Genomic DNA, 55,631 nt, shown 5'->3' with positions numbered 1-55,631 from the left:
GCGGGGCAGGGTGGCCATGGCGCGCACCGCCTCGGCCACTTGCTCGGGGGAAAGCTTGTCGAGCTGCACGGCGTCGATGCCGGCGGCGGCGAACCACATCGCCTCGTCCACGCTCTCGGCCTCGACCGTGATCTTGCGTTCCGGCTGGGCGTTGCGGAGCTGCTCGACCCACAGATGCGGGGGCATGCGGCCAAGGAAGGCGCGGTGCTGGGCAAATACGAGCACACTGTCCGACAGGCCGAGGCGGTGCGGGATGCATCCCCCCGCCATGATCGCCCGCAGCATGACGTCCTTTGCCCCTGGCAGGTGCTTGCGGGTGCAGGCGACGGCGATGTTCGGCCGGCCCTTCCGCGCGGCGGCCAGGATGCGCCTGGCGCGGCTGGCGATGCCCGAGGTCACCTCCATCAGCGTCTGCGCCACCTTCATCCCGTGATGCAGGGCACCGGCGTCGCCTTCCGCGACCAGCAGGTCGCCCCCGGCCTCGACCTGGGCGCCGGTGGCAGCCACCCGCCGGGTTCCGGTGCAGCCGGCGAGCAGCATCAGCCGCTCGGCTTCCTCGACGCAGCAGGCGGTGATGGTGGTCCGCGTCCGGAACACGGCTTCCCCGCGGCGTTCGACGATGGCGAGGCCGCGTGTGGTGAGGTCCCCGTAGGGGACATCCTCCCGCAGCATCGCGAGCAGCCTTTCGTCAGGCAGCTGGTAGGGCATCGGGCGCTCCGCTTCCTGCCGCGCCAGTCGCGGCCGTCCCCATGCGATGGTCGAAGGTGACCGCCTTGACCAGTGCCCAGACTACCATGCCGGTATGCAGTTGCAGCCGTTGCACGCTGTCCCGGGTGATCCGCGCCAGCAATTCGCTGGGCCCGATGGCGAGGCGCACGAAGACCTCCTGACCCTCGCCGGCCGGCTGGATGTCGGTGAGGGTGCCGCGGAGGACGTTCCGGGTGGACAGGCCCTGCGGTTCCGAAACGGCAACGGCCACGTCGCGGGCGCGGACCCGAACCCGCAGCCGCGTGCCCGGCGGGCCGGGCCGGAGGATGGTCAGCAGCGCCCCGCCAGGGAAGTCGAGCCGGGTCAGCGCATCCGCCGGCGCCTCCCCCACCGTGCAGTCCAGCAGCACGCCGGCGTCCCGCCGGGCGGCGAGCGGCAGGTCGGTGCGCGCCGCCAGTGCCGCGACCGGGCCGTCGGCCAACACCCGGCCCCTGTCCATCAGCACGAGATGATCGGCGAGGGCATCGACCTCATCCAGCGCATGGGTGACGTAGAGGATCGGCAGCCGCGCCACGTCACGCAGCCGGGCGAGGAAGGGCAGGACCTCGGCCCGCCGCGCCGCATCCAGCGCCGCCAGGGGTTCATCCATCAGCAGCAGGCGCGGGCGGGCGAGCAGGGCGCGGCCGAGGGCGACGCGCTGCCGCTCCCCACCCGAGAGCCCCGCCGGCCGGCGACCCAGCAGATGCGCGATACCGAGCAGCGCGACCACTTCGTCGAAGCCCGGCCCCTCGGCGCTGCGCGGGGCGCGGCGCAGGCCGTAGCGCAGGTTGGTCTCCACGCTCAGATGCGGGAACAGCCGCGCATCCTGGAACACCACGGCGCAGCGCCGGCGTTCCGGCGCCAGGGCGATGCGGCGGGCGGTGTCGAGCACGACGTCGCCGCCGATGGCGATCCGCCCTTCCTGCGGCCGCAGCAGCCCCGCGACGGCGGCCAGCACGCTCGTCTTGCCGCAGCCGGAGGGGCCGAACAGCGCGGTGACGCCGGTCTCCGGCGCGTCGAAGGCGACATCCAGCGCGAAGCCGTCGCGCCCGAACCGGTGTTTCAGAACGATCTGCGGCATCAGGCGCGGCCGAGCAGGCGATGCATCCGCCGGGCGATGAGTTCCGCCAGCAGCAGCCCGGCGATCGCGAGGCTGAAGGAGATGGTGGCGAGACGGGCGGCGGTCGCTTCCCCGCCCGCCGTCTGGGTCGCGGTGTAGATGGCGAGCGGCAGGGTCTGCGTCTCGCCGGGGATGTTGGACACGAAGGTGATGACCGCGCCGAACTCGCCAAGGCCCGCCGCGAAGGCCGTGACAGCGCCGGCCAGGATGCCCGGGGACATCAGCGGCAGGGTGACGGTGAGGAAGCGGTCCATCGGCCCGGCGCCGAGGGTGCGCGCCGCCGCCTCCAGCCCCGTATCGACCGTGTCGAGCCCGAGCCGCACCGCGCGGACGATCAGCGGGAAGGACATCACGGCGGTGGCGAGCGCCGCCCCGTCGGTCGTGAAGACCAGCCTGATGCCGAACCAGTCGTTCAGCGGCCCGCCGATCGGGCCGCGGATGCCGAACAGCATCAGCAGCCCCCAGCCCACCACCACCGGCGGCACGACCAGCGGCAGGTGCACCACCGCATCCAGCAGCATCCGCCCCGGAAACCGGCCGCGCGACAGCAGCCAGGCGACGCCGATGGCCGGCAGCAGGGAGACGGCGACGGACCGGCCGGCCACGTCGAGGCTCAGCCGGACCGCCTGCCATTCCTCGGCGCTGAGGCCGAGATTCATGCAGCCCTCACTGGGCGATGCTGAAGCCGAAGCGCTGCCAGGTGGGCCGCGCCTCGGGCCCGGTCAGGAAGGTGAGGAAGGCGCGCGCCTGGGCGTTGTCAGCCGCCCGGCGCGTGAGCGCGAAGGGATAGGTCACCGGGGTGTGGCTGGCGGCAGGGAAGGTGCCGACTACGCGCACGCCCTGGCTCGCCGCCGCATCGGTGCCGTACACGATGCCGAAGGGCGCTTCGCCGCGTTCCACCAGCAGCAGCGCGGCGCGGACATTGTCGGCGCGGGCAAGGCGCGGGGAGATCGCATCCCACTGCCCCATCCAGGTCAGCGCCGCCTGCGCGTAGCGGCCGACCGGCACATGCGCCGGGTCGCCGGTCGCGATGCGGCCATTCGCGCCGAGCATCGCAAGCAGGTTCGTCTCGCGCGTGATCGTCACCGGCTGGGCCGAGGCGGTCGGCGCGACGAGCACCAACGAATTGCCGAGCGGGCTCGTCCGCGTGTCGTTGACGATCAGGTTGCGCTCCTGGACGTAGTTCATCCATTGCTCGTCGGCGGACATGAACAGGTCCGCCGGCGCGCCCTGTTCCATCTGTCGTGCGAGGGCTGAAGACGCAGCGAAGGAGAAGCGCGGCGCCGGATTGCCGCGCGACGCCCATTCCTGCCCGAGGGCGCGCATGGCGTCGGTCAGGCTGGCGGCGGCGAAGACCGTCACGGCCTCCTGCGCCCGCGCCGTGGAGGCGCCGGCAAGGCTGAGCGCGGCGGCGGCCGCGAGCAGGACACGACGGAGCATGGGCTGAACTCCCGCTTACGTTATATGTGTACGGAAATAGCCGAAGGGGTCCGCGCCGTCCATCGCCGCGCGGGGACGAGGAATGCAGACGACGACATGGAGTGCCACGCGCCCCGGCGAGATCGAAGGCGGCAAGCCCGACCGCGCCGACGCGGCCATCACCTTCATCGGGCGTATCCGCACGCCTTTCGCCACGCCGTCCGACTGTCCGCATCGCGGGAAGCCGGATGGGCCTGTGTGCCGGATCGAGGTGGACGAACCCTGGCGCCCGGCGCTGCACGGCATCGAGGCCGGCTCGACGATGCAGGTGCTGTACTGGATGCATCTGGCACGGCGCGACCTGCTGGTGCAGGCGCCCAAGGGCCGGCCAGCACCGCTCGGCACCTTCGCGCTGCGTTCGCCGAACCGGCCGAACCCGATCGCGTCGTCGGAGGTCGTCGTCGTCGAGGTAACCGCAGAGGGGGTGCTGGTCCGCGGACTGGATTGCGTGGACGGGACGCCGCTGGTCGACCTGAAACCGGTGCGGGGCGTTACGGACGTTCCGTAGCCGCCGGCGAATCGCTGCCTATCGGGACATAGCGGAGGGGTGACGCCTCATTTGCGCGAGGATTGGCGGCAGCGGTCGCATCAGGAAGGGGCTCTGCCCCTTCCCGAACCCTTCCCCGGCAAAGGCCGAAGGGCCTTTGCAAACCTCGATCTGGCGCTGCGCGCGAAGGGTCGGGACATGGTCGTCACAGGGTTCCGCGCGAAGGGGTTTGACGTCAGGAGAACGGGCGTTTGCGCCCGGCGCCAAATCATGGCGGTCCAGGCCATCCATGGCCTGGCGGGGTGAGGTTCGGAGAGGGGCAGCGCCCCTCTCCGATCTCGCCTTCACCCCAGTCCGATCTCAGCCACCAACGGCGGCGGCGGTGCCATTCGCCCGCACGCCGAGGATATGGGCGATCGCGTAGGTCAGTTCCGGCCGGTTCAGCGTGTAGAAGTGGAACTCGTCCACGCCGTTCGCCTGCAGCGTCCGTACCTGTTCCGCTGCGACGATGGCCGCGACCATGCGGCGGATTTCCGGATCCTCCTCCGTGCCCTCGAACAAATGTCCGAGCCAGTCGGGGACATGCGTCCCGCACATCGCCGAGAACCGCGCCGCCTGCGCGAAGTTGGACACCGGCATGATGCCCGGCACGATGGGTGCGGTGATGCCGGCCGCGAGGCAGCGGTCGAGGAAGCGCAGATAGGTCGTGGTATCGAAGAAGTACTGCGTGATGGCCCGCGTGGCGCCGGCATCCAGCTTGCGCTTCAGGTTGTCGAGGTCGTCGCCGGGGCTCGCCGCCGCCGGATGCGTCTCCGGATAGGCGGCGACCGAGATCTCGAAATCCCCGATGCGCCGCAGCCCGCCGACCAGCTCGTCGGCGAAGGCGTAGCCGCCCGGATGCGGCGCGTATTCGGTGCCCACCGGCGGATCGCCGCGAAGGGCGACGATGTGCCGCACGCCCGCATCCCAGTAGCCGCGGGCGACTTCGTCGACCTCCTCCCGCGTCGCACCGACGCAGGTGAGGTGCGCGGCGGGCACGAGGTCGGTCTCGCGCGCCAGCCGCGACACCGTCGCGTGCGTGCGCGCATGGGTGCTGCCGCCGGCGCCATAGGTGACCGAGACGAAGCGCGGCCGCAGCGGGGCCAGGCGCCGGATACAGGCCCAGAGTTGCTGCTCCAGCGCCTCGGTCTTCGGCGGGAAGAACTCGAAGGACAGCAGCGGCGGCGGGTGACCGGCACCGCGCACCGGCAGCGGGCCGATGCGCTCGCCGGCCAGCCAGCGTTGCAGGGTTGGCGTCGACATGTTCATGCTGTGCGCGCCGCCTGCGCCGCCGCGACCATGTTCGCGATGGCCGGCTTCACCTCGGGCCACTTGCGCGTCTTGAGCCCGCAATCCGGGTTCACCCACAACTGGTCCGCAGGCAGGCGGTTAGCCGCCGCCGTCAGCAGCGCCGCCATCTCACCCACCGCCGGCACGCGCGGGGAGTGGATGTCGTAGACGCCCGGCCCGATCTCGGCGGGGTAGCGATAGGAGGCGAAGGCGTCGAGCAACTCCATCTGCGAGCGCGCCGTCTCGATGGAGATGACGTCGGCATCCATCGCGCCGATCGAGGCGATGATGTCGTTGAACTCCGAGTAGCACATGTGGGTGTGGATCTGCGTTGCGTCCGCGACGCCGGAGGCGGTGATGCGGAAGCTCTCCACCGCCCAGTCGAGGTAGTGCTGCCACTCGCCCCGGCGCAGCGGCAGGCCCTCGCGCAGCGCGGCCTCGTCGATCTGGATGACGGCGCAGCCGGCCTTTTCCAGGTCCACCACCTCGTCGCGGATGGCGAAGGCGATCTGGCGGCAGGTGGCGCTGCGCGGCTGGTCGTCGCGCACGAAGGACCAGTTGAGGATCGTGACCGGGCCGGTGAGCATCCCCTTCATCGGCTTCGCCGTCAGCGACTGGGCATACTCCCACCAGGCGACCGTCATCGGCTGCGGGCGCGCCACGTCACCGAAGATGATCGGCGGGCGCACGCAGCGCGAGCCGTAGGACTGCACCCAGGCATATTTCGTGAAGGCGAAGCCGGAGAGCTGCTCGCCGAAATACTGCACCATGTCGTTGCGCTCGAACTCGCCGTGGACGAGCACGTCCAGGCCGGCTTCCTCCTGCCACTGCACGGTGCGGGCTGTCTCATCGCGCAGGAACTGCTCATACGCTACGTCGCCGATCACGCCCTTGTCGTGGTCGGCGCGCGCCTTGCGCACTTCCGGCGTCTGCGGGAAGGACCCGATGGTCGTCGTCGGGTAGGCCGGCAGGTTCAGCCTGGCCCGCTGCACGCGGCGCCGCGCGGCGAAGGCCGATTTGCGCCGCGCAAGTGTCGCGTCCTTCTGTGCCGCACGCTTCTGCACCGCGGGGTTATTGATGCGCGGGGAGGTGCGGCGCGACGCCACTGCGGCGGATGCCGCATCCAGCGTCGAACGCACCGCGTCGCGGCCCTCATTCAGCGCGCGCGCCATGGCTGCCAGCTCCGCGACCTTCTGCACGGCGAAGGCGAGCCAGTCGCGGATCTCGGGGTCGAGCGCCGTCTCGCGGTCGAGGTCGATCGGCGTGTGCAGCAGGGAGCAGGAGGGTGCGAGGATGACGTTGCGCCCGGCTTTCACGACCGGCTCTACGCGATCGAGGATCGCGGAGAGGTCGGCCTTCCAGATGTTGCGCCCGTCGATCACGCCGAGCGAGAGAACGAGGTCGGGCCGCGCGCCCGCGACCACGGCATCGAGCTGCTCCGGTGCACGCACCAGGTCCACATGCAGCCCCTGCACCGGCAGCGCCAGCGCCGTGGCGAGGTTGTCGCCGAGCCCGCCGAAATATGTCGCGAGCATCAGCTTCAGCCCCGGCGCGGCCTTGACCAGCTCGGCATAGGCGAGGCGCAGCATCTCGCGATCGCGGTCATCGAGGTCGAGCACCAGGCATGGCTCGTCGATCTGCACCCAGTCGGCGCCCGCTGCGGCAAGGCGCTTCAGCACCCCGGCATAGATGGGCAGCAAGGCGGGCAGCAGGGCGCGCTGGTCGAAGCCCTCGGTGCGGCTCTTGCCGAGCTTGAGGAAGGTCACGGGCCCGATCAGCACGGGGCGGGTGAGGATGCCCTGGGCCTTGGCTTCGAGGAACTCGTCGATCGCCTTGGTCGAGGACAGGGCGAAGTGCTGGCCCTCGGTGAACTCCGGGACCAGGTAGTGGTAGTTCGTGTCGAACCACTTGGTCATCTCGGCGGCCGGCGCGCCCTCGCCTTCATGCGCATGGCTATGGGTGCAGCCTTCGTGGTGCACGTGCCCGCCCTGCGAGCCGCGCGCCATCGCGAAGTAGGTGGCGAGGCCAACCGGCCCACCCTTCCAGCCATAGATGGCCGGGACGGCGCCCACCATCGCGCTGGTGTCGAGCATCTGGTCGTAGAGCGAGAAATCGTTGGACGGCACGATGTCCGCGCCGAGGTCGCGCTGGCGTGCCCAGGCCTGCCCGCGCAGCCCGGCGGCGGTGGCGAGCAGCGCGGCCGCATCGGACTTGCCGGACCAATGACTTTCCAGCGCGGTCTTGAGCTCTCGCCGGGGGCCGATGCGTGGGAACCCCAGCGTGGCGACGGTGACGGTCATGGCAGCCTCAACCCTTGTTGTGGGCGGGCCGCGGGAAGGCGCACGGGCATGCTGGCGCGGCAGGGCCGGCGCGTTGCTGCCACGGGCGACCCGCCCGGACACCCCGCCGGAGGACGTTATGTGCCGGGGCAGGTCTCCTGGCTCGCGGGTCGCTGCGGCTGCCCGGCCTTCCCGGGGCGAGAGCCCCAGTGACCATGGTGGGCAGCCGCTCACCGCTGACAGTTGCGGGGGCAGCTCCGGCATCGCACCGGATTCCCTCTTAGCTCCGCGCCGCCGTGACGGACGGAGAACCTCGACACGGCGGAGGATGCCGTGCGCCACCGGCCGAGTCAACGTCATTTAAACATATCCTTATATCATCATCAAAATGCGACGTCAGGCATGGCACGGCGGGCGCCGGAAGGGCATGATGGCGGGGCGAACAACGAAGGAATCGCCGGATGACCACAGTCAGCATGCCGCGCCGTGCCGCGCTCGCGGGTCTGGCGACGCTGCCGCTCGCCGCGGGCGGCGCCCAGGCGCAGGCATGGCCGAACCGGCCCATCCGGCTCGTCGTTCCCTTCGCCGCCGGCACCACCACCGACATCTTCGGCCGCGCGCTCGGCGCCGCGCTGTCGCAGGCGATCGGCCAGACCGTGGTGGTCGAGAACCGCAGCGGCGCCGGCGGCAACATCGGCGCGGCGGCCGTGGCGAAGTCGCCGGCCGATGGCTACACCATCCTGCTCGGCACAAGCGGCACGCATGGGGTGAATGCCAGCCTCTATCGCGACCCGGGCTTCGATGCCGTGCGCGACTTCGCGCCGGTCGCCGCCTTCGTCACAACGCCCGTGGTGCTCGCGGTGCGGCCCGAGCTCGGCCCGGCGGATTTCCCGGCTTTCGTCGAACTGGCGAAGCGCCGTTCGCAGCCGCTGACCTTCGCTTCGGCGGGCAACGGCACGACCGGCCACCTGTCGCAGGCGCTGCTCGACCAGAAGGCCGGGACGCGCACGATCCACGTGCCCTATCGCAGCGGCGCGCAGGCGATCACCGATCTGCTCTCGGGGCAGGTGGACGCGATGTTCTACCACTCGCTGCCGCTGATGCAGTTCGTACAGGACGGCAAGCTGCGCCTGCTCGCCGGCACCGGCGCGCGGCGTACGCGCAACCTGCCGGACCTGCCGACGATGCAGGAACTCGGCCTGCAGGGCTTCGTGGTCGAAGGCTGGTGGGCCGTCTATGCGCCGGCCGGCATGCCGCAGGAGATCATCCGCCGCCTGAATGCCGCGACCAACGCCTTCCTTCAGGAAGGCAGCACGGTCGAGATGCTGCGCAATCAGGGCGTCGAGGGTCTGGGCGGTACGCCCGAGGCACTCGGCGAGCGTACGGTGGCAGAGGTCGCCAAGTGGCGCGAGGTGATCCGCGCCGCCGGCATCGAGCCCGGCTGACGCGCGACTTGCAGCGACGGGGCAGGGGCATTCTTCTGCCCCGGAACCACACCGGAGAGAACGCGATGACACGCCCCCTGCCCATCCTGCCGACGACCGTCGTCGGCAGCTATCCGCAACCCGCCTGGCTGGTCGATCACGATATCCTGCGCGGTCGGCTCGTGCCGCGCGTCCGGGTGCCGGAACTGTGGCGCATCCCCGGGGACCACCTGACCGGGGCGCAGGACGACGCGACGCTGGTCGCCATGCGCGACATGGAACGCGCCGGCATCGACATCATCACCGATGGCGAGATCCGGCGCGAAAGCTATTCCAACCACTTCGCATCCGCGCTGGACGGCATCGACCGCGACAGGCCGGCGGAGGTGGTCGGCCGCACCGGCAAGCCGACCGTCGTGCCGCGCGTGACGGGGCGTGTGCGCCGTGCCCGGCCGGTCGAGGTGCGCGACGTCGCCTTCGCCCGCGCCAACACCGACCACCAGGTGAAGATCACACTGCCCGGCCCCTTCACCATGACACGGCAGTCGAAGAACGAGTTCTACGGCGACGATGCCGAGCTCGCGATGGACTTCGCCGCCGCGCTGAACGAGGAGATCCGCGACCTGAAGGCCGCCGGCGCGGATGTCATCCAGCTCGACGAGCCCTGGATGCAGGCCTTCCCGGATGAAGCCCGCCGCTACGCCATCACTGCGGTGAACCGCGCCCTGGAGGGGATCGAGGGCACCACCGTCATCCATCTATGCTTCGGCTATGCGGCGATGGTGAACGACAAGCCGAGCGGCTACTCCTTCCTGCCGGAGCTGTCCGGCGCGATGGCGCAGCAGATCTCGATCGAGGCGGCGCAGCCGAAGCTCGACCTCGGTATCCTGAAGGATCTGCCGGGCAAGACGGTGATGCTCGGCATGCTCGACCTCGGCACGAAGGAGGTGGAGACGCCGGAGGTGGTCGCTGAGCGCATCCGTGCCGGCCTGCGCGTGCTGCCGGCCGACCGGCTGGTGCCGGCGCCTGACTGCGGCATGAAGTACCTGCCGCGTGACCGCGCCTTCGCCAAGCTGAAGGCGCTCGCGGATGGCGCGGCGATCGTACGGAAGGAACTCGGCGCGTAGGGAGCCGGGCGAGCGGGCCGTCGAGGCCTGATAAGCGAAGATTCGCGGTTTTCGCTTGAGTCACGAGGCCATGGCGGCTGACATGACGCCGCCATGGCCGACACAGCATCGCCCGCCTGGGTTGGGCTTTTCGACCTTTTTCGCATCGGCATCGGGCCGTCGAGCTCGCACACCGTGGGCCCGATGGTCGCCGCGCGGCGCTTCGTCTCCGAACTGCCGGCGGATGGCTTCGTGTCGGTCGCCGTCGATCTCTACGGGTCTCTCGCGCTCACCGGCAAAGGCCATGCGACGGACCAGGCGGTCATGCTCGGGCTGCTCGGGGAGCGGCCGGACACGGTCGATCCCGATGCGGTTCCCGGGATGATCGCGCGGTTGCGGGAGACGCGCGCATTGCCGGGGCCGGGCGGCACGACGCTGCGCTTCGACCCGGATGCCGACATCCTGTTCCATCGGCGCGAATCCCTGCCGCAGCATCCGAACGGGCTGGCCTTCCGGGCGATGCCGCGGGAGGGCACGCCGCTCCGCCGCGTCTTCTTTTCCGTAGGCGGCGGCTTCATCGTCGAGGAAGGCGAAGACGGCGCGTCCAACGATGGTGGCGTCCCCGCCGTTCCATATCCCTTCGAGACATCGGCATCTTTGCTCGCCGTGGCCGAGGCGGCGGGCCTGTCCATCGCCGAGCTGCAACGCGAGAACGAACGGGCCACGCGCGACGACGCCGAGATCGCGGAGGGCATCGCGCGCATCTGGGCAGCGATGGGCGCCTGCATCGACCGCGGCCTGCGGCAGACCGGCGAATTGCCGGGCGGGCTGCATGTACGCCGCCGGGCCCCGGGGCTGTATCAGCGCCTGCTCAATCGCGAGGGCCGCAACGAGGTGGATCCCCTGCTCGGCATGGACTGGGTCAATCTCTACGCGCTCGCGGTGAATGAGGAGAACGCCGCCGGCGGTCGCGTCGTGACCGCGCCGACCAATGGTGCGGCCGGCATCGTGCCGGCGGTGCTTCGCTACTACACCACCTTCGTCCCTGGCGCGGACCAGCGTGGCATTGAGACCTTCCTGCTCGCCGCCGCAGCGGTCGGGTCGCTGATCAAGCGAAACGCTTCAATCTCCGGCGCCGAGGTCGGTTGCCAGGGCGAGGTCGGCTCCGCCTCGGCGATGGCTGCGGCGGGGCTCGCCGCTGCGCTCGGCGGCAACAATGCCCAGGTCGAGAATGCGGCGGAGATCGGGCTCGAGCACAATCTCGGGCTGACCTGCGATCCGATCGGTGGGTTGGTTCAGATCCCCTGCATCGAACGCAACGCGCTGGGCGCGGCGAAGGCGATCAACGCCGCGCGGCTCGCGCTACACGGGGACGGCATCCACCATGTCAGCCTGGACCAGGTGATCCGAACCATGCGCGAGACCGGGCGCGATATGTCGTCGAAGTACAAGGAGACGTCGCAGGGCGGGCTGGCGGTGAACGCGATTGCGTGTTGAGCGCGGGGCCTGCGAGGGAAGTGGCTGGGGGACCTGGACCCCCAGCGTGCGGCCGATAAGCCATTGATCTACTGAGCCGGAAGGCCCGGCTGGAGTAGGTGGTGTGACCATGGTGGGACAGTGCGGCAGGCGCGACAATAGCCCGCGCAGCGCTCGCGGTGAGATCCCGTTGTGCTGGGCATATGACGGGCGAGCAGTCGCACGGGGGGCTTTATGGGCGAGGACGAGATTCGAGCGCATGGCCGTTCCGCTCTGCACCGCGCAGAGATCGAGGCGAGTTCGCTGTGTGGATGCTTCTCTTGCTGCGGGACTTTTCCTCCCGCTGCCATCAAGGACATGGACGGACGGCAGCCAAACTGCGCTGTGCCCCATTTGCGGCGTGGATGCGGTGATCGGCGATGCATCCGGCTGCGCGGTGGATGCGAAGTTCCTGGCCCGCATGAACCGGCACTGGTTCTGATCGGGCAGGCAGCGAAGAGAAGGAAGGTGCACACCGGCGGCGGTGTTCAGAGATCGGCATCGACGGTGCTCTGGCGGCGCACGCGTCTCCTTCGCTGAACTCAGCCTTCCCAGGCGGATTGCGGGGCAGCCGTTATCGCTCCGACAGCCATACCCTGACCGCGCCCCGTGTCCCGCATTGCTGGCATCGGAGCAGCCGCGCCAAGTCCCGCAGCCGACACGTCGCCCCGCCATACCGGTGCGGCCCCAAGGCCGTCCGGTGCCCGCAGCGGCACGCCACCGCAACCCACTGCCCGGCCTCCGCAGCGTCCGACGCTGACGCGTCCAGCATCGAGACTGCACCCCGGCGGGGCTTCATGGCGCATCGTCCCCAGCGGCGGACCGGAAGCCAAGCCGGCGAGCGAACCGGCGGACTACCCGGTGTTGCGGCGGGTTGGGCTGGGTGTCTGCCTCCAGCATGGCGACGACGCTGTCGATCATGGGCAGGGGCAACGCGGGGTGCCAGGCGAGAAGCACGGCCCGCATGTCCTCCGTGACCGTCTGCGCGGTGTCTCCCCGGGCAACGGCGATCTGCCGGACTTGGTCCAGCCGGCGCATCGTTGCGGCGGTCAGTAGGGCGTGGAGTGGAGGGCGGTCGGGGCGTTTGGGCGGCGGGGACGTCCGACATGCCCGGGAGGATGCCCCAGGAAAGAGAACGTAGCAAGAACACTGGCGAGCGATCCAGGTGCATCCCGCAGTCCGGACGGAGTCCAGTGGCCGGGAACGAGAGCCCGAACGTCTGCCGCGAATGTGACCGCGACATCCTTGAGCCACGGGCGGTCAGCGGTAAGACTCATATCCGTAACGTTTCATCGGCTGGGCGAGGAACCGTGGTGGACGGTGCGGGCAGAGGCGGGCCGGAACTGCGGACAGTCGGCGAGACAGCGACCCCTAGAACGCGCGGCCGGCGGCTTTCCGACAAGTTACTGGTCGCCTTCCATCACGCCTGCGATCAGCGCGACCTGGAAGTAGCCGGGGAACTTCTGCGGACGCTGGAGCGGATTGCGACCCGCCCAGGACCAAGCCCGAACCGGCGCAAGGACGTAGACAGCTTGGTGGCGGCCTACGAGCGCCTTTGGGCGCTACGCCACCCTGATGACGCCGCAGGCTTTTAGGAGATGGCCGAGGTAACCGCCCGACCTCCTTCAATGACGGAGAGGTAAGGGCACCGCGTAGGCTCGCGGCGCTGGTCCTCGAAGGCCAGTTGTGCAGGCAGGACGTCCGCGCACTCATCTTCGAGCATGCTCTGGTGGCTGGCGTCGGCCGCCTCGGCCCGCCGCCACGCCCATACACGGGCCGCCGGGTCTGTGTTCGCCATGTTGCCCCAGGAGACGGTTACCGCGAGAGGACCGGCGATGATCTCAAGGCTGGGGCCTTCCTTCACCAACGCCAACCAAGCCCAGCGCAGGTGCCGCTCTGTGATGCGGCCGTAGAGATCAAGGCGTCCGATGGTGCTGGAGAGGGACCGCGGCCCGGCCTCAAAGGATAGCGACGATAGAACGGCCATTGGCGGCCTCCCGGGGGTGAAGGTGTTAGATAGTGCGCGCCCGGAAGGGACTTTCTATTCACAAAATACTCACATTTAGATCAAAAAAAGAGACGAACGAACATTCGTGTAGGGCCAAAGCACCACAGCGCCCTGAGGAGTTGGGGGGTGGAGCTGAGGGGATTGTGCACCGCAGCGCCACCAAACCCAGCAATATGAAGGCATTCAGGCGCCAGCCGGCCGGCTGGTGGAGCAAAGTGTGTAGCTGAAACGAGCAAACCGGGCGAGAGGGGTGTTCGGCCTGCGTCGGCGAGCCGCTCACCATCCCGTGACATAATCGCTCGTGGGTGCTGTAGTCGGGTGGCTAGGAAGCCGGGGGTTGATTTGATCTCTATAATCTCATGGATTGCGGTCCTTATCGGTGCCGCTCTTGCTGCCTTTCAAATCGTTGAAGTCCACCTCGCCGCAGTGAGTGCGCCTCAGCAAGCAGCAGGCGCCGGGCTCGCGTTGGCCTATGTCATCATCCCTTATTGCTTTGCTCGGGCGATCGAGAGTTTGGCGCGAGGCAGCGCCGTTGCTGAGCCTCAGGGGATGCCTCCCAGCCTGAACGCCAGCGTTGACGCGAGCCCTAGGGCGGACGCGAGTTCCGAGGCCGTTGCCCGGCCACGCTATCCCGCCGGCGCAGACGGCTGGCGAAAGCTCATTTCGGACGCTGAAAAGCAAGGTTGGACTGCATCAACCACGCTCGGCGGCGTCACTTTTCGTCATTCAGCGACGGGCCGGCAGGTCAAAGAATCGACCATGGAGAGTGCCGTTGTCGCGCTTGATCTGCGAGCTTAAGGCCGTGCGCCGTGCGGCCCTCATGATGTATGTCGCGCTGGCTTTCCCCGCGTTGGCAGACGATCGCGTGCCAGCACCTGGGGGTGCCGCGGCGACGGGTGCGGGCGGCGGGAACGCGGGGACACCGACGCTCACGCGACAGGAAGCTGAGCGTCGCGCGGCCATTGTTCGTTTCGGAGCCCAAGACGCGTGTAGGAGGGGCATTCTGTCACGCGCTGCCGGATCGGGGGCGCCCATGATGGTCTTGCAGTTCCGAGGCCCGCCGTCCGAAACGGTGGAGGGCGACAGGCTCGTGCTGCGCGGTATAGCTTCGGTTCAGAATGGCCCGTCAGGTCGCTACCTAGCGACGGGCACATTCACCTGTCGATACGGGCTCGAATCTCATACGAGCGAGATCGAACTTGGCAGCGATTGGTCGTTCGGCGGGGCGATGTGGTGACGAAGTGGAGTCCCCGTGCGGCCTGCTAGTTCGGGATGACGGAAGGGTAGCCCCTTCTGCCTACAAGTCAGAAGCGCGCCAGATGTTCTTCATGGCCGTCGCCGTCCCCTGCCTGTTCGCCTGAGCAGGGCGATCCTCGATAGCCCCACGGCAGGTCGGGGGCACGCTATCCCAGTGACGTGTCGCCCACTTCCCGATATGGATGAGGGACTTCCCAGTCTCTCAATTTTTTGATGATGTCGACCTATGTCCGAGAACAACGATATCATCGACTGGTCATCAAAGCAGTTGCCGTGGGTAGGCGACGCCCTCCGACGACACGCAAGCTCCGAATCCTTTGTCCTGTCCCAGGGGGACAAAGATAAAATTGAGAAGAACGTCCGGCATGCCGCGGGATTTCTGGTTGATCCGGCACCCACTTACACTGCTGTAAGTGTAGATCAGCTAGGTTCGGGGAGCGCTGATACCTCGCGTCCCGTGCTATGCTCTCTTGGGCCTGTTGAACACATAGGGCGGCTTGCCAGAGACCAACGTCTCTCTTTTGCGCTCGATGGCGTGACCCTGATTTACGGCGACAATGGAACGGGGAAGAGCGGTTACTGTCGCATCACCAAGGCTCTCTGCCGCAGTGCGACGAGAGACAGTCTACTTGGCAATATATTCGAGGAAGGGACCAAGCCGTCAGCGCGCGCTTTGGTCCGCTATATCGCGAAGGACGGCGATCCCGTCGCCGAAGAGCAATGGACAGATGGCTCGCCCACGCCGAAGGCGCTGCGCAACATCTCTGTCTTCGACTCTTCCAACGCGCGTTTCTACATCGACAAGCAGAACCGTGTCGCATTCCTTCCGCGCGACATCGCGATCCTCGAAAGCCATGCTGCTCACCGCAGTGAAATGGATGCGACGTTCACGGCTGAACGAAAAGCTCTGGACGGTCAAATCAAGGTGCCGCTCCCGGGTGGGTATGCGCCCGATGGGATGATCGCAACGAAAGTCATCGCGGCGCTGCTTCCGAGGAAGGTTCTTCCAACCCCGGAATACATCGCGGAACTCGCAACCTTAACACCTTGCGAAGAAAACGAACTCGCATCGCTTGTGACAACGCTTGCCCAAGATCCAGCTGCCATGGCCGCATGTTATCAGCGCTGCGGCACAGCGCTGACTTCGACTCTCGCGACGCTCGAACTCATCGAAGTCAGCTTGGCGGCGAGCATCACTGCCGATCTTAGGGCGAAAGTGGATGCCGCCGTGACGGCTGCGACTGCGGCTAACATGGATGCGGACACGCGGTTCAGTAGCGAGTCGCTTCCCGGGGTGGGGCGGGAACCGTGGAAGCTGATGTTTGAATTCGCGAGCGCCTACATCGCCGCAAATGACCTTGGTGACGAATTACCCCACGCAGTAGGAGACCTTTGTGCGCTCTGCCAGCAGCCGTTGGACTCACAGGCAAGCGCACGGGTCGAACGCTTCAAGAAGTTCATCGCCGGAGAGGCGAACAAGCTTGCTTCAAAAACCAAGGTTGAACTTGAGCGCGAGCTAACTGTGCTGAGAGAGCTCTCGCTTCCTTCGAAAGCGATGGTGCAGCGGGACTTGGCCGAGTTCGCAGCCATGTCCACGGAACGGAATGCCTTGGCCGAAGGCATCAAGGCATACATCGAGGCCTCTATCGCTCATCGGAACATCCTACTGAAGGCAGCAACCTCTGGCGACTTCACCGAGGTTTCCGCACTCCCCGCCTCGATCGTAACCGATGTCAAAACGGAAATCGTGACACTGTCAAATGAAGCACTGGCGCAAGCTGCGCTAGCTACCGATGATGTTGAAAAAACGAAATTGGTTTCTCGCCTCTCATCTCTTAGAGACAAGCAATGGATGAAGAACAACGTGAGCGTCATTAAGGCGCGCCGTGATGCATTAGATCAGCACGCGAAGCTCACTAAATGCTTAAGTCTCGTCGGTAACCTTCAACTCTCCAACTTGATCACGACTGTTCGCCGTCGGGTGGTTGCGACAGGCCTTCAGGTGGGTATACAGAAGGAGATCGAGAATCTTGATCTTATGCATCTCCCGTTTGCCGTGAGTGATAAAAGCGATGACGGCGCCAGCTACTTTTCAGTCGGACTGAAGGCAAAGGTCGCAGCGCCCAATCGCGAAGTGCTTAGCGAAGGTGAGCAACGTGCGCTGGCTCTGGCGTGCTTCCTCGCTGAGGTCGAAGCTGACACGGCGATGCATGGTCTGGTGATCGATGATCCTGTGTCATCGCTTGATCACATCCGCATTCGCAAAGTCGCCCAGCGTTTGGTCGCGGAAGCAAGCAAGGGCAAGCAGATCATCATCTTCACGCACAACATGCTGTTCTTCAACGAAGTCAGGGAGGCCGCAGCCGCAGCCAACCCACAGGTCAAAGTGCATCAGCAGGTCGTCACCAAAACCGAAAGCGAGGGATTCGGTGTCGTCTCGGGTGACGAACCTTGGGCGACTCAGAAGGTTTCAACTCGAATTGCTGCCCTTCAGAAGCGGCCAAACCAAATCGAGAAGGAATTTCAGGACTTTAACACCGAAGAATATCGGCGAGTTGTGAAGGATTTTTATACTGATCTGCGAGAAACATGGGAACGGCTCGTGGAAGAGGTGCTTCTAGGGAAGGTCGTCGAGCGCTTCAACACCGATGTCAAAACGCTGAGCCTTAAGACCGTCGTCGTTGAGGATGACGACTATGGGAAGATCTATTGGGCGATGAAACGCGTTTCCGAACGATCAGGACACGACAGCGCCGCTCCGAAACAGGTAGTTACGCCGACTCCAGCTGAAATGAGATTAGAATTGAAGGAGATCGAACAGTTCCGATCGGTTATTACGGATCGATCCAAGGAGGCGGAGAAGCGGCGAAAGAAGAAAGAGAATCCCCCTGTCGCAACAATTGCTTGAACGCTCAATCTGATCTGGACGTAACAGCATCTACAGCTGGATTGAAACTTGCCAATTAGTCGATTTCGCTTTTGCAAGAACCTCAGGGACTGAGGTTAGGAGCGTAGCGCCAGTTGCTTTGTTAAATAACATGACCCGGTGCCTCGGCCCCAGCGCTTCCGATGCCAGAATCTCCCCCTCGGTGAAAGCGAAAAAGAATCCGGAAAAATCGGGCCGAACTCGCGCTTGATTTGCGGTCTTGAGTTCGACAAAGACTAATTTTGATAGTGCCTCTTTTACGGATGCCATGTCGCGAAAATCTACACTAACTCCCGCCGGAATGGAAATTGCATCGAAACTCGATCGTTTAATAATTATTCCACTTTCTTTCAATGCGTTCATTAGGACGTTAAGTCCGTGTCCTTTTGGGCGTGCTACCAAATTCCTATTTGAAGAAAGAATTTCCTGCTCTCCAGCGGCTCCATTTTGATTTGCTAGGCGCTGAATATGATTTCGCTTTAGATTAATCAAATCGACTGGATGCATTGAAGGTCCCTTCGCAAATGCTCTTTGGTTTCTATGTTATCGCGGTGTCGTCCCCGACAGACTGCCACTCAGAGAGAGGGGGCGGAACTGCCCTTCTATGCTCGGCGATATAGCGCTCTTGAAGCTCGGATGGGGCGCATCATTAAGCGCTGCCGCGATATCGCTAAGCCGTGGCCCCGTCACACGTGGGCTGGATCGTCAACGCCCGAGTTTTCACGCGCGAAACGCATCAAGACAGAGCCATAGGCGCCGGCCGGCGCGTTCCGCACGGCACTTGCTGCCCAGCCGTGCGTGGCTGCCGCCGTCCGTTAGAGTATACCTCAGTGGACGTCCTGAAATCGCCCGTAGGGAATGTCCGCTAGGGTTGACCTTCTCCATTTGGACGAATATACAAATGGACATCATCTCAACGGACGGGCGGCGGCATCCATGGCGATTATCCTCTACGGTCGGGTCAGCACCGCCGAACAGACCATCGCCCACCAGCGGACCCAAGCTGAGAAGGCCGGCTTCCAGTTCGACCATGTCGTCTTCGATGAGGGCGTCTCCGGCGTCTCCATGAAGCTTCGCGACCGGCCGAACGGTCGCCGACTCTTCGACATGCTGCGGGCCGGCGACACCCTGGTCGTGCGCTGGGTCGATCGGCTGGGTCGCGACTACAACGACATCACGGACAACCTGCGCGAACTTATCCGCAAGGGCATCATCGTGCGGACCATCATTAATGGGATGGTGTTCGACGGCGCGACGACCGACCCCGTCCAGATGGCCGTTCGCGACGCCCTGATCGGGTTCCTCGCCGCGACCGCGCAAGCGCAGGCAGAGGCCACCAAGGAAGCCCAGAAGGCCGGCATCGCCCATGCCAAGGCACAGACCGATCGCACGGCCTACAGGGGCCGCAAGCCGGAATATGACCGGAAGGCTCTGACCCTGGTCCATGACATGCTCGCGCAAGGCAAGGCGATCGCGTCCGTTGCCAGGGAGGCCGGCCTGTCTCGTCAGGCGGTCTATCGCATCCAGGCCGATCCCAGCAGCGCGGAGAAGGCTTTAGCCCTCTGGGGCATGTGAATGCTCGTGGGCTGGCGGGATGCAGCGCGGCGGTTGGCATTGCCGGCCGTGGCGCTCCCAACGCCCATGCTCAAGGGCCGGCCACAGTCGGGCATTTGCCGGCTGGATCGCTGCACCCGGCAGAACCCTTGGCATTCCGGTCCGGGTCGGCACATGAGATTTGTATCAAATATTGAGATGCGCAATGAATGCGTGGTAGAATAGGGCACACAGCACAATTGCAGCGAGACGACCACAGTGCCCAAGCTCAACGAGCCCGCCATTGGCGCCCCAGAACTGACACCAACCATATTCGTTTGGTGTGCTTACTCCCACGCCACGGGCATTGCCTCCCTTGAGGACATCGCCGACGGCGCTGGTCTCTTCCCGAATGCTATGGCCTCCCTCTTCTGTCGCGAGGGTATCTTTCGGAACTGCCCTCCGAGATTCTTCACCTGGGTGAAGAGTGATCCTCGATGGGACGCCGCCTGGGCTGATCTCCGAACGGACATGGCGCTGCCGTCGCGCGCCGCATCGTCCGCATGACATCCGAGCCGACCACCGCCCGCCGCTACCGTCGCCTCTTGCCAGCGGACGAAGGAGCAATGAAGGCCCTCTGGGAGTCGGGCACCGTCACCGCCGAAGACCTGGCTGCGAAGTATTCCATGTCCAGGAGGGGGGTGCAGGCTGCCCTCCTGCGCCTCGGCGCGAAGAGAGGTGCCGCGAGCGCTGCGATAGCCACAGCCGTCAGCGCCCGCATTTTGTCAGACGTAATGCCTGAGCATCCCGACACTGCGGCACGTGTCCGCTGGACGCGGGATGAGACCTACAAGAACGCCACCCGCATCGAAGCCCTAGCCATGGCCGCAGCCGAGCAGGCTGCGTCTGGGGAGATCGCATCCGCTGCCGCCGTCCTCCGCGCTCTCGACAGCGCCGCCGCCATCATCAGCCGCACGCGCACGGCACGGTTCGTTGCCCTTGGTCTCGATCTCAGGGGCAGTGTTCATGACGGTGATCCGCCTGAGCTTGTCGTGAAGGAGATGACCCCGGCCGAGGTGGCCGACGTGCGGCGGCAGCAAGAGGAAGAGGACGCAATCACCCGCCCGGGGACGCAGGACCATAGCGCCGACGAGACCGCCGATCCCGGAGCCGATGAGGTCGTGATCGAGGGCGACGAGGCGACCGTGCTCGGTGCGGCCCCGTGACGACCGAAGTCCTAGAAAATGCAGACCGACCGGCAACCCGACCCGGAAACAACCCGGGGTTGAAATTCCCGACACATTTGCAAGTCGGGGCAAGTTCGACCCCTCTCGCCTATAGTAGCCGCATGCCACGACCACGCGCTCCACCATGCCAGTTCATTCCGTATCCGTCCCTTATTTTCAGGGTTCGACACGCTTATGGGATCGGCTGAACGCCAACTTTTCCTTGGCTTTGCTGCCGACAGGAGGTTCCGCGCGGAGCGCGGCTAGTAAGTAAGAGTTAGTAGAGAAGGGGAACCACCAAACAGGAACAGCAATCCAACCATCATGCCATCGCCATCTAAACCAAGCCCACCAACCAAGCGCCCATCAACAGGGCGCCGCACCACTCCCAGGGGCAAGCCCCAACCTTCGACCGCCATCACCGCGCCCGAGTTCCTGGACGCCATCAACGCCTTCCACTTCGCCGCCGTGCAGGGCACGCCGCTCAATACCAGTGTGACGATCGACGCCCAGGGGGCATGGTTCGTCCCTCGGGGCAGGACCACCAGGGCGGCGACCAGGATGTTCGCCACCGCCGTCGAGAACGCAGTCGAGTTCACCGCCACCCGGCTCGGCGTTGCACCCGCCTACACCATCACGTTGGAGAACCCGTCCTGCGGCGGCCATGGCCTGCACGCGAACGTTCTTTTGCACAGCCCGACGAACGACGCTGAGCGCGCCTTCTTCCACGGACGCTTTGTCAGCGTCTTCAAGCGCCGGTTTCGCTGGAAGACCGCTCGCAACGCCACCTACACGCCAATCAAGATCGAACCGGCACTCCTTGGCGACACCAACGCTCACCGGGCCCTCACCTACCACCTGAAGGGCTGCGACGACGCGACCGCGCATGCAGTGCTGACGACCCCCAAGGCTGCCCCGGGTCTCGATCCGATCCTGCGTGACCGCTTCCACCCCAACCACCTCCGCGAGCCCCAGGGGACGATCCACGGGCCGCGCGTCATCATTGCCCCGAGCATCAGCAAAGAAGCCCGCCAGAAAGCCGGCTACACCGACACGGCGACGCTGGCCGACCCCATCCAGCCGTTCCGTGCACGGCAAGCCAAGCTACGTGCCATGAGCGAAGCCCGGCAGGAAGCCGGCGCACCCATGCCCAAACCCGCCCAGGTGGCGGCCAGCCCCGTCGAAAACGCGAACACGAGCGCCACGTCGAACACGCCAACCACCGCCGCCCCGCAGATCACCAGCGCCACTAAATCATCGGCGCACACCCTCACGCAGCCGCATCCCCACCTCGAACACCAAAACCACGCCCAGGTGGCCGACGCCGACCATCAACCGCCAGCCCAAGCTACAGGCCCACCATGAAGTGCCCAACGGAAGAGATAAGTCATCGCTGACTAATGCCCGCAGTAGAAAGTCACCAAATAAAATCTATGAAATAGGATTTTCTATCTGCAGCATCTGTCTTATTATCTAACCGTCCGCAAATTAGGAGAGAGTAAGTGGATATTTCTTTGATCAATTTCGGATATGCCGCCGATATCATATCAGCGTCCGAGATTTTGCTTCACGATGACCGGCCATCCAGCCTGCGCCTGGATCTGCTTCATCCAGTTCTTGGCATGGTCTCGACCATCCAGCCGGGCGGCGGCAGCGAGGTCTATCTCATCCAAGATGGCAGCCCCGACACTGTCCAGGTGCCCGCACCGTGAGGGTGGAGCACATCAGCGCCGCTACCTACAGCGCGATCGTCGATGACCTCACCAGCGTCGAAACCATCATGCTCGACGGAAGATGGCCGATCTCGGTCGGGCGCAGCGCGCACTACGGCCACATCATGATCGGGCACGTCCAGGATCGCTTCATCATCGTGACGCTCGACCCGGTGCCCGATCCCGATCCCGACTGGGCCGCCCGGCCCCTGACCATGAACCCCGAGGCGTTCCAGTGACCGAACCCCTCGACCCCGCCGAGCCGATCCTCATCACTTACACCGACGAGCACGACCATGACGTATAAACTTCCAAGCCTCGAAGCCGAGTTCGAGCGGTATCGTGAGGCGCGAGAGGCACTGGTGGAGTCGGGCGATGCCGCCGCGATCCCCGACTTCCTGTTCCGTTGGTGCAACTCGACCGAGCGGCCCGTAGAATTATTGGCGCTGTATTACAATATGGCAAATGCAGATGACGCACTCTTCTGGCGCCTTATCGCGGATGAGTGGTCAGGATTCGATAGAATCCCGCTCGACGACTATATCATTTGGTTCGAGGAGCTCCGCGCCGCATGGTCGCCAGGGTGCATGGAGCCGACCGATCGGGCGGCCTATGACGCGCTGCCGGACGAGGTCACGGTCTATCGTGGTCAGTCTGCGACGGTCCCTCTCGGCCTAGCCTGGACGCTGCGGCGCGACGTAGCGGTAGGTTTCGCCGCAGGGCATCGGGGTATCAGTGTTCCCAGCCCGGCCATCGTCACTACCCGCGTGAAGAAGACTGACATCGCATTCGTTTGCACCGATCGCAATGAGGATGCGGTGGTGCTGTTTGAGCCGCCGGGCGCTGAGGCCGTCACCATGGAGATCATCGGGCCTGCCTCCAGCGCCGGCACCAAACACTGACACCCCGCAGGGAGCGCGCCAGGAGTCGCCCTGGCGCCTTCCACGCGCTCGCCCGCTACCTCCGGCCCAGAAGTCTCAGGTTCCGTCCAACGGACTCCCAGAAGCCGCTAGCGACGCTTGTCCTTCTCTGGCAGCAAGAGCGGGTCCGACGGCTTCCCAGAGAAATCAGCGCCGTCTCGCTCGCGGGCGCGCTTCTGCACCTCGACCAACGCTCGCAAGAGGGCCTGATCGAGCGCGAGTCGCCCTTGGCCTTTTCGAGGTATCCCCTCCCTGGCACAGACCTTGTCTGCGAAGTCAGCGACCAGCACCCGGCCATCTTCGTTACCGAAGCCGAGACCACGTCGGGCGATGCCCTCGTTCACTTCGACAAAGCCGGCCGCCTGTAGAAATGCCCGCGTTGATGGGCCTTTGGCGGCAAGGCGTTCCTCGGCATCCAGGCGAAGTTCATACTCGTAGAACTCGCGGGCGATCCGCGCGAGCTGTTCTTCATGGCTCTCTGTCGGCGGGCGTGGCTGGCGATCTCCCTCGGTGGGGTCATCATACTGACGCGGCGTGATGACCGCGCCGGCATCAACCTCAGGCGCCGGATGGACATGCAGATGCGATAGGTCGATCTCGGGATAGCGCAACAAGGCCAACGTCGCGGCCACCGCCTTGAGGCCCGGCCCCTTGTCATAGCGCACGTCACCCTCGGTCCCGCTGCCCCCGTGGCCCATGAGGTAATCGCGGTGGCGCTTCTGCTGGAAATCCGTGATGGCGTCGGTGAGGCGCGTGATGGCCGTGTGTCGGAAGGCGTGCATGCCCACGCCCTGTCGATACACGCCGACTTGCTGGCGGTAGTAGATGAAGTCCCGCGTGAAGCGTGCTCCGCGCCGACCGTCCTTCCCTTGTGGCGGCAGGTCAGGGAACAGCGGATCATCGGGGTTCGGCGCATTCTCCTGTGCATACTGCACGAAGCCCAGGCGGATCACCTCAGGATGCAGGGGCAGGGCACGAGTGGCGTTGCCTGTCTTAAGGCTGCGGCCCTTCCTGCCGGTCGATTCGTCGGCCTCCGTCTCCACGATGTTGAGGAACCATGTCCCCGCGTCGCACTGAAGGTCGCGCCCGTAGAGGTCCGCGAACTCTTCCAGTCGGCCGCCGTGGAACAGTGCGAGGATGGGGAGCCAGAACTTCGCATCGCGGATGATGTGCGGGCCCGGCTGGGTCGCGCGGGCAGCGTCACGGCCTGACCAGACGGGCGTCTTGAACAGCGCCGTTAGCTCCTCTGGCGCCCATGCGTCGCGCTGATCACGCGCGTTCTTCGACGCCTTGAAGCGGTGGCCTTTCACAAGCTCGCCGTGCGCGGCGACGCTGATCTTCCCTTCATCCAGCGCGAAGCGGAAGAACTGCGAAAGCGCCGTGAGATGGCGCTTCACTGTCTTGTCTGTCAGGCGGTCCGCCTGACTCGCATCGGCCTCTGCGATGATGTCCGCGACGCTCTTTGGCGGTGCCGTGCGGGACCGATTGTAGAGCGCCGGCATCCTCCGCAGCGTGCCAAGGAACTGCGTCACGTCGCCGCGCTGGTAGTCGGCCGGCGGCCGGTCGCCGCACACCTCGAAGAACAGCCGTAACGTGTTCCGTTCCTGCCCGATGACCTGATGGCGCGTCCGATCGATCGTCGCCCGGCGCTGAAAGTGCGGTTCGACCATCGTTGAGGCGAGCGGGCCACCGGTGCTGGCAGACGGGGCTGCCTCAGCAGGCGCGGGTGCCGGTGCCGCTCTCCCCTGCGCGGGTAGCGATGCCGGATCGCTTGCGAGGGCGTCTCGGCCCAGCACGTCGCGCAGGTTGGCCCGCAGCGTCGCGTTGAGGTCGGTATTGTCTCCCATCGCCTGCCGTGCCCTCGCCAGCGCCGCACTGAACTCCCGGTCCAGCAGGGCGGCGCGGTGCTCAGCCTCGCGGAACCGGCGCGTGCGAAGGCTGACCACGACCTCACGCCCTCGCGCCTCACCGGGTAGTCGCCTGCGATAGCGATAGATGCAACCCCGGCGCGCTACATGTGCGCCCGCATGGTGGGACCATGGTGGGACAGTATCGGGCACTTTCGGTGCTCCCGGCGCTGCGCCAGGGCTGAAAGGCTCACTAGATCAATGGGTTCGGCGACGGTGGCTGGGGGACCTGGATTCGAACCAAGAATGCCCGAGTCAGAGTCGGGAGTTTTACCGTTAAACTATCCCCCAAGCGGGCCCGACCATTGGCCGGGGGCGCGCATGTAGCACCGCAGGACGGGTCCGGCAACACCGTCCGGAGCCGCTCACGATCGCGCGGGCGTGGAAAGCGCTTGCCCCGGTCCCTACATCTCCGGATCATGACCGCGCGCCCGGACGCTGCCGCGCCGGTCCGGACCCTGCAATGACCGAGAGCTACGCCCGCCACATCCCCGCCGCCCCGCCAGACCTGGCGGCGCCGGTGTACGCGCGCGCGGACCACGGCGCGCCGGCGTATGCAGCGATCGATCTCGGCACCAACAACTGCCGGTTGCTGGTCGCGGCGCCTACAAGTTCGGGCTTCCGGGTTGTCGATTCGTACAGCCGCATCGTCAGGCTGGGGGAGGGGCTGGCGCAGACCGGTCGGCTCGCCGAGGGCGCCATGGACCGGGCGGCTGCGGCGCTGCGCGCCTGCGCGGAGAAGCTGGCACGCCGACCGGTGCGGCGATTCGAGGCCGTGGCGACCGAAGCCTGCCGTCGGGCCGCCAACGGGCCGGCCTTCCTGGCGCGGATCGCAGCGGAGACGGGGCTGAGGCTGCGCATCATCTCGGCGCGGGAGGAAGCGGCGCTGGCGATGGAATCCTGCGCACCGCTGCTGGAGCCGGAGGACCGCCGCGCGCTGCTGTTCGACATCGGCGGCGGCAGCACGGAGATCGCCTGGATCCGCGTCCCGGGGGCCGGGCCGCCGGAACTGATCGCGTATCTGTCGCTACCGCTCGGCGTGGTGACGCTGGCCGAGCGCGCGGGTCAGGATTGCTTCACCCAACGCGGCTTCTTCGACGTGGTGGACGAGGTCGCGCTGCACCTCGCGGAATTCGACCGTGTGCATTGCATCGGGCAGGAGATCCGGGCTGGCGGGGTGCGGCTGATGGGCACCTCGGGCACGGTCACGACGCTGGCCGGCGTCGCGATGGCGCTGCCGCGCTACAAGCGGCCGCTGGTGGATGGCAAGACGCTGGAATGCGAGGCGGCGGACCTCGCGCTCGGCGACCTGTTCGCGCTGGGGCGGGAAGGGCTCGCGCAGCACCCCTGCGTTGGCCCGGAGCGGGTGGAGTTCGTGCTGCCGGGCTGCGCGGTGTATGCCGCGATCCGGCGGGTATGGCCGACGCCGCGGATCACGGTCGCAGACCGTGGGCTGCGCGAAGGCATGCTGACCCGGATGATGCGCGCCGAGCGCGCCGCGCCCCGCCGCCGCGCCGGGCGCTAGAAGGACTTTACCCGATGGCGAAGCAACCGCCCGGCACCGGCCGGGGCATGTCCACGCGGCTGAAGACCGCGGAGGGGCGCAGCACGGCCAGCCAGCGCTGGCTGACGCGGCAGTTGAACGACCCTTACGTGAAGGCGGCGAAGGAGCAGGGGTTCCGGTCCCGTGCGGCGTTCAAGCTGTTGGAGATGGATCAGAAGCTGAAGCTGCTGAAGCCGGGGATGCGGGTGGTCGATCTCGGCGCGGCACCGGGCGGATGGACCCAGGTGGCGGTGGCCGCGGTGGGGCCGCGCGGGCAGGTGGTCGGCATCGACATCCTGCCGATGGACCCGGTGCAGGGGGCGACCGTGCTGCAGGGCGACTTCACCGAGCAGGAGGCGGAGGACCGCACGCTGGAGGCAATGGGCGGGCGGGTGGATGCGGTGCTGTCCGACATGGCGCCGAACACCACGGGGCACCAGGCGACGGACCATCTGCGCATCATGGGGCTGGCAGAGATCGCGCTCGATTTCGCGCGGCGGGTGCTGGCGCCGGGGGGCGCCTTCATCGCCAAGGTGCTGCAGGGCGGCACCGAGGCGGAGATGCTGGCGGCGCTGAAGCGGGATTTTGCGGTGGTGCGCCACATGAAGCCGCCGGCGAGCCGGAAGGACAGTGCCGAACTGTATGTGGTGGCGACCGGGTTCCGGGGGTGACCGGCCGCTCACATCAACGTGTGCTGTTTTGGACAAAGTGCAGACGCGGATGAAGGCGTTGGTCAGAGGCGGGTTCACGGCTGATCGAACAGGCATAATCCGTAGGACACGCCGTGACGAATGTCGGGTCCTCTCGCAAAGCGGCGTCCCCGTCGCCGTGCGGCTGGCGCTGACTGGGCGGCCGCGGTTCGTCTGCGATCGAGGCTGACCTGCTCCCCAGCGCTTCCGCGCAACTCAGCAAAAAGAGGGAGGGGGATTCGGGGGAGGTTCTCCTCCCCCAACCTTTCCAACCTTCCCCTCGCGCAACCCAGCCGCCACGCAACCGCCGCTTGCCCCGGCTGGCGCCCCGCAGTAAGGGGGCTCGCCAAGGTTCGGATCGTTGAAAGGTCCCCCATGGCTCCCGACTCCCTGCAAGACTCCCCCCGCCCCGGCACTCGCATGATCGAGGAGGCTTACGCCTTCGACGACGTGTTGCTGGTGCCGTCCTATTCCACTGTCCTGCCGTCCCAGACCGATACGCGCACGCGGATGACGCGGGAGATCTCGCTCAACATTCCGTTGATCTCCGCGGCGATGGACACGGTCACCGAGGGCAACATGGCGATCGCCATGGCCCAGGTCGGCGGCATCGGCGTGATCCACAAGAACCTGCCGCCGGAGGAGCAGGCGGCGCAGGTGCGGCAGGTGAAGAAGTTCGAATCCGGCATGGTGGTGAATCCGCTCACCGTGCATCCGGACCAGACGCTGGCCGAGGTCCGCGCACTGCAGGACCGCTACCGCATCAGCGGCATCCCGGTGGTCGAGCGCGGGTCGGGCCGGCTGGTCGGCATCGTGACCAATCGCGACGTTCGGTTCGCGACCGACCCGAACCTGCGCGTCTATGAGCTGATGACGCGGGAGAACCTGGTCACGACCTCCCCCGAGGTGCGGCCGGATGAGGCGCGGGCGCTGCTCCACAAGCACCGGATCGAGAAGCTGCTAGTGGTAGATGACGCCTATCGTTGCGTCGGCCTCGTCACCGTGAAGGACATGGACAAGGCGCAGGCCAACCCGAATGCGTCGAAGGATGCGATGGGCCGGCTGCGCGTCGCCGCCGCGACCGGCGTGGGGGAGGACGGGTTCCGCCGGGCGGAGCTGCTGGTCGCCGCCGAGGTCGATGTCGTCGTGGTCGATACCGCGCACGGCCATTCGGGCGGGGTGATGCAGGCGGTGGAACGCATCAAGCGGCTGTCGAATTCCGTGCAGGTCGTGGCCGGGAACATCGCGACGCCGGAAGGCGCGCTGGCGCTGATCGAGGCCGGCGCGGATGCGGTGAAGGTCGGTATCGGGCCGGGGTCGATCTGCACGACGCGCATCGTGGCGGGGGTGGGCGTGCCGCAGCTGACGGCCGTGATGGAAAGTGCCGCGGCGGCGCGGGAGAAGGGCGTGCCGGTGATCGCCGATGGCGGGATCCGCACCTCGGGTGATCTTGCCAAGGCCATCGCGGCCGGCGCCGACTGCGCCATGATGGGCTCGGTCTTCGCCGGCACGGATGAGGCGCCGGGCGAGGTGTTCCTCTACCAGGGCCGGTCGTACAAGTCGTACCGGGGCATGGGCTCGCTGGGCGCGATGGCGCGTGGGTCGGCCGACCGGTACTTCCAGGCCGAGGTGCAGGACACGCTGAAGCTGGTGCCCGAGGGAATCGAGGGGCGCGTCGGCTACAAGGGCCCGGTGGGCACGGTGGTGCACCAGATGGTCGGCGGCCTGCGTGCGGCGATGGGGTACACCGGCTGCGGAACGGTGTCGGAGCTCCAGGCGAATGCGCGGTTCCGGCGCATCACCGGGGCAGGGCTGCGCGAAAGCCATGTGCACGATGTGGCGATCACCCGCGAGGCGCCCAACTACCGCGCCGAGGGGTAGCCCGGCTGGCGGCGCATCGCCGTCTCGGCCATGCTCGCGGGCGGGGGCAGATCCTGTCCGGGCGGTAGCGGCCGGGCGGGCGAAGATGCCTCGTCCTTTCGGCGCCTGAGCGGCTTCCGGCGCCATGGCGCGGTGGGCGGCGGTGCCCCGGAGCTGAACCATGGCCGCGCCCGAAGCCGTTGTCTTCGACGCCTACGGAACCCTGCTCGACGTCAATGCCGCGATGGAACGGCACGCCGCGCGGCTCGGTGACCGCTGGGCGGCGCTGTCGGCGGAATGGCGGGCGAAGCAGCTTGAATACAGCTGGGTGCGCAGCCTGACCGGGGCGGCGCATCACGAGGATTTCTGGCTGTGCACGCGCGACGCCCTGGCCTTCGTCTTCGCCCGCCACAACATCCGGGATGCGGGGCTGGAGAAGGACCTGATGGCGGCCTACGGGGCGCTGCCTGCCTATCCTGAGGTGCCTGCCATGCTGCGCGCGCTGCGTGGGGCGGGCATCGCCACCGCCATATTGTCGAACGGGACGCCCGGCATGCTGGCGGATGCCGTCGCGGCGGCGGGGATCGAGAATTTGATTGATGAGGTGTTGAGCGTGGAACTGGTGGGCGTCTTCAAGCCCGATCCGAGGGTTTACCGGCTGGCGACGCGGCAGTTCGGCTGCGCGCCGGACGATCTCGCTTTCGTCTCGGGCAATGCCTGGGATGCGCAGGCGGCACTCGCCTTCGGCATGCGCGTGGTGCGGGTGAACCGTGCCGGGGCACCGGACGAATACGGGCTGGCTGAGGCCGGGGTGCCGGTGCTGGGCGATCTCGGCGGCCTGCCCGGCCTGCTGACGTGACGCCCGCCGCGAGGATTGCCGCCGCGATCGATCTGCTGGCGGTGCTGGAGGAGCAATGCTTCGCGCCCGCGGCACGGCGCCGGCCGGCCGATGCGGTGGCGAGCGACTTCTTCCGCGCGCGGCGCTTCATCGGCGGCGGCGACCGTCGGGCGGTGTCGGAACTGGCCTGGGGGGTCGTGCGGCAGCGGCTGCGGCTCGACTGGCATCTCGCCCGGCTGGGGGTGGCGCCGACAGCCCGGCTGCTGCTGCTGGCGCGCCTGCTGCTGGGGCGCGGCGTGGATGACCATGGACGCGGGCGGCAGGCAGCCGAGGCGGCCTTCGACGGATCCCATTACGGCCCGGCGGTGCTGGATGCCGCGGAACGGCGGGTGGCCGCCGCGCTGGATGGGCGGCCGCTGATAGACCCGGCGATGCCCGAGGGCGCGCGGCTGAACCTGCCGGACTGGGTGCTGCCGAAGCTGTCGGCGCGCTTCGGCGCATCGCTGGCGGCGGAAGCGGCCGCGCTGGAGGAGGAGGCGCCGCTCGACCTGCGCGCCAACCTGCTGCGGGCGGAGCGCGACACAACGGCGACGCTGCTGGCGGGGGAGGGGCTGGAGGTCGTGCCGACGCCGTTCTCTCCCTGGGGCCTGCGGCTCCCGTCGCGCCGGCCAGTGACGGGCACGAAGGCGTACAAGGACGGGCTGGTCGAGGTGCAGGACGAGGGCAGCCAGCTCATCGCCCTGCTGGCCGATGCGCGGCCGGGGATGCGCGTGGCGGATTACTGCGCGGGGGCGGCCGGAAAGACGCTGGCGATGGCGGCGACCATGGGCAATCGGGGGAAGATCACCGCCTGCGACACCTCGGCCCCGCGGCTGGAGGGGGCGGCCCGGCGGCTACGGCGCGCCGGGGTGGACAATGCGGAACGGCACCTGCTGGCGCCGGGCGACCGCTGGGCGAAGCGGCGGGCCGGGTCCTTCGACCGGGTGCTGGTGGATGCGCCATGCACCGGGACGGGCACCTGGCGGCGGAACCCGGATGCGCGGCTGCGGACCCGGCCGGAGGACCTCGCCGAGTTGGTTGCTGTGCAGGATGACATTCTCGGCAGGGCGTCGGAACTGGTGCGCCCGGGTGGCCGGCTGGTCTACGCTACCTGTTCCCTTCTGCCGGAGGAGAACGAAGAGCAGATGGAACGCTTCCTGGCGCGCCGGCCCGGATTCGCACCGATCCCGCTGGGTGGGCTCTGGGAGAGCCTGCGACCCGGAACGGCGGCGCCCTGCGCGGGGCCTTGGATGACGCTGTCGCCGGGTGCCCAGGGGACGGACGGCTTTTTCTGCGCAGTGCTGGAGCGCCGGCCGTGATCAGCATCCGTCGGGCGCGTCCGGCTGACGCGCAGGCGATCGGCGAGATCCATGCGGCGGTGTGGCGCAGCGCCTATGCCGGCATTCTGCCCGATGCCTATCTGGCGGGACTGTCGCCGCAGCGGCTGGGTGGGTTCTACCAGCGGGCGCTGCTCGACCGGCGGGAAGGGCATGCCGTCTTCGTCGCGGTGGCAGGCGGGACGGTGGTTGGCTTCGGCTCCTGCGGGCGATCGCGCCGGGCGGGGATCGCCGAGGGTGAGGTGGAGACGCTCTACCTCCTCGAGGATTGGCGGGAACGCGGGGCGGGGCGGCGGCTGATGCGCGCCATGGGCGCGCATCTGCGGGCCGTGGGCTGCCGGTCAGCGATGCTGTGGGTGCTGCACGACAACCCGACCCGCTGGTTCTACCGGCATCTGGGCGGGCGGGAAGTGGCGCGGGACGAGACCCGGGTCGGCGGCCAGCCCGTCGCGCAGGCCGCCTATACCTGGGACCCGATCGAGACGCTGCTGGCCGCGACCGCGCCGGTGCAGGACCGGTAGGCGGCCTGCGGCAGCGGCCCTTTACGGTACCACGGGCCCCGCGACGAAGGCGCCGCCGAAGATCAGGTAGACGACGAGCACGATCAGCAGCAGGCCGAGGATGCCGCCGAAGCCGCCGCCGCCGTAGTAGCCCGAGCGATAGCCGTAGTAGCCGCCGCCGCCGAACAGCAGCACCAGCAGGATGATGATCAGAAGCAGGGTCATCGTTATGTCTCCTTCGTGACAGGGAGCGCCCCAGACGATCCAAGGTTGCATCGAGCCGTCTTGCCCGGCGCGCGTTCCTGTGCTTCACGCCGCCATGGCCGACCCCAACGCTTCCTCCGCCGCCCGCCACGACCGCATCCTGATCCTCGACTTCGGAAGCCAGGTGACGCAGCTCATCGCGCGCCGCCTGCGCGAGACCGGCGTCTATTGCGAGGTCTGGCCGTTCAACAACGCCCCCGAGGACCGCATCCGCGCCTTCGCGCCGAAGGGGATCATCTTCTCCGGCGGGCCGGCCTCGGTGACAGAAGGGGAGAGTCCGCGCGCGCCGGATTATGCCTTCGCATCGGGGCTGCCGATCCTCGGCATCTGCTACGGGCAGCAGACGCTGGCGCATCAGCTCGGCGGCACGGTCGAAGGCGGGCATGCGCGGGAATTCGGCCGCGCCTTCATCGACGTGACCGGCGATTGCGCGATCACCCAAGGGGTTTGGGCGCGCGGGGCGCGGGAACAGGTGTGGATGTCGCATGGCGACCGCATCACCGAGCTGCCGCAGGGCTTCCGCGTCGTCGCGTCATCCGAGGGCGCACCCTTTGCGCTGATCGCCGACGATGCGCGGCACTACTACGGCACGATGTTCCATCCTGAGGTGGTGCACACGCCGCATGGCGCGGCGCTGCTCAAGAACTTCACGCATCTGGTCTGCGGCTGCACCGGCGACTGGACCATGGGCGCCTTCCGCGCCGAGATGATCGAGAAGATCCGTGCGCAGGTCGGCAAGGGGCGTGTGATCTGCGGGCTGTCGGGCGGCGTCGATTCCTCTGTCGCGGCCGTGCTGATCCATGAGGCGATCGGCGATCAGCTCAGCTGCATCTATGTCGACCACGGGCTGATGCGCGCGAATGAATCCGAGCAGGTCGTCGCCACCTTCCGCGACCGCTTCAACATCCATCTGGTGCATCGCGACGCGTCCGACCTGTTCCTCGGGCAGCTTTCCGGCGTCACCGACCCGGAGGTGAAGCGCAAGACGATCGGGCGATTGTTCATCGAGGTGTTCGAGGAAGAGCAGAACAAGCTCGGCGGCGCGGATTTCCTCGCGCAGGGCACGTTGTATCCGGATGTGATCGAGAGCGTGTCGGCGACCGGCGGGCCCTCCGTGACCATCAAGTCGCACCACAATGTCGGCGGCCTGCCGGCGGGCATGCGCATGAAGCTGGTGGAACCGCTGCGCGATCTGTTCAAGGACGAGGTCCGCGCGCTGGGGCGCGAGCTCGGCATCCCGGAGGAGATCGTCGGGCGGCATCCTTTCCCGGGGCCGGGCCTCGCCATCCGCATCCCGGGGGATGTGACGCGGGAGAAGGCGGACCTGCTGCGCAAGGTCGATGCGATCTACTTGGAGGAGATTCGCTCGGCAGGGCTGTACGACGCGATCTGGCAGGCCTTCGCGGTGCTGCTGCCGGTGCGCACGGTGGGCGTGATGGGCGACGGGCGTACTTACGACCAAGCCTGCGCGCTACGCGCGGTGACGAGTACGGATGGGATGACGGCCGATGTCTATCCCTTCGACATGGCGTTCCTGTCGCGCGTGTCGAACCGCATCGTCAACGAGGTGCGCGGCATCAACCGCGTGACCTACGACATTACGAGCAAGCCGCCGGGGACGATCGAGTGGGAGTGACTCCCCGCAGGGTAGGCCAGGTCCGGCTACGCCTTCGCGCCACCCGCTGAGGGGCGGCTGGAGAGGGGCATGGCCCCTCCCCGAAACTGCCCGCTTGTAGCGTCAGCCTTCCTCTTCCTCGAACAGCCAGAGCTGGCCGCTCGGCTGCCCCGGCCCGGTGTGGTCGGTCATGCCGAGGAAGGCCGGGATGCGGCGGCGCTGCGCTTCGGTCAGGGCGTTCACCAGCGGCCGCGCTGCCTCCACGAAGCGGCGCAGGTCGCGGCCGCGGGCTTCCTCGCCCTCGGCGATCGCGCCGAGCACGTCAAGGAAATGCGTCGGCCGCGTGGCGTTGAAGCGCGCCGAGCGGCGATTTGCTGCGTCACGCACGATGTCGCGGATGGCGGCTTCGACAGGCGGCCACAGGCGCTCCTGTTCCGGCGTCAGCGCGATCACGGCCTTCAGCGCGGCGAGGCGGGCATTCAGCACCGCGCGCGCATCTTCCGGCGTGTAGTCAGGCACCGCCGGGGCAGCGGCTGGCGCCTGCTGTGCGTGAGCGGGCTTGATGGCGGCCGGGGCGGCGACAGTCAGGGCGGCCACGGCGGCGAGGGCGAGGATCGGCTTCATCGGTATCACTCTCGGATCAAGGGTCGAGCAGGAGCGGCTTACTGCCAGCCGCCGCCGGGGAGGCGGCCGTGATAGGGCGTGTCGCGGCAGTGGCCCCACGGACCGCGCCAGAAACCCGGCGGGCATCCGTTCCAGGTCTGCGGCGGCGGGCCCCAATAGCCGGGCGCGGGGCCATAGCCGGGACCGCGGCAACCGCCCCAGGGGCCGCGCCAGCGGCCGGGTCCGCAGCCCTCGGCGACCGGCGTGAGCAGGCTGGGCGCCGTCAGGCCGGCAACCGGCGCCAGTGGCGCCGCGGCCGCCGGCGCCGCGGCGGCGAGCAGGCCGGCGGCGGCAGCAGCCAGTATGGTGGTGAAAGCCTTCATCATTCGCTCCTTGGCGACGCGGCGGGTCAGCGGAAGGCGACCCGCGCCATTTCAATCTCGTTGAGCGCGGCGTGGATCAGCCGGATCGCCTCGGCCTTGTGGCCACCGAAGCGATCCGGCGCCCGGTGCAGCGACTGCAGCGCGGCGGCGAGGTTTTCCTCAGCCTCGGTTAGGTTGGGAAAGGGCGTCTGTGCGGCGCAGCCTGCCGCGGTGATGGTGGCGGCGCCGGCGACCAAGACCGGTAGCGCGCGCATCATCATGCGCCGCTCGGCGTTGGTGTCCGTCATCGTCGTGTCTCCGTCTTCGGTTCGAGGGGTCGGCAGCGAACTGCGCGGCGGCACCTTCGCCGGAAACGCCGCACTTGGCACCCCTATAACCATTCACGCATCTTCACACACACGCGCGCGCTAACACGACACGGTCGGCAACCGCGGCGGAAGCGCAACCCGACGATGCCCGCCGCTGTTGCCTGGCGGGAGGACGGAGATGATCGGCCTGCGCCTGCTCGAACGCCTCGCCGCACCTGTCAGCGCCATGATGTTGCCGCCGGCGTCGATGCGGTTCGATTTCCTGCACCCGTCCGGCGAAGCCGCGCTCGTCGGACCGGATTCACTCTCCTGGCGTATCTTCAAGAACCCGGTCACGCTGTTCATCGGCGGCGTCGGCGCGGTGATCCTCGAACTCGCCGAACCCGCGGTGCGGTCGGGCGTGTGGGACCATTCCTCCTTCCGGCAGGACGCGGTGACGCGGCTGCGCCGCACGGGCGCCGCGGCGATGATGACCGTCTACGGGCCCGCCGGCGCGGCACGGGAGATGATCGCGCGCGTCGTGCGCATGCACGACAAGGTCAGCGGGACCACGCCCGATGGCCAACCGTACCACGCCAATGATGAACGCCTGTTGGACTGGGTGCAGGCCACGGCGTCCTATGGCTTCATCGAAGCCTACTCGCGCTTCGCACGCCCGCTGTCCGACGCCGAGCGATCGACGGCCTTCGCCGAGGGCGCACCGGCGGCGCAGCTATACGGCGCCGTCGGTGCGCCGCTTTCGACGGCGGAATGGGAGGCGCTGTTCGCACGCACGCTGCCGCGGCTGGAACGATCGTCGATCGTCTTCGACTTCCTGTCGATCATGAACGAGGCGCCGCTGCTGCCGCGGCCGATGCGGTGGCTGCAACGGATGCTGGTGAAGGCCGCGATCGACATCGTCCCGGCGGTACTGCGCGAGCGGCTAGGCATCGCACAGATGACGCCTTCCGCACCCGAGCGCGCGGCGGCGCGAATGATGGCGCGCATCGCCGACCGGCTGCCGCTGCGTGAGGCTCCGCCGGCGCAGGCGAGCATGCGGATGGGGCGGGACGCGGCGTTCCTGTATCGCTGAGGGGTGCCGCATTTGCGCGGATCTGTTGCGCAGCGGGGGGAGCCGGAAAGGGGCTTTGCCCCTCTCCGGACCTCACCCCACCAAAGGCCGAAAGGCCTTTGGAAACCTCGACCTGGTGCTGGGCGCCCGGGATGGTCGGGGCGCGGTCGGGCGCGGTACCGGGGATTGCCTGCTGATGATGGGCGCCTAGCCTGGCCTGGGAGTCACCCGCCCAGCGCGGCCGCGTTCCGCGCCGCTGTTGCCAGCGTGTCCGCCCGTTCGTTCATCGGGTCCCCGGCGTGGCCGCGCACCCACTTCCATTCGACCTCGTGCGGCTTGGCGGCGGCCAGCAGGCGTTGCCAGAGGTCCAGGTTCTTCACCGGTTCCTTCGCCGCGTTGCGCCAGTTGCTGCGCACCCAGCCATGGATCCATCGGCTGATGCCGTTGCGGACGTATTCGCTGTCGGTGTGCAGCGCGACGATGCAGGGCTTCTTCAGCGCCTCGAGCGCCATGATCGCCGCCGTCAGCTCCATGCGGTTGTTGGTCGTCGCACCCTCGCCGCCGGACAATTCGCGCTCATGCTCGCCGAAGCGGAGGATCGCGGCCCAGCCACCGGGGCCGGGGTTCGGCTTGCAGCCGCCGTCGGTCCAGATCTCGACGAGCGGCCGCGTATCGGCCGTCACAGGCCGAGCGCCGACGCGCTGGTGGCCTGGGCGAAGAAGCGCAGCTTGCGCAGGTATTCCAGCGGGTCCTTCCGCGTGACCAGCGCGCCGGCGGGCGTGTGCGTCCAGTCGTAGAGCCGCGTCAGCAGGAAACGCAGCGCGGCGCCGCGGCACAGCACGGGCAGCGCCGCCCGTTCGGCCGCGTCCATGGGCCGGACGGCATCGTAGGCCGAGAGGAGCGCCCGCGCCTTGGTGACGTTGAACGAATAGTCGGGCTCGAAGCACCAGGCGTTGAGGCAGACCGCGACGTCGTAGGCGAGCAGGTCGGTGCAGGCGAAGTAGAAGTCGATCAGGCCGGAGACGCGGGGCTTGCCGTCTTCGTTGGGCAGAAAGAAGACGTTGTCGGGGAACAGGTCGGCGTGGATGTGGCCGCTCGGCAACGCGCCGGGTTCCGGCCAGCCGGCCAGGATGCCGGTGAGCGCGCCGTCCAGCTCCGCGATCAGGCCTGGCTGCACCTCGTCCCCGCGCGCGCGGCAGCCGTCGAGCAGCGGCGCCCATCCGGCGGGGCCGAGCGCGTTCGGGCGGCGCGTCGCGAAGCCCTCGCCGGCGCGGTGCATCTGCGCGAGCGCGCGGCCGAGGGGCGCGCAATGCTCAGGCCTTACCTTGCGGGGCCAGACGCCGGGCAGGAAGGTGACGATCGCCGCCGGCCGTCCGGCGAGTTCGCGCAGCGCCTGCCCGTCCCGCGCATGGACCGGCGTGGGGCAGGCGAGGCCGCGCGCCGCCATGTGGTCCATCAGGCCCAGGAAGTAGGGCAGCTCCGCCGGATCGACGCGCTTCTCGTACAGGGTGAGGATGAAGTCGCCCGCATCCGTCTTCAGCGCGTAGTTGGAGTTCTCCACGCCCTCGGCGATGCCGCGGAAGGCGATCAGCCCGCCGAGCGCATAATCGGCGAGGAAGGCGCGCAGCGCCTCGTCAGTCACTTCGGTGTAGACGGCCATCAGGCGGGGACGCGCATCGGCGGCAGGCGGAAGGTCACGTCCTCGATGGCCACGGTCACGTCCTCGGTCGTCACGTCGAAGCGTTCGCGCAGGCGGTCTATCACTTCCTGCACCAGGATTTCGGGGGCGGATGCACCGGCGCTGATGCCGACCGTCGCGCAGCCATCCGCGACCGACGGGTCGAGGTCGGCGCCGCGCTGGACCATCACGGCGCGCGGCGCGCCGGCGCGTTCGGCGACTTCCCGCAACCGAACCGAGTTCGAGGAGTTCGGCGCGCCGACGACGATGACCAGCTCGCTGCGCGCCGCCACCGCCTTCACCGCTGCCTGGCGGTTGGTGGTGGCGTAGCAGATGCTTTCCTTGGAGGGTTCGGTCATGGCGGGGAAGCGTTCGCGCAGCGTAGCGACGATCGCGGCGGTGTCGTCGACCGACAGCGTCGTCTGCGTGGTGTAGGTCAGCGCCATGCCGGGCGGCGGCTGCACCAGCCGCGCCGCCTCGACATCCTCGACCAGCGTGACGGCGCCCTCGGGAAGCTGGCCCATGGTGCCGACGACTTCGGGATGGCCTTCATGGCCGATCAGCAGCAGGTGGTGGTCGCGGGCGTGGTGGCGCTCGGCCTCCCGATGCACCTTGCTCACCAGCGGGCAGGTGGCGTCGAGGAAGTACATCTCGCGCGCCCGTGCCTCCGCCGGAACGGATTTCGGCACGCCATGGGCGGAGAAGATCACCGGCTGCCCGTCATCCGGGACCTCGGACAGCTCGTCGACGAAGATCGCGCCCTGGCGTTCCAGCCCCTCGACCACGAAGCGGTTGTGGACGATCTCGTGGCGGACATAGACGGGCGCGCCGTGGCGCTTCAGCGCTTCCTCGACGATCCGGATCGCGCGGTCCACCCCGGCGCAGAAGCCGCGCGGGCCGGCGAGCAGGACGTGGAGGCGGGGCTTTGCGGCGGTCATGTCGGTTCCGGTTGAGGGCAGGTTGTGGCCTGTCCCGGGCGGGCGGCACACTATAGATGGGGCGCCTGTGGTCAAAGGGGGTCGAAAAGGTGGGATTCATGCGGCGCGATGCGGTGATGGCTCTGGCGGCGGCGGCACTGCTGGGCGGCTGCGGGTTGAACACCGGGTATTCGACCAGCCCGCCGGCGCCATGCCCGCGCATCGCCATCCTCGCCGATGGCGCGGACCTGACGCGCTATCGCGCCGGGGCGGTGCAGGATCTCGCCGCCATGACCTCCGATGCGCGGCTGATCGGCTTCCAGGCGCAATGCGACTACACCAATCGTCGGCGGTCCGTTTCGGTCGCGGTCAGCGGGGTGTTCGAGCTGGAGCGGGGCCCTGCCGGCGCCGGGCTGCGCAGCGTCGCGCTGCCCTGGTTCGCGGTGGTGACGGATAGCGACGATTCGCAGGTGATCGACCGCCAGGAATTCGTCACGACCGTCGAGCTCGAAGGCAATGCGAACCGGGTCCGGGTGCAAAGCCGCCCGGTCTCCTTCGACTTCCCGGTGGATGAGCGGCGGGTGGAGAACCATACCATCCGCCTGTCCTTCCAGGTGACGCCGGACCAGTTGGCGGCGAACCGGCGGCGCGGGCCGCGATAGGGCCCGGCGGGCCGCCGTTGCGCCGGCGCGGCCGATCTGTCAGGAAGGCGCACCCCGCAGATCCCGCGCGGGAGAGAGGGGCGGCGACGCCCCCGCCGAAGGCGCAACCGGCCCCCGGAAACGCTCAGGCACCAAGGGCCGCGCGGGGAAGGGGCCTCTGGAAAGCCCGGTGCTGAAAGGCACCGGCACCGACGGAGTAAGGCGAGGCAACGCCCCCGCCGAATCTCTCAGGTTCCATCGACAGAGGGGGGCCACGGACTGAACCCCAGTCGCCGCGGATGCGGCGGGAGGCACCGTGGCCGATTCGTCGCCCGAGACCCAGTTGGAAACGCCGCCCGCGGCGATGTTGGAAACGCCGCTGGCGGCGCTGCACCGCGAGCTTGGCGGGCGTATGGTGCCCTTCGCGGGGTATTCGATGCCGGTGCAGTACCCGGCCGGCATCATGGCCGAGCACCTGCATTGCCGCGCCGCCGCGTCGCTGTTCGACGTGTCCCATATGGGGCAGGCGGAGCTGGTGGGTGAGGGGGCCGCGGCGGCGCTGGAGCGCGTCACGCCCGCCGATGTGCAGGCGCTGAAACCTGGCCGGCAGAAATACGGCCTGCTGACCACCGACGATGGCGGCATCCTGGACGACTTCATGGTCGCCAACCTCAGCGAGCGGCTGTTCCTGGTGGTGAACGCCAGCCGCAAGCATGTGGACCTGCCGCGGATCGAATCGGCACTTCCAGCCGGCGTCACGCTGAAGCCGCTGCCCGATCGTGCGTTGATCGCCCTGCAGGGGCCGGGGGCGGTGGCGGCGATCGCGACGCTGGCGCCGGGCATCGCCGAGCTGCCCTTCATGGGCGTCGGTGCCTTCAACATCGCGGGCGTCGCGGCCCTGGTCTCGCGCAGCGGCTACACTGGCGAAGACGGCGTCGAGGTTTCCGTCCAGGCGGAGCAGGCCGAGGGCTTCGCCCGCGCGCTGCTTGCGTTGCCGGGCGTGCAGCCGGCGGGCCTGGGCGCGCGCGATTCGCTGCGGCTGGAGGCCGGGCTCTGCCTCTACGGCAACGACATCGACGAGACGACCAGCCCGGTCGAGGCCGCGCTGACCTGGACCATCGGCAAGCGTCGCCGCATGGCGGGCGATTTCCCGGGCGCGGCGCGCGTCGCGCAGGAACTGGCTGATGGGGCGAAGCGCCTGCGCGTCGGCATCCGGCCCGAGGGGCGCCAGCCGGCGCGCGGGCACACGCCGATTCACGCGCCTGGCGGCGCGGCCATCGGCGAGATCACCTCGGGCGGCTTCGGCCCGTCGCTGAACGCCCCGGTCGCTATGGGCTATGTCGCGCGTGAGCACGCGGCCGACGGCACGTCCCTGGATCTCATGGTGCGCGGCAAGGCCTTGCCGGCCGTCGTCGCGCCCACCCCCTTCGTCCCCCACCGCTACGCCCGCTGAGGAACCGCGCCGATGTCCGAACCGAAATTCACCAAGGACCATGAATGGGTGCGGCTCGAGGGTGGCATCGCCACCATCGGCATCACTGACCATGCGCAGAACGCGCTCGGCGACGTGGTCTTCGTGGACCTGCCCGAGATCGGCCGCGAAGTGACCGCCGGCGAGGCGATCGCGGTGGTGGAGAGCGTGAAGGCGGCCTCCGACGTCTACGCCCCGATCGCGGGGAAGATCGTCGAGGTGAACGGCGTGCTGGCCGACAATCCCGGCACCATCAATTCCGCGCCGACCACCGATGGCTGGTTCTTCCGCATCGAGGCCGCGGATGTCGCCGAAGTCGCGGCGCTGATGGACGAGGGCGCCTACGCGGCGTTCGTGGACACGCTCTGATGACGGACGCGCTCGACACGCTGGCGGCGCTGGAGGCGGGTGACGCCTTCGCCCCGCGTCACATCGCCCCGAATGACGGCGAGATCGCCGCGATGCTGAAGGTCGTCGGCGCGTCGAGCCTCGATGAACTGGCGTCGAAGACCGTGCCGGCGGCAATCCTGGGGATGGACCTCGCCGGGCTGCCGGAACCGGCGACGGAGCTGGAGCTGCTCGCCGAGCTGCGCGCCATGGCGCTGCGCAACCGCGCGGACATCAAGTCGCTGATCGGCATGGGGTATCACGGCACGCACACGCCGCTGGTGATCCGCCGCAACGTGCTGGAGAATCCGGGCTGGTACACCGCCTACACGCCGTACCAGGCGGAGATCGCGCAGGGTCGGCTGGAAGCGCTGGTGAACTTCCAGACGATGATCACCGACCTGACCGGGCTCGATGTCGCGAACGCGTCCCTGCTGGACGAGGCGACGGCGGTGGCCGAGGCGATGCACCTGGCCCACGCCGCGACGCGCGGCAAGTCGGACCTGCTGATTGCGGCGGATGACCTGCATCCGCAGTCGAAGGCGGTGCTGGTGACGCGCGCGGCGCCGCTCGGCATCACGGTGCAGTTTGTGAAGGTTGCTGACCTGGTCGCGGAAGTCGCGGCCGCGAAGCCCTTCGCGCTGGTTCTGCAATACCCCGGCACGACCGGCGAGGTGCGCGACCTGACGGCCGAGATCGCCGCCGTGCACGCGGCGGGCGGCCTCGCGCTGGTCGCGGCCGATCCGCTGTCGCTCTGCCTGCTGACGCCGCCGGGCGAGATGGGGGCGGATGTCGTCGTCGGCTCCGCCCAGCGCTTCGGCGTGCCGATGGGCTATGGCGGCCCGCATGCCGGCTACATGGCGGTCAAGGATGCGCATAAGCGGCTGATGCCGGGCCGCCTCGTCGGCGTGTCGGTCGATGCGGCGGGGGCGCCGGCGATGCGCCTCGCCTTGCAGACGCGCGAACAGCACATCCGCCGCGAGAAGGCGACGTCGAACATCTGCACCGCGCAGGTGCTGCTCGCCGTCATGGCCGGCATGTACGCCGTGTGGCACGGGCCGGAGGGGCTGAAGCGCATCGCGACGCGGGTGAACCTGCTGGCGCGGCTCGTCGCCGGCGCGGCGCACGAAGCCGGCTTTGCCGTGAAGCACGACGCCTTCTTCGACACCGTCGCGCTGGATGCCGGCGAGAAGGCCGAGGCGCTGATGGCGAATGCCGTGAAGCGCGGATTCAACTTCGCCCGCATCGACGCGACGACGGTCGGCATCGCGCTGGACGAGACGGTGACGCGCGAGGATCTCGACGTGATCATCGCCGTCATCACCGGCACCGCGGTGAAGCCCGCGACGGCCGGGGCCACGGCCGGCGGCATTCCGGCGGCGTCACAGCGCGGCTCGGCGTTCTGCACCGCCACCGTGTTCAACACGCATCATTCGGAGCACGCGATGCTCCGCTACCTGAAGATGCTGGAGGACAAGGACGTCGCGCTGAACCGCAGCATGATCCCGCTGGGATCCTGCACGATGAAGCTGAACGCGACGGCGGAGATGGTGCCCGTCACCCTGCCGGGCTTCTCCGTGATCCATCCCTTCGCGCCGATCGACCAGGCGAAGGGCTATCGTGAGCTGACCGATCGCCTGTCCGACTGGCTGTGCCGCATCACCGGCTTCGCGGCGGTGTCGCTGCAACCGAATGCCGGCAGCCAGGGCGAATATGCCGGGCTGCTCGCCATCCGCGGCTGGCATCTGAGCCGCGGCGACACGCATCGTGACATCTGCCTGATCCCGGCCTCGGCGCATGGCACGAACCCGGCCTCGGCGGCGATGGCGGGGATGAAGGTCGTCGTCGTCGGCACGGATCGCGATGGCAGCGTCGATCTTGCGGACCTGAAGGCGAAGGCCGAGCAGCACGCGGCGAACCTCGCCGCGCTGATGATCACCTACCCCTCCACCCATGGCGTCTTCGAGGCCTCGATCCGCGAGATCTGCGCGCTGATCCATGCCAAGGGCGGCAAGGTCTACATGGATGGCGCGAACATGAACGCGCAGGTCGGGTTGACCAGCCCGGCCACGATCGGCGCCGATGTCTGTCACCTGAACCTGCACAAGACCTTCTGCATCCCGCATGGCGGCGGCGGGCCGGGCGTCGGGCCGATCGGCGTCACCGCGGAACTCGCGCCCTTCCTGCCGGGCCATCCGGTGGTGGATTGCGGCGGGTCGCCGGAGATCGTCGTCTCCGCCGCGCCCTGGGGCTCGGCCTCGATCCTGCCGATCTCCTACGCCTATATCCGCATGATGGGCGCCGAGGGGCTGAAGCGCGCCACGCAGGTCGCGATCCTCAACGCCAACTACATGGCGAAGAAGCTCGAGGCGCATTTCCCCGTTCTCTATCGCGGCATGAACGGCATGGTCGCGCATGAGTGCATCCTCGACTGCCGCGGCTTCCAGCAGGGCGGCGGCGTGATGGTCGAGGACATCGCGAAGCGGTTGCAGGATTACGGCTTCCACGCGCCGACCATGTCCTGGCCGGTCGCGGGCACGCTGATGGTCGAGCCGACCGAAAGCGAGCCCAAGGCCGAGCTCGATCGCTTCATCGATGCCATGGTCGCGATCCGCGCCGAGATCCGCGCGGTCGAGCAGGGCCGCATGGACAAGGCCGACAACCCGCTGAAGAACGCGCCCCACACGGCGTCGGAAATCGCGGCCGCCGACTGGCCGCATCCCTACACGCGGGAGGAAGCGGCCTTCCCGCTGCCCTTCGTGAAGGCACGCAAATACTGGCCGCCGGTGAAGCGCGTCGACAATGTGTACGGAGATCGTAACCTGGTGTGCTCCTGCGCACCCCTTGAGGCATACGCGCAGGCTCATCAGATTGCGGCTGAATGAGCCAGCTCAAGCCATGGCAGGTGACTGCCAGCCGCATCGTGCTCGCGGATCGATGGATCCGCGTGCGCGCCGACAGCTGCGTCGCCCCCTCGGGCGACGTGGTCGATCCGTTCTACGTCCTTGAATACGCGGACTGGGTACATGTCGTCGCGCTGACGGATGACGACCGGCTGGTGATGAACCGTCAGTACCGCCACGCGGCGGGCGAGGTGCATCTGGAACTCCCCGGCGGGGTGATGGATGCGGAGGACGCCGACCCGGTCGTCGCGGGCGCGCGCGAGTTCCGCGAGGAGACCGGCTACGCCGCGCGGGAATTCCGCCATGTGGTGAGTCTGCGGCCCAACCCGTCCACCCACACGAACCGAGTGCACACGGTGCTGGCGCTCGGCGCGAGCCCGAACGGCGCACCGTCCTTCGACAATGGCGAGGAGATCGCCGTCGAGCTGATCACCGTCACGGAGATGCTGCGCCTGATCCGAGAGGGCGCGGTGCAGCAATCGACGCATGTCGCCTCGATGCTGCTTGCGCTGGCCTCGGCGGGGCGCGTCACGTTCTGAGGGCATCGCGCAGCGCGATCATCATCGGTGCGTCCTCCGGCATCGGGGCGGCGCTGGCGCGGCGCTTCGCGGCGGATGGCTGGCGGCTTGGCCTAGCGGCACGACGGCTGGACCGGCTTGAGGCGCTGGCGGCCAAGATCGGGGCGGATTGCCGAGTGCGCGCGATGGATCTCGCCGTGCCGGAGGAGGCACGACGCGGCCTGGAGGCGCTGCTGGCGGAACTGGGCGGGACGGACCTCATCGTCATCTCCGCAGGGACGGGCGAGTTGAACGCCGATCTAGCCTGGCCGCCGGACCGCGACACCATCGCTGTCAATGTCATGGGATTCGCCGCCGTCGCGCAGCGCGCGATGGCGCATTTGCTGGCGCAGGGGCACGGGCACCTGGTCGGCGTCTCCTCCGTGGCGAAGCTGCGCGGGAGTGGCGACGGCGCCGCCTACAGCGCCTCGAAGGCTTTCGTCTCCACCTATCTCGACGGGCTGCGCGACAAGGCAAAGCGGTCCCGCCTACCGATCACCGTCACCGAGATCTGCCCCGGCTTCGTCGATACGGCGATGATGAAGGCGGACAAGCCGTTCTGGGTCGCCACCCCCGAGCAGGCGGCCGCCTGCATCGACCGGGCAATCGCGCACCGCGCCCGGCACGCCTATGTCACGCCCCGCTGGCGGCTGGTGGGGCTGCTACTGCGCATGCTGCCGGGACCGTGACGGCGGGCACGTTGCGCTCCGGCCGGTGACTGTTCCATTCTTCCGCATGCGGGATGAAGCCCGCATGGGAGGAATCCGCAATAATGGATCGTCGTCGTTTCGTTGCCGGCGGTGCCGCCGCCGGCGCTGCCGTCGCCGCTGTGGCCGCCCCGGCGCTGGCCCAGACCGCGCCACGCATCCGCTGGCGCTGCCCGGGCAGCTTCCCGAAGTCGCTCGACGCGCTTTGGGGCACGCACGAGCACATCTGCCGCCGGGTCAGCGAAATCACCGACGGCGCCTTCCAGATCCAGCCCTTCGCCCCCGGTGAGGTGGTACCCGCCCTGCAGGTGCTCGATGCCGCGGGGTCGGGGTCGGTCGAGATCGGCTGGACCGCGCCCTACTACTACACCGGCAAGGACCCCTCGCTCGCCCTCGGGTCCTGCATTCCCTTCGGGCTGAATGCGCGCCAGCAATTCGCCTGGTGGCATGATGGCGGGGGCAAGGACCTCATGGCTCCGGTCTTCGCCGACCAGGGCGTGCGCTGCATCCTCGGCGGCAATACCGGCGCGCAGATGGGCGGCTGGTTCCGCAAGGAGATCAAGTCGGTCGAGGATCTGCGCGGCCTCAAGTTCCGCATTGCGGGCCTGGCCGGGGATGTGCTGCAGAAGCTCGGCGTCATCGCCCAGCAGCTCGGCGGGCCGGACATCTACCCGGCGCTGGAACGCGGCGTGATCGACGGTGCCGAATGGGTCGGGCCCTATGACGACGAGAAGCTCGGCTTCCAGCGCGTCGCGCAATACTACTACTTCCCCGGCTGGTGGGAGCCAGGGCCGTCCATCGTCATGCTGGTGAACCAGCGCGCCTGGGAGGGCCTGCCGCCGCAGTACAAGGCAGCGCTGGAGACGGCCTGCGGCGAGGGATACTCCTTCATGACCGGCCGCTACGACGCGCTGAATCCGCCGGCGATGCGGCGGCTGATCGCTTCCGGGACACAGCTGCGGCAATGGCCGCGCGACGTGATCGCGGCCTGCTACCGCGCGACGCAGGAACTCTACGCCGAGATCGGCGCGCGCAACGCCCGCTTCAAGGAAATCCACGCGCAGTGGGACCGCTTCCGCCTGGACCAGCAGACCTGGTTCCGGGTGGTGGAGGACAGCTTCGCGAATTCGATGGCGGTGGCGCAGGCGCAGCAGCCGCGGTGAGGGACGGTGCGGAGGGGTGACTGATCCTCCCCTGCAGTCAGGAGATCGGAGGGGCGCTGCCCCTCCGAACCACCCCGCCAGGGGGTTGGACCCCCTGGACCGCAATCTGTTGGTGCTACGCGTGGCGGGGTTGCTGCCCGGCGCTTCGTGCGCAAGAGCCGGCTTCGGCATCGTTCCCGCCGTGGCGCACGGTACCAAATGAAGGTTTGCAAAGGCCCTTCGGCCTTTGCTGGGGAGGTTTGGAGGGGCAAAGCCCCTCCAACGACAACAGCGGAAGCATCGGCCCTGGCAAAACGGCCAGAGCCGTCGCGATTCACTGCCCGTGCCGCACGTGCCGCAGCTGGAAGTAGTTGTCCGCCGTCTGCACCACCGTCCAGCCCTGCCGCACCGCCCAGACGATCTGCTGCTGGTGCAGCGGGATGAACGCCACGTCGTCGCGGAGCACCTGGCTTGCTTCGCTAATCAGGCGCTGGCGCTGCGCCGTGTCCGTTTCCACGGCGATGCGGTCTACCAGCGTGTCGAAGCGCGGATTGGAGTAGCCCGCGCTGTTGAACACGCCGCGCGCGCCGTCGCGCGTCGCCGCCAGATTGTAGAAGGCGTTGTGCGCATCGCCCGTCGAGGGCGTCCAGCCGAGCATGTAGAAGGAGGTGTTGAAGCGCGGCGCGTTGATCTCGGCGAAGTAGCGCGCGCGGGTCTGCGCCGCGAGCGTCACGCGGATGCCGACGCGCGCCAGCATCGCCGTCACCGCCGTGCAGATCGCCTCGTCATTCACATAGCGGTCGTTCGGGCAGTCGAGCGTCACGCCGAAGCCGTTCGGATAGCCGGCCTCGGTCAGCAGGCGGCGACCCTCCGTGACGTTCACGGCGGGGCGCTGGTCGTCGGCTTCGAGGAAGCCGTTCACGCCGGGGCCATAGAGCAGGTTCGACGGCCGCGACTGCCCGCGCATCACCGTCCGCTGGATGGCGTTGGCGTCGATCGCGAGCAGCATGGCGCGGCGCACGCGCACGTCCTGGAACGGGTTCTTGCCCCGCACGTCGGACTTCAGCAGCTGCGGCCGCATCTGGTCCATGCCGAGGAAGATCGTGCGCAGCTCCGGCCCCTGCATGATCGACACGCCTGGGGAACGGCGGATGCGCTCCACGTCCTGCGGCGGCACGGTGTAGAGGAAGTCCATCTCGCCCGAGAGCAGGGCCGCGACGCGCGTCGCGTCGTTGGAGATCACGTTCAGTTCGGCGCGCGTGATGTTGTGGCGCGGGGTGTCCCACCAGCCGGGGTTCGGCACCAGCACGGTGCGGCGGTCGGGCTCGCGCGATTGCAGCAGGAAGGGGCCGGTGCCCATCGCGTTGCGGGTGGCGAAGTTCTCGCCGGCCGCGGTCAGGTCGGCGGGGCGCTGAGCGTTGTGCTGCGTCGCCCAGGCGCGCGACATGATCCCCCAGTTGGTGATTTCCTGCAGCAGGATCGGGTTCGGCACGGTCGTCTCGAACTCGACCGTGTGGTCGTCGATGGCGCGGATCTCCTTCACCGAGGCGAGGACGCCCTGGATGTTGGAACCGGGGCCACGGGCGCGCTCGGCGCTGAAGACGACGTCACCGGCAGTGAAAGGCGTACCGTCGGAGAACTTCACGCCGCGGCGCAGATGAAAGCGCCAGACGGTGGGCGAGGGGTTCTCCCAGCGCTCGGCCAGCGCGGGCTCGATGCGCATCTCGGCGTCGCGACGGACCAGCGGCTCATAGATGTTCGCGTTGAAGGACAGCAGGAAGGTCTCCTGCCGCGTGTACGGGTCCATCGAGTTGACGTCGCCGTCATTGGCCCAGCGGAAGTTGTTGGCCTGCGCGGCCATCGCGGTGCCGGCGAGCAGCGCCGCGGCGAGGGTGATGCGAAGCGTCATGGAGCATGTCCCGAGAGTTCAGTGCGCGGGATGCTGACCCATCAGACGCAGGAAAAAAAGGGCACGGTGTCGTAAACAACAGCGTTCAATCGGTGAGCGAATAGCCCCTGCCAAAATGAAAGCGGCCCGACGCTTTCGCGCCGGGCCGCTGAGCATGGAACGGGCCGTCGCGGTCAGGCCGCGCGCAGCGCCTTCGGCAGTTCGGTCACGCTCTGGTCCACCAGCGCCGCGTCGGCGCGGGCATCCAGCGTCTCGGTCAGCACCGCGCGGGCGGCGGCGCCGGCGATGTCGGCGGCGGCGTTGCGCACGTCGGCGACGGCGCTTGCCTCAGCGGCGGCAATGCGGTCGAGCGCCATCCGCTCGCGACGCTTCGCGGCGGCCTCGGCCTCGGCCGCAGCGGCGGCCCCGACGCGCTCGGCCTCGGCGGTCGCGCGGGCCAGCAGCTCCTCCGCGTCCTTCGCGGCGGTCGCGCGCTCGGCCTCAGCGTCCTTCAGCATCTGCTCGGCCTCAGCGCGCAGGCGCGACGCTTCGGCGAGCTGCTTGCGGATCGTCTCGGCCTTGCCGTCCAGCGCCCCGCCGATCGCGCCCCACAGCTTCTTGCCGAGCAGCAGGAAGAACAGGACGAAGGAAACGGCGACCCAGAACTTCGGATCGAGCCAGAAGTGTTCGTAGCTGTGCATCACGCCCTCCCGCGCGCGGCGAGTTCGCGCGTCACGGCCGCATCGACCGCGGCGCGGTCCACCCGGCCAACCAGCTTGGTCAGCAGCGCCTCGGTGGTGTCGGTGGCGACCGAGCGCAGCGCGCCCATCGCGGCGGTGCGCGACGCGTCGATGCGGGCCTCGGCCTCGGCGATCTGGGCGTTCAGCCGCTCATTCAGCGCGGCGGCCTTGGCGTCGCTCTCGGCCTGGGCGGCCTGCATGGCGGTGGCCACCTCGGCGCGGGCCGTGGCGCGTGCCTGGTCGGTAGCGGCGCGGTGGGCGGCCATGGCGGCGTCGGCCTCGGTCTTCGCGGCCTGCGCGGCCTCGAGGTCGGCATTGATGCGGGCGGCGCGGTTCTCGATCACGGCGCCGACGCGCGGCAGCGCGACATAGGCCATGATGTAGACCAGCGCACCGAAGATGATCAGCTGCCAGACGATCTGGCCGATCAGCAGCGGGCCCTGTTCGGGGTGGCCGAAGGCGAGCTGCGGCATGCCTTCCACGGGGATCGAGCCCGTGGGCGCCGCGATCGCCGCGATCGGCAGGGTGGCAGCCAGCGCCGCCAATGTCGTCACTCGGCGCATCGCCGTCGTCTCCTTCGCCGTAGAGACCCGGGAGGCTTCCCGGGTGGATACCGCGCCCCGCGCCCGGTGACGGGCGCGGGGCTGCGGGATCAGGCGAACAGGATGAGGAAGGCGATCAGCAGCGCGAAGAGCGCGACGGCTTCCGTCAAGGCGAAGCCCAGAATGCCGATCGGGAAGACCGCATCGCGGGCACCCGGGTTGCGCGCCACGCTGGTGATCAGCGAGGAGAAGATGTTGCCGATGCCGAGACCCACGCCGAACAGCGCGATCACGGCGATACCGGCCCCGAGGGCCTTCGCAGCGGCGACTTCCATGTTTACTCGTCCTTCCGTCTCAGATGGAGTTTCTGTCCGAACGCGTGTGCGACCGCACCCCGGTCACATGGCGGGTCAGTGCAGATGCACCGCGTCGTGCAGGTAGATGCTGGTCAGGATCGCGAAGACGTAAGCCTGCAGGAACGCGACCAGGAATTCGAAGCCCACCAGGGCGACGTTCACCGCCAGCGGCATGGCGGCCACGAAGGGACCCACCGCGCCGAGGCCACCCAGCAGCACGACGAAGGTGGCGAACACCTTCAGCATGACGTGGCCGGCGACCATGTTGGCGAACAGACGCACCGAGAGGGACACCACCCGGGAGAAATACGAGATGACCTCGACCGGGATGATGATCGGCGCCAGCCAGACCGGCGCGCCCTCGGGGAAGAAGTAGGAGAAGAAGTGCATGCCGTGGCGCATCAGCGCCACCACCGTCACCGTGATGAACACCACGACGGCGAGCGCGAGCGTCACGGCGATGTGGGAGGTGAAGGTGAAGGCGTAGGGCAGCATGCCGAGCAGGTTGCCGAACAGCACGAACATGAAGACCGAGAAGACGAAGGGGAAGTACTTCTTGCCCTCGTCGCCCACCTGGTCGCGCACCATGCCGGCGATGAATTCATAGGCGGATTCGCCGAGCGCCTGCAGCCGGCCCGGAACGAGCGCGCCGCGTCGGGCGCTGGCGAGCATCAGCCCGGCGGACAGCGCCACCGCTACCAGCATGAAGAGGTTCGACTGGCTGAAGGACACGGCCTTGCCGACCGCGCCCAGGATGGGCGTCAGCTCGAACTGGCTGAGAGCGTCGATCGTCTTGCCTTCGACTGCCACCGGCTGATCCCCCGTCGATCTCTCACTTCATGCGCGAGCGCGGACGTGGATTGAACAGGCGATAGACGTTCAGGATCCCGGCCGCGCTGCCCAGGACGAAGAACACCAGGAAGAGCCAGGGCCAGGTTCCCAGCCAGCGATCGAGCAGGAAGCCGATCACGATGCCGACAACCAGGGCCGAGACGACCTCGACCCCCGCGCGCAGACCGTATCCCCAAGGGCTTTGCGGCACCGCCCCGCCACTCGTGGGCGGTTTGTCCAGGCCCTGTTCGGACCTGGCCTGCCGCAACCGCTTCTCGAAACCGTCGCGCTCGTTCAACCTCTGCTCCCTAGCGGGCTCCGCCGGAAGGCAGGCGGGCTTTAGGGGTGACCCCTGGCACTGTCAAGCGCATGACGCGCCGCAACAGCGCGTCTGCGCGGCATTGCCGCCGCCGGTCGGTCAGTCGACCGGAACCAGCGGTATCGGCACGTCACTCCGCGCCTCGGGCGAGGCAATGCGGGCCAGGGCCTCGGGTGCCATGGGCCGGCCGAGCAGATAGCCCTGGCCTTCGTCGCATTTCATGTCGCGCAGGCGGGCCAGCTGTACCGCGCTTTCGACACCCTCGGCCACCAGCCGCGCGCCGAGGCCGTGCGCGATGCGCGCCACCGCATCGACGATGCGCTCCGTCCGCGCGCTCGCCCCGAGCCCCGCGACGAAGGACCGATCGAGCTTGATGACATCGAAAGGCAGCTGCTGGAGGTAGCCGAGCGAGGCGTAGCCCGTGCCGAAATCGTCGAGCGCCAGCTTCACGCCGATCTCGCGAAGCTGGGCGAGGGTCGTCGCGGCGGCCTCGGGGTCGCGGATGAAGACGTCCTCGGTCACCTCGATCTCGATGCCGGCGACGTCGCAGCCGGTCGCGTCCAGTGCGGCCCGGAGCAGTTCCGGCGCCTGGCCGGAGACGATGTGGCGGGCAGAGAGGTTCACCGCCACCGGGATGTCGAGCCCGGCCTCGCGCCAGGCCTGCCGCTGGCGGAGCGCCATTTCCAGCGTGTAGCGGGCAAGCGGCACCGACAGGCCGGCGCGTTCCGCGGCGGGGACGAAGACGTTGGGCGGGACCACGCCGCGCGTCGGGTGCGTCCAGCGCAGCAGCGCCTCGCAGCCGCTCAGGGTCAGGTCCGACAGGTGGAACTTCGGCTGGTATGCGAAGTGCAGCTCGGCGCGGGCCATCGCCTGCTGGACATCCGTCTCCAGCCGCCGCTGGTCGATCAGCGCCGCTGCCATCGTCGAGGAGAAGCGCCGCACCTGCGCCCGGCCCGAGGCCTTGGCGCGGTACAGCGCGATATCCGCCCGCTGCAGCATCAGCGGGCCATCCGCGCCCTCGCCCGGTCCGATGGCGATGCCGATGCTCGCGCCGACCGAGACGGTGGCGCCATCGATCGAGTACGGCGCGCCGAGGGCCCGGCCGAGCCGCGCCGCGGCGGCATCGGCTTCCTCGACCGCCGCGATGCCGGTCTGCACCACGGCGAACTCATCGCCGCCGAGGCGGGCCAGCATGTCCTGCGACCTGAGGCAGGCGCGCATCCGGCCCGTTGCGGCCAGCAGCAGCGCGTCGCCGGCCGCGTGGCCCATCGTGTCGTTGACGTCCTTGAAGTCATCGAGGTCGATCAGGTGCAACGCCACCATGCCGCCTTCGGCCAGCGCGTGGTTCAGCCGGCGGGTGAAAAGCAGCCGGTTGGCGAGGCCGGTCAGCGAATCATGCTCCGCCATGTAGCGGATCTGCTCCTCCGTCGCCTTGCGCTCGGAGATGTCGAGACTGATGCGCACGACGGCCGAGGCCGGCCTGCCGGGGTCGGCCACCGGGGCGGCGGTGGTCAGCAGAATGCGCCGCGTGCCGTCCGGCCCCGTCGCCGCTTCCTCGCGGAAGGGAAGCTGGGTGCCGCCGGCCAAGGCGGCGGCGATGTCGGCTGTGTCCTCCGCCGTACCGGTGGCCTCGGCGACGTCGCGGCCGAGCAGCGCGGCCTCCGTCGTGCGATGGAACCCGGCGAGCGCCGCATTCGCCAGGACGAAGCGGCCTTCCCGGTCATGGGCCGAGACCATGACCGGCAGGGCGTCCACCACGACGCGCAACAGGCGTTCGGACTGGCCGGCGCGGGACTGAGCGACCTCGGCGTGGCGCAGCAGGCTGCTGGCGCGCCGCCACAGGACGTAGAGCAGCGCCGAAAGCACGGTCGCGCTGACGATCAGCCCGATCAGGCTGATCGCGAAGGCATTGTGAAGCCGCCGCAGCCCGGCTGCGGCGGCCTCGGCGCCCCGGCGCTGGTCGTGCAGCAGTTCGCGGTTCGCCTCGCCCAGATGCAGCACCAGCGCGCCGAGCGTGTCGTGGGCGCGGTCGATGGCCCCGGCGTCGCCGGCCTGATGTTCCTCGGCCACCGTCTCGATCGTCGAGAGGCTGGCGAACAGCGTGGGCAGCCTCTCGCGCACGGACAGCAGGGCAGCCGAGGGCGGCTGTTCACCGTCCCCCTGCTGCAGGGCGACGAGGCGGCTCCAGAGGATTTCGTAGCGCAGGGCGACCGCGGCCGTGGCGCCGGGCACGCCGGCGGCAAGGCGCTCGACCTCGGTACCAAGCCGCGCCGCCTCGAGCAGGGCCTGGCTGCTCTCCCATAGACCTACCCGGTGCCCGCCCGGGTTGAGCTGGCTGTGGGAGGCGAGTTGACGGGCGGAGAGGACGAGGGAGGCGACAAAGACCAGCGCCGCGAGGGAGGCCCCAAAGAGAAGCACTGTGGAGCGTGACGAGCGGACCGGCATCATGCGGTCTTCAGCGGCACTGAGGCTGCGTGGCGGTCACGGCGGTCCCATCAGTGAATCTCGAGCCGGCTGAGCTGCCAGACGGCGCGGCGCCGGTTGGTCGGCGTCTCCAGCTCCGGCCGACGGGACCACGGAAAGACGATCCAGAACGGGCCGCGGAGGCGAACCGGGACTGGCGTACCGTCGAGGCGGGTGGCCAGGAAGGCATCACTGTCGAGGAGCTCCTGAATCGGCGAAGTGAAGGCGTAGTCATTCAACGCCGAGGCGGTGATCAGGTTGCCTCGCGATTCCACTGCGTCAAGCAGCCGGCGGAGCGGAAGGCCGCTGAAGTGCTGCGGCCCGACCGTCCAGGGCGTCCGCGTCCTAAGGTCGGCGGCACCCAGCGCCTCGATCTCCGAGAGCGTCAGGCGACGCGGCGCCGGCGGCGCGATGGCGCCGCCGATCTCAAGGCATGGTTCACCCGACGCCAGCGCGACGCGGGGAAGAGCGGCACCGGCAAGGATCGTGCGTCGCGCGACGGGCATTGGGAATAACTCCAACCCCAGGTTGGATAGCTCTGCGCCAGTAAGCGAAGCGTTATCTGGCGGCAATCCGTCACATCTGTGCGACGACATGGCGATTAGGCAGTAACCGGACCTTCCGCCAGCTCGACCGCCTGACCGAGATCGACGCTCAGCAGTCGCGACACGCCGCGTTCCTGCATGGTCACGCCGTAGAGCCGGTGCATCCGCGCCATGGTCAGCGGGTGGTGGGTGACGACGAGGAAGCGCGTGCCGGCCTCGGCAGCCATCGCCGTCAGCAGGTCGCACAGCCGCTCCACATTCGCGTCGTCGAGCGGCGCATCCACCTCGTCCAGCACGCAGACCGGGGCGGGCTGGCAGCGGAAGACTGCGAAGATGAGGGAGAGTGCGGTCAGCGCCTGCTCGCCGCCCGACAGCAGCGAGAGCGTGGAGAGCTTCTTCCCCGGAGGTTCGGCGTAGATCTCAAGCCCGGCTTCCAGCGGGTCGTCCGACCCGACGAGGGCCAGATGTGCCCGTCCGCCGCCGAACAGCCGGGCGAACAGGTTGCGGAACTCGGCATCCACACGGTCGAAGACGTCGCGCAGCCGCTCGCGGCCTTCGCGGTTCAGATGGCCGATGGACCCGCGCAGCTTGGCGATGGCGGCTGTCACCTCGTCCCGGTCGGTGCCGATCTGGCCGATGCGGTCCTCAATCTCCGTCACCTCGATCTCGGCGCGCAGGTTGACCGGGCCCATCTCCTCGCGCTCGCGGGCCAGGCGCTCGACCTTGCGGCGGGCCTTATCCTCGGCGGCGTCGGAGAGTTCCTCGGGGGCCGGCGGCAGTTCCGCATCCTCGCCGAGGCGTTCCTCGATGCGGGCGGCGACGGCGTCCTCGGCGGTGGCGGCGGCCTCGGCGGCGCCCTCGGCGCGGACCTGGGTTTCGCGCGCCGCGGCAAACGCCGAATCCGCCTTCCGGCGGGCTTCGGCGGTGTCGCGCAGGGCAGTTTCGGCGGCGGTGAGCGCGGCGGCGGCGGCGGTGTGGGTTGCCTCGCACTCCGCGAGCAGGCGGCCGGCCTGGGCGCGGCGGCCGGCGGCGTCATCGGGGGCTTCGGCCACGCCGTCGCGTTCGGTCTCGGCCTCGGCGCTGCGGCGGCGCAGCTCGATCACGCGGGCCTCGGCATCGGCGCCGCGCGTGGTCCAGAGCGCGGCTTCCTCGGCAACCGCGGCGAGGCGGGCGGCGACGCGGCCCCCCTCATTCGCCAGGGCGCCGATGTCGCTGCGCGCCTGCACCTCGGCGCCGCGGGCGGCGGCCAGCGCGTCGCGCGCGGCGGCGACGGCTGAGCGCATGGCGTCGAGGTCGGGCAGGGCGGCCTCGGCGGCGAGGGCCGCTTCCTGTCCCGCCTCGGCTTCCGCCAGTTCGGCGGCGACGCGCGCAAGCTGCGGTTCCAGCGCGGCGAGGCGGCTTTCCGCCTCGGCGGCGCGGGCGGCGAGGGTGGATTCGTGCTGCCGCGCGCCCTTCGCGTTGCCCTCGGCGGTGCGGCGGGCCTCGCGGCCGGCGTGTTCGGCGGCCTGGGCGCGGGATTCGGCGCGGCCGGCTTCCTCG

51 protein-coding genes, 1 tRNA gene, 1 pseudogene and 3 riboswitches (1 of these 56 running past the window's edge) are annotated in these 55,631 nt (G+C 68.3%); of the genes and pseudogenes, 26 read left to right on the top strand and 27 right to left on the bottom strand.

Annotated features, from left to right (window positions below; genetic code table 11):
* The 4 genes in view from modD to modA are tightly spaced (at most 7 nt apart) and all read right to left on the bottom strand, a layout consistent with a single transcriptional unit that may run on beyond the window.
* Window positions 1-708: the 5' portion of a ModD protein gene (modD, locus tag GXW78_RS24170; protein WP_211871475.1), read on the bottom strand. The gene continues 141 nt to the left of window position 1, outside the view; 708 of the gene's 849 nt are visible here — the first part of the coding sequence; the start codon lies at window positions 706-708; its stop codon lies off the left edge, out of view.
* Window positions 689-1,828 carry a molybdenum ABC transporter ATP-binding protein gene (gene modC / locus GXW78_RS24165; protein ID WP_211871474.1) on the bottom strand — a complete coding sequence of 380 codons (1,140 nt, stop codon included), beginning with the start codon at window positions 1,826-1,828 and terminating at the stop codon, window positions 689-691. The genes modD and modC overlap by 20 nt, the downstream gene beginning before the upstream one ends.
* Window positions 1,828-2,526: a molybdate ABC transporter permease subunit gene (gene modB, locus GXW78_RS24160; RefSeq protein ID WP_211871473.1), complete on the bottom strand. Its 699-nt coding sequence runs from the start codon at window positions 2,524-2,526 to the stop codon at window positions 1,828-1,830. The genes modC and modB overlap by 1 nt, the downstream gene beginning before the upstream one ends.
* Window positions 2,527-2,533: 7 nt before the next feature.
* Entirely contained in the window at window positions 2,534-3,307 is a 774-nt protein-coding gene (gene modA / locus GXW78_RS24155; protein WP_211871472.1) for a molybdate ABC transporter substrate-binding protein, read from the bottom strand.
* 82 nt (window positions 3,308-3,389) lie between these two features.
* On the opposite strand from modA, the gene GXW78_RS24150 reads away from it, so the two are divergent.
* Entirely contained in the window at window positions 3,390-3,854 is a 465-nt protein-coding gene (locus GXW78_RS24150; protein WP_211871471.1) for an SAM-dependent methyltransferase, read from the top strand.
* 339 nt (window positions 3,855-4,193) lie between these two features.
* Here the strand turns inward: GXW78_RS24150 and metF are convergent, their stop codons facing one another.
* Both metF and metE read right to left on the bottom strand, forming a co-directional pair.
* The gene (metF, locus tag GXW78_RS24145; protein WP_408904214.1) at window positions 4,194-5,135 is read right to left on the bottom strand and encodes a methylenetetrahydrofolate reductase [NAD(P)H]; all 942 of its coding nucleotides are present in this window, start codon (window positions 5,133-5,135) and stop codon (window positions 4,194-4,196) included.
* Between the two features lie 2 nt (window positions 5,136-5,137).
* Window positions 5,138-7,462 carry a 5-methyltetrahydropteroyltriglutamate--homocysteine S-methyltransferase gene (gene metE / locus GXW78_RS24140; RefSeq protein ID WP_211871469.1) on the bottom strand — a complete coding sequence of 775 codons (2,325 nt, stop codon included), beginning with the start codon at window positions 7,460-7,462 and terminating at the stop codon, window positions 5,138-5,140.
* A gap of 110 nt (window positions 7,463-7,572) precedes the next feature.
* Window positions 7,573-7,772, bottom strand: a riboswitch (cobalamin riboswitch).
* A 130-nt stretch (window positions 7,773-7,902) separates the two neighbouring features.
* On the opposite strand from metE, the gene GXW78_RS24135 reads away from it, so the two are divergent.
* The 3 genes from GXW78_RS24135 (at window position 7,903) to GXW78_RS24125 (ending at window position 11,468) form a co-directional block, all read left to right on the top strand.
* Entirely contained in the window at window positions 7,903-8,886 is a 984-nt protein-coding gene (locus tag GXW78_RS24135) for a Bug family tripartite tricarboxylate transporter substrate binding protein (RefSeq protein WP_211871468.1), read from the top strand.
* 65 nt (window positions 8,887-8,951) lie between these two features.
* Entirely contained in the window at window positions 8,952-9,992 is a 1,041-nt protein-coding gene (locus tag GXW78_RS24130) for a 5-methyltetrahydropteroyltriglutamate--homocysteine methyltransferase (RefSeq protein ID WP_211871467.1), read from the top strand.
* A 93-nt stretch (window positions 9,993-10,085) separates the two neighbouring features.
* Window positions 10,086-11,468, top strand: a complete 1,383-nt coding sequence (locus GXW78_RS24125) for an L-serine ammonia-lyase (protein WP_211871466.1) — start codon at window positions 10,086-10,088, stop codon at window positions 11,466-11,468.
* An 813-nt stretch (window positions 11,469-12,281) separates the two neighbouring features.
* On the opposite strand, the gene GXW78_RS24120 is transcribed toward GXW78_RS24125, so the two are convergent.
* Window positions 12,282-12,524, bottom strand: a complete 243-nt coding sequence (locus tag GXW78_RS24120) for a hypothetical protein (protein WP_211871465.1) — start codon at window positions 12,522-12,524, stop codon at window positions 12,282-12,284.
* Between the two features lie 553 nt (window positions 12,525-13,077).
* Window positions 13,078-13,473 carry a hypothetical protein gene (locus GXW78_RS24115; RefSeq protein ID WP_211871464.1) on the bottom strand — a complete coding sequence of 132 codons (396 nt, stop codon included), beginning with the start codon at window positions 13,471-13,473 and terminating at the stop codon, window positions 13,078-13,080.
* A gap of 1,504 nt (window positions 13,474-14,977) precedes the next feature.
* Here GXW78_RS24115 and GXW78_RS24110 point away from each other — a divergent pair.
* Entirely contained in the window at window positions 14,978-17,659 is a 2,682-nt protein-coding gene (locus GXW78_RS24110) for an AAA family ATPase (protein ID WP_211871463.1), read from the top strand.
* A gap of 30 nt (window positions 17,660-17,689) precedes the next feature.
* Here GXW78_RS24110 and GXW78_RS24105 read toward each other — a convergent pair whose 3' ends face one another.
* Window positions 17,690-18,184 (bottom strand): hypothetical protein, encoded by a 495-nt coding sequence (locus tag GXW78_RS24105; RefSeq protein ID WP_211871462.1) that lies wholly within the window; start codon window positions 18,182-18,184, stop codon window positions 17,690-17,692.
* A gap of 429 nt (window positions 18,185-18,613) precedes the next feature.
* On the opposite strand from GXW78_RS24105, the gene GXW78_RS24100 reads away from it, so the two are divergent.
* From GXW78_RS24100 to GXW78_RS24075, 6 genes are all read left to right on the top strand, one after another.
* On the top strand, window positions 18,614-19,252 hold the full coding sequence (locus tag GXW78_RS24100) for a recombinase family protein (RefSeq protein WP_211871461.1): 639 nt from the start codon (window positions 18,614-18,616) through the stop codon (window positions 19,250-19,252).
* 521 nt (window positions 19,253-19,773) lie between these two features.
* The gene (locus GXW78_RS24095) at window positions 19,774-20,436 is read left to right on the top strand and encodes a hypothetical protein (RefSeq protein ID WP_211871460.1); all 663 of its coding nucleotides are present in this window, start codon (window positions 19,774-19,776) and stop codon (window positions 20,434-20,436) included.
* A 324-nt stretch (window positions 20,437-20,760) separates the two neighbouring features.
* On the top strand, window positions 20,761-21,801 hold the full coding sequence (locus tag GXW78_RS24090; protein ID WP_211871459.1) for a hypothetical protein: 1,041 nt from the start codon (window positions 20,761-20,763) through the stop codon (window positions 21,799-21,801).
* A gap of 137 nt (window positions 21,802-21,938) precedes the next feature.
* Window positions 21,939-22,148: a hypothetical protein gene (locus tag GXW78_RS24085; protein ID WP_211871458.1), complete on the top strand. Its 210-nt coding sequence runs from the start codon at window positions 21,939-21,941 to the stop codon at window positions 22,146-22,148.
* A 2-nt stretch (window positions 22,149-22,150) separates the two neighbouring features.
* Window positions 22,151-22,387, top strand: a complete 237-nt coding sequence (locus GXW78_RS24080; protein WP_211871457.1) for a hypothetical protein — start codon at window positions 22,151-22,153, stop codon at window positions 22,385-22,387.
* 57 nt (window positions 22,388-22,444) lie between these two features.
* Entirely contained in the window at window positions 22,445-23,050 is a 606-nt protein-coding gene (locus GXW78_RS24075; protein WP_211871456.1) for a hypothetical protein, read from the top strand.
* Between the two features lie 107 nt (window positions 23,051-23,157).
* Here GXW78_RS24075 and GXW78_RS24070 read toward each other — a convergent pair whose 3' ends face one another.
* Together GXW78_RS24070 and GXW78_RS24065 are read right to left on the bottom strand one after the other, a co-directional pair.
* Window positions 23,158-25,128 (bottom strand): DUF6538 domain-containing protein, encoded by a 1,971-nt coding sequence (locus tag GXW78_RS24070; RefSeq protein WP_338147834.1) that lies wholly within the window; start codon window positions 25,126-25,128, stop codon window positions 23,158-23,160.
* A 64-nt stretch (window positions 25,129-25,192) separates the two neighbouring features.
* A tRNA-Gln gene (locus tag GXW78_RS24065) sits at window positions 25,193-25,266 on the bottom strand.
* A 172-nt stretch (window positions 25,267-25,438) separates the two neighbouring features.
* On the opposite strand from GXW78_RS24065, the gene GXW78_RS24060 reads away from it, so the two are divergent.
* The 6 genes from GXW78_RS24060 to GXW78_RS24035 all read left to right on the top strand — a co-directional run bounded on the left by GXW78_RS24060 (window position 25,439) and on the right by GXW78_RS24035 (window position 31,802).
* On the top strand, window positions 25,439-26,500 hold the full coding sequence (locus tag GXW78_RS24060; RefSeq protein ID WP_211871454.1) for a Ppx/GppA phosphatase family protein: 1,062 nt from the start codon (window positions 25,439-25,441) through the stop codon (window positions 26,498-26,500).
* Window positions 26,501-26,514: 14 nt separating this feature from the next.
* Entirely contained in the window at window positions 26,515-27,189 is a 675-nt protein-coding gene (locus GXW78_RS24055) for an RlmE family RNA methyltransferase (protein ID WP_211871453.1), read from the top strand.
* A 393-nt stretch (window positions 27,190-27,582) separates the two neighbouring features.
* Window positions 27,583-29,088 carry an IMP dehydrogenase gene (gene guaB, locus GXW78_RS24050; protein ID WP_211871452.1) on the top strand — a complete coding sequence of 502 codons (1,506 nt, stop codon included), beginning with the start codon at window positions 27,583-27,585 and terminating at the stop codon, window positions 29,086-29,088.
* 160 nt (window positions 29,089-29,248) lie between these two features.
* A complete protein-coding gene (locus tag GXW78_RS24045; protein ID WP_211871451.1) occupies window positions 29,249-29,926 on the top strand; it encodes a haloacid dehalogenase type II in 678 nt (225 codons plus the stop codon).
* Window positions 29,923-31,263: an RsmB/NOP family class I SAM-dependent RNA methyltransferase gene (locus tag GXW78_RS24040; RefSeq protein WP_211871450.1), complete on the top strand. Its 1,341-nt coding sequence runs from the start codon at window positions 29,923-29,925 to the stop codon at window positions 31,261-31,263. Before GXW78_RS24045 ends, GXW78_RS24040 begins: the two co-directional genes overlap by 4 nt.
* Entirely contained in the window at window positions 31,260-31,802 is a 543-nt protein-coding gene (locus tag GXW78_RS24035) for a GNAT family N-acetyltransferase (protein ID WP_211871449.1), read from the top strand. The genes GXW78_RS24040 and GXW78_RS24035 overlap by 4 nt, the downstream gene beginning before the upstream one ends.
* Window positions 31,803-31,823: 21 nt before the next feature.
* On the opposite strand, the gene GXW78_RS24030 is transcribed toward GXW78_RS24035, so the two are convergent.
* Complete coding sequence (locus GXW78_RS24030) at window positions 31,824-32,006, bottom strand: DUF3309 family protein (RefSeq protein ID WP_211871448.1); 183 nt, start codon at window positions 32,004-32,006, stop codon at window positions 31,824-31,826.
* A gap of 94 nt (window positions 32,007-32,100) precedes the next feature.
* On the opposite strand from GXW78_RS24030, the gene guaA reads away from it, so the two are divergent.
* On the top strand, window positions 32,101-33,681 hold the full coding sequence (guaA, locus tag GXW78_RS24025) for a glutamine-hydrolyzing GMP synthase (protein WP_211871447.1): 1,581 nt from the start codon (window positions 32,101-32,103) through the stop codon (window positions 33,679-33,681).
* A gap of 102 nt (window positions 33,682-33,783) precedes the next feature.
* On the opposite strand, the gene GXW78_RS24020 is transcribed toward guaA, so the two are convergent.
* The 3 genes from GXW78_RS24020 to GXW78_RS24010 are packed head-to-tail and all read right to left on the bottom strand — an operon-like array spanning window position 33,784 to window position 34,933.
* Window positions 33,784-34,284: a hypothetical protein gene (locus tag GXW78_RS24020; RefSeq protein ID WP_211871446.1), complete on the bottom strand. Its 501-nt coding sequence runs from the start codon at window positions 34,282-34,284 to the stop codon at window positions 33,784-33,786.
* Window positions 34,285-34,322: 38 nt separating this feature from the next.
* A complete protein-coding gene (locus GXW78_RS24015) occupies window positions 34,323-34,646 on the bottom strand; it encodes a GCG_CRPN prefix-to-repeats domain-containing protein (protein WP_211871445.1) in 324 nt (107 codons plus the stop codon).
* 26 nt (window positions 34,647-34,672) lie between these two features.
* A complete protein-coding gene (locus GXW78_RS24010) occupies window positions 34,673-34,933 on the bottom strand; it encodes a hypothetical protein (RefSeq protein WP_211871444.1) in 261 nt (86 codons plus the stop codon).
* 199 nt (window positions 34,934-35,132) lie between these two features.
* Here GXW78_RS24010 and GXW78_RS24005 point away from each other — a divergent pair, with 199 nt between their 5' ends.
* Window positions 35,133-36,026: an oxygenase MpaB family protein gene (locus GXW78_RS24005; RefSeq protein WP_211871443.1), complete on the top strand. Its 894-nt coding sequence runs from the start codon at window positions 35,133-35,135 to the stop codon at window positions 36,024-36,026.
* A 203-nt stretch (window positions 36,027-36,229) separates the two neighbouring features.
* Here the strand turns inward: GXW78_RS24005 and rnhA are convergent, their stop codons facing one another.
* Genes rnhA through ispH form a run of 3 tightly spaced genes read right to left on the bottom strand, consistent with a single transcriptional unit; the run spans window position 36,230 to window position 38,621 of the window.
* Window positions 36,230-36,688 carry a ribonuclease HI gene (gene rnhA, locus GXW78_RS24000; RefSeq protein WP_211871442.1) on the bottom strand — a complete coding sequence of 153 codons (459 nt, stop codon included), beginning with the start codon at window positions 36,686-36,688 and terminating at the stop codon, window positions 36,230-36,232.
* Window positions 36,685-37,665, bottom strand: a complete 981-nt coding sequence (locus GXW78_RS23995) for a homoserine kinase (RefSeq protein WP_211871441.1) — start codon at window positions 37,663-37,665, stop codon at window positions 36,685-36,687. Before GXW78_RS23995 ends, rnhA begins: the two co-directional genes overlap by 4 nt.
* On the bottom strand, window positions 37,665-38,621 hold the full coding sequence (gene ispH / locus GXW78_RS23990; protein WP_211871440.1) for a 4-hydroxy-3-methylbut-2-enyl diphosphate reductase: 957 nt from the start codon (window positions 38,619-38,621) through the stop codon (window positions 37,665-37,667). Before ispH ends, GXW78_RS23995 begins: the two co-directional genes overlap by 1 nt.
* Window positions 38,622-38,719: 98 nt before the next feature.
* Between ispH and GXW78_RS23985 the strand changes: the two genes are divergently transcribed.
* The 7 genes from GXW78_RS23985 (at window position 38,720) to GXW78_RS23955 (ending at window position 46,429) form a co-directional block, all read left to right on the top strand.
* Window positions 38,720-39,262: a hypothetical protein gene (locus GXW78_RS23985; RefSeq protein ID WP_211871439.1), complete on the top strand. Its 543-nt coding sequence runs from the start codon at window positions 38,720-38,722 to the stop codon at window positions 39,260-39,262.
* 58 nt (window positions 39,263-39,320) lie between these two features.
* A riboswitch (glycine riboswitch) is annotated at window positions 39,321-39,413 on the top strand.
* A gap of 3 nt (window positions 39,414-39,416) precedes the next feature.
* Window positions 39,417-39,509: riboswitch (glycine riboswitch) on the top strand.
* 96 nt (window positions 39,510-39,605) lie between these two features.
* Complete coding sequence (gene gcvT, locus GXW78_RS23980) at window positions 39,606-40,694, top strand: glycine cleavage system aminomethyltransferase GcvT (protein WP_211871482.1); 1,089 nt, start codon at window positions 39,606-39,608, stop codon at window positions 40,692-40,694.
* Between the two features lie 12 nt (window positions 40,695-40,706).
* Window positions 40,707-41,081 (top strand): glycine cleavage system protein GcvH, encoded by a 375-nt coding sequence (gcvH, locus tag GXW78_RS23975; protein WP_211871438.1) that lies wholly within the window; start codon window positions 40,707-40,709, stop codon window positions 41,079-41,081.
* Window positions 41,081-43,984, top strand: a complete 2,904-nt coding sequence (gene gcvP, locus GXW78_RS23970; RefSeq protein ID WP_211871437.1) for an aminomethyl-transferring glycine dehydrogenase — start codon at window positions 41,081-41,083, stop codon at window positions 43,982-43,984. Before gcvH ends, gcvP begins: the two co-directional genes overlap by 1 nt.
* Window positions 43,981-44,541, top strand: a complete 561-nt coding sequence (locus tag GXW78_RS23965) for an NUDIX hydrolase (RefSeq protein WP_211871436.1) — start codon at window positions 43,981-43,983, stop codon at window positions 44,539-44,541. Before gcvP ends, GXW78_RS23965 begins: the two co-directional genes overlap by 4 nt.
* Entirely contained in the window at window positions 44,481-45,248 is a 768-nt protein-coding gene (locus tag GXW78_RS23960; protein WP_211871481.1) for an SDR family NAD(P)-dependent oxidoreductase, read from the top strand. The genes GXW78_RS23965 and GXW78_RS23960 overlap by 61 nt, the downstream gene beginning before the upstream one ends.
* 83 nt (window positions 45,249-45,331) lie before the next feature.
* Window positions 45,332-46,429, top strand: a complete 1,098-nt coding sequence (locus GXW78_RS23955) for a TRAP transporter substrate-binding protein (protein ID WP_211871435.1) — start codon at window positions 45,332-45,334, stop codon at window positions 46,427-46,429.
* A gap of 313 nt (window positions 46,430-46,742) precedes the next feature.
* Here the strand turns inward: GXW78_RS23955 and GXW78_RS23950 are convergent, their stop codons facing one another.
* From GXW78_RS23950 to GXW78_RS23910, 9 genes and pseudogenes are all read right to left on the bottom strand, one after another.
* Window positions 46,743-48,317 carry an ABC transporter substrate-binding protein gene (locus GXW78_RS23950; protein WP_211871434.1) on the bottom strand — a complete coding sequence of 525 codons (1,575 nt, stop codon included), beginning with the start codon at window positions 48,315-48,317 and terminating at the stop codon, window positions 46,743-46,745.
* Between the two features lie 173 nt (window positions 48,318-48,490).
* A complete protein-coding gene (locus GXW78_RS23945) occupies window positions 48,491-48,997 on the bottom strand; it encodes a F0F1 ATP synthase subunit B family protein (RefSeq protein WP_211871433.1) in 507 nt (168 codons plus the stop codon).
* Complete coding sequence (locus tag GXW78_RS23940) at window positions 48,997-49,599, bottom strand: F0F1 ATP synthase subunit B family protein (protein WP_211871432.1); 603 nt, start codon at window positions 49,597-49,599, stop codon at window positions 48,997-48,999. The genes GXW78_RS23945 and GXW78_RS23940 overlap by 1 nt, the downstream gene beginning before the upstream one ends.
* An 89-nt stretch (window positions 49,600-49,688) precedes the next feature.
* On the bottom strand, window positions 49,689-49,913 hold the full coding sequence (locus tag GXW78_RS23935) for an ATP synthase subunit C family protein (RefSeq protein ID WP_133221840.1): 225 nt from the start codon (window positions 49,911-49,913) through the stop codon (window positions 49,689-49,691).
* Window positions 49,914-49,988: 75 nt separating this feature from the next.
* Entirely contained in the window at window positions 49,989-50,744 is a 756-nt protein-coding gene (locus GXW78_RS23930; RefSeq protein ID WP_211871431.1) for a F0F1 ATP synthase subunit A, read from the bottom strand.
* Window positions 50,745-50,766: 22 nt separating this feature from the next.
* The gene (locus GXW78_RS23925; RefSeq protein WP_211871430.1) at window positions 50,767-51,063 is read right to left on the bottom strand and encodes an AtpZ/AtpI family protein; all 297 of its coding nucleotides are present in this window, start codon (window positions 51,061-51,063) and stop codon (window positions 50,767-50,769) included.
* A 120-nt stretch (window positions 51,064-51,183) separates the two neighbouring features.
* Window positions 51,184-53,532 (bottom strand): putative bifunctional diguanylate cyclase/phosphodiesterase, encoded by a 2,349-nt coding sequence (locus GXW78_RS23920; RefSeq protein ID WP_211871429.1) that lies wholly within the window; start codon window positions 53,530-53,532, stop codon window positions 51,184-51,186.
* Window positions 53,533-53,579: 47 nt separating this feature from the next.
* Window positions 53,580-54,053, bottom strand: coding sequence for a hypothetical protein (locus GXW78_RS23915; protein WP_211871428.1), 474 nt, complete (start codon window positions 54,051-54,053; stop codon window positions 53,580-53,582).
* Window positions 54,054-54,148: 95 nt separating this feature from the next.
* Window positions 54,149-55,631 (bottom strand): annotated as a pseudogene (locus tag GXW78_RS23910) (chromosome segregation protein SMC); the annotation flags it as partial.

This window comes from Neoroseomonas terrae (genome assembly GCF_018129025.1).
Classification (GTDB): domain Bacteria; phylum Pseudomonadota; class Alphaproteobacteria; order Acetobacterales; family Acetobacteraceae; genus Neoroseomonas; species Neoroseomonas terrae.
The sequence above is the reverse complement of the archived record's forward strand: the minus strand, read 5'-3'. Positions and strand labels throughout refer to the sequence as shown.

Bases quoted from the DNA above. Each gene is read 5' to 3' on its own strand.
- modC (WP_211871474.1), bottom strand. From the start codon at position 1,828: ATGCCGCAGATCGTTCTGAAACACCGGTTCGGGCGCGACGGCTTCGCG.
- modB (WP_211871473.1), bottom strand. From the start codon at position 2,526: ATGAATCTCGGCCTCAGCGCCGAGGAATGGCAGGCGGTCCGGCTGAGC.
- modA (WP_211871472.1), bottom strand. From the start codon at position 3,307: ATGCTCCGTCGTGTCCTGCTCGCGGCCGCCGCCGCGCTCAGCCTTGCC.
- GXW78_RS24150 (WP_211871471.1), top strand. From the start codon at position 3,390: ATGCAGACGACGACATGGAGTGCCACGCGCCCCGGCGAGATCGAAGGC.
- metF (WP_408904214.1), bottom strand. From the start codon at position 5,135: ATGTCGACGCCAACCCTGCAACGCTGGCTGGCCGGCGAGCGCATCGGC.
- metE (WP_211871469.1), bottom strand. From the start codon at position 7,462: ATGACCGTCACCGTCGCCACGCTGGGGTTCCCACGCATCGGCCCCCGG.
- GXW78_RS24135 (WP_211871468.1), top strand. From the start codon at position 7,903: ATGACCACAGTCAGCATGCCGCGCCGTGCCGCGCTCGCGGGTCTGGCG.
- GXW78_RS24130 (WP_211871467.1), top strand. From the start codon at position 8,952: ATGACACGCCCCCTGCCCATCCTGCCGACGACCGTCGTCGGCAGCTAT.
- GXW78_RS24125 (WP_211871466.1), top strand. From the start codon at position 10,086: ATGGCCGACACAGCATCGCCCGCCTGGGTTGGGCTTTTCGACCTTTTT.
- GXW78_RS24120 (WP_211871465.1), bottom strand. From the start codon at position 12,524: ATGCGCCGGCTGGACCAAGTCCGGCAGATCGCCGTTGCCCGGGGAGAC.
- GXW78_RS24115 (WP_211871464.1), bottom strand. From the start codon at position 13,473: ATGGCCGTTCTATCGTCGCTATCCTTTGAGGCCGGGCCGCGGTCCCTC.
- GXW78_RS24110 (WP_211871463.1), top strand. From the start codon at position 14,978: ATGTCCGAGAACAACGATATCATCGACTGGTCATCAAAGCAGTTGCCG.
- GXW78_RS24105 (WP_211871462.1), bottom strand. From the start codon at position 18,184: ATGCATCCAGTCGATTTGATTAATCTAAAGCGAAATCATATTCAGCGC.
- GXW78_RS24100 (WP_211871461.1), top strand. From the start codon at position 18,614: ATGGCGATTATCCTCTACGGTCGGGTCAGCACCGCCGAACAGACCATC.
- GXW78_RS24095 (WP_211871460.1), top strand. From the start codon at position 19,774: ATGACATCCGAGCCGACCACCGCCCGCCGCTACCGTCGCCTCTTGCCA.
- GXW78_RS24090 (WP_211871459.1), top strand. From the start codon at position 20,761: ATGCCATCGCCATCTAAACCAAGCCCACCAACCAAGCGCCCATCAACA.
- GXW78_RS24075 (WP_211871456.1), top strand. From the start codon at position 22,445: ATGACGTATAAACTTCCAAGCCTCGAAGCCGAGTTCGAGCGGTATCGT.
- GXW78_RS24060 (WP_211871454.1), top strand. From the start codon at position 25,439: ATGACCGAGAGCTACGCCCGCCACATCCCCGCCGCCCCGCCAGACCTG.
- GXW78_RS24055 (WP_211871453.1), top strand. From the start codon at position 26,515: ATGGCGAAGCAACCGCCCGGCACCGGCCGGGGCATGTCCACGCGGCTG.
- guaB (WP_211871452.1), top strand. From the start codon at position 27,583: ATGGCTCCCGACTCCCTGCAAGACTCCCCCCGCCCCGGCACTCGCATG.
- GXW78_RS24045 (WP_211871451.1), top strand. From the start codon at position 29,249: ATGGCCGCGCCCGAAGCCGTTGTCTTCGACGCCTACGGAACCCTGCTC.
- GXW78_RS24030 (WP_211871448.1), bottom strand. From the start codon at position 32,006: ATGACCCTGCTTCTGATCATCATCCTGCTGGTGCTGCTGTTCGGCGGC.
- guaA (WP_211871447.1), top strand. From the start codon at position 32,101: ATGGCCGACCCCAACGCTTCCTCCGCCGCCCGCCACGACCGCATCCTG.
- GXW78_RS24020 (WP_211871446.1), bottom strand. From the start codon at position 34,284: ATGAAGCCGATCCTCGCCCTCGCCGCCGTGGCCGCCCTGACTGTCGCC.
- GXW78_RS24015 (WP_211871445.1), bottom strand. From the start codon at position 34,646: ATGAAGGCTTTCACCACCATACTGGCTGCTGCCGCCGCCGGCCTGCTC.
- GXW78_RS24010 (WP_211871444.1), bottom strand. From the start codon at position 34,933: ATGACGGACACCAACGCCGAGCGGCGCATGATGATGCGCGCGCTACCG.
- GXW78_RS24005 (WP_211871443.1), top strand. From the start codon at position 35,133: ATGATCGGCCTGCGCCTGCTCGAACGCCTCGCCGCACCTGTCAGCGCC.
- GXW78_RS23995 (WP_211871441.1), bottom strand. From the start codon at position 37,665: ATGGCCGTCTACACCGAAGTGACTGACGAGGCGCTGCGCGCCTTCCTC.
- ispH (WP_211871440.1), bottom strand. From the start codon at position 38,621: ATGACCGCCGCAAAGCCCCGCCTCCACGTCCTGCTCGCCGGCCCGCGC.
- GXW78_RS23985 (WP_211871439.1), top strand. From the start codon at position 38,720: ATGCGGCGCGATGCGGTGATGGCTCTGGCGGCGGCGGCACTGCTGGGC.
- gcvT (WP_211871482.1), top strand. From the start codon at position 39,606: ATGTTGGAAACGCCGCTGGCGGCGCTGCACCGCGAGCTTGGCGGGCGT.
- gcvH (WP_211871438.1), top strand. From the start codon at position 40,707: ATGTCCGAACCGAAATTCACCAAGGACCATGAATGGGTGCGGCTCGAG.
- gcvP (WP_211871437.1), top strand. From the start codon at position 41,081: ATGACGGACGCGCTCGACACGCTGGCGGCGCTGGAGGCGGGTGACGCC.
- GXW78_RS23965 (WP_211871436.1), top strand. From the start codon at position 43,981: ATGAGCCAGCTCAAGCCATGGCAGGTGACTGCCAGCCGCATCGTGCTC.
- GXW78_RS23955 (WP_211871435.1), top strand. From the start codon at position 45,332: ATGGATCGTCGTCGTTTCGTTGCCGGCGGTGCCGCCGCCGGCGCTGCC.
- GXW78_RS23950 (WP_211871434.1), bottom strand. From the start codon at position 48,317: ATGACGCTTCGCATCACCCTCGCCGCGGCGCTGCTCGCCGGCACCGCG.
- GXW78_RS23945 (WP_211871433.1), bottom strand. From the start codon at position 48,997: ATGCACAGCTACGAACACTTCTGGCTCGATCCGAAGTTCTGGGTCGCC.
- GXW78_RS23940 (WP_211871432.1), bottom strand. From the start codon at position 49,599: ATGCGCCGAGTGACGACATTGGCGGCGCTGGCTGCCACCCTGCCGATC.
- GXW78_RS23935 (WP_133221840.1), bottom strand. From the start codon at position 49,913: ATGGAAGTCGCCGCTGCGAAGGCCCTCGGGGCCGGTATCGCCGTGATC.
- GXW78_RS23920 (WP_211871429.1), bottom strand. From the start codon at position 53,532: ATGATGCCGGTCCGCTCGTCACGCTCCACAGTGCTTCTCTTTGGGGCC.
- GXW78_RS23915 (WP_211871428.1), bottom strand. From the start codon at position 54,053: ATGCCCGTCGCGCGACGCACGATCCTTGCCGGTGCCGCTCTTCCCCGC.